Source organism: Lactovum odontotermitis (genome assembly GCF_054658595.1).
On sequence record NZ_BAAGGQ010000007.1, the window covers coordinates 1 to 57,671 of the forward strand.

Below are 57,671 nucleotides of genomic sequence, written 5' to 3' on the forward strand. Positions count from 1 at the left end.
TCACAAGGGTATTCTATTTTTTGTACTGGAAGCATACCTACTTTTCAATTTAAAGAAGTTTATCCCAAGTTTTTTCCAGGGGGGAGAAGATGAAAAAAATTGTTAATTTGAATCCTTATAAACTTTGAAAACACAACGAAAGAGAGAGTATTTCATGACAAGCCAAGAGTATGAAGAAAAATTAAGACAAGGGGGAAATATATTTTCATTTCCCATTGAGGATTGTTCTATTTTTTTCCCGATTGCAATTAAATTATTTTCCCTTGTTATAATTGATACTCGAAAGTTTGTCCTCCATATTACAATAACTGAATCGGCTGAAATTTCAATTTTACAACATCTAGCAGTTTTTTTGGCTTTCTCCTCCTATAATTCTAGGTATATGGGTGCAGAGGAGTTTGTTGATGAAGTTATTTTTGAAACAGATATTGATGCTGAAAAATCCGAAAAGATGTACTACAAAATTTCTCAATTTTTATATTTGATATCTATCAACTCAGCATTTCAAAAAGTTAAATTGATATTTTTGTCACCCTCAAAAAATCAAAGACTTATACATCAAGATGATTATGAGCAGGTGGGCTTCGGAGATACAGGCTTGCCACTTGTTCCATTTGACTCTGATGTGTATTGTTTCTTTCAGCAAAACATCAAAGTATTCATTGAATCAGGTGACATTAGTAAACATGGTGTTAGTCAATATGCGCTTCAACGTAGAAAGGTCATCCGGAGAATTTGTCAAAAATTTGACGGAGATTTTAAGAAACGTAAAACTTTGACAAGAAAAAGAATAGATGAGCTGGGAAAGTTAAATGTAATATCCTACCTCCTGTTCAGTGCAGCTTTTTTCAGTATTTATAATAGTCAGGACGGAGCTCGTACTGGCGGGAGCAGAAAAAGTATTCTTGAAGACGAATCAAAGTTTATTTCTTTATATGAAAACTGCCTGTCCTACTCGTTAGGCATTGTACAGCTACTGGAAAATTCCATCCGCTATACTCATGGAGGGTTTATAACTCTACGAGTTTTAAAAAGAGGGAATTCAGAAGGGAAAAAAGGCGAACCTGGATTAGGTAAATATCTTGAAAATGAAAAAGATGTTGACACTGATTTTCTTTTTCTATCAATTTGTGATGTTGCTAAAGCTCCTTATCATGATATTATGGGAGTATTTCAGGATAATTTAAAGGATAGACTTCATGAAAAACCGCCTTTAGACCCTGAGACAGACCCTGAGACAGACCCTGAGACGAAAGCCCGTATTGAGGAATTACTAGAAACCCCCATATCAATTAATGAACTTTTTTATCCTACGAAGGATTCAAAAGTGTTAAAATACTTAGAATCTCCAGATAGTATAGGCTATCATTATGGACTCCAGATTTTCGCTTCCTCTGTTGAAGGAGTGAAAGGGAATTTTTTGGTATCCAGTGCTGACCCTAAACCTGGCGAAGAGCCAAAAAAGTTTAATTTAGCAGACAAAGAAAAAAGTGAAGAATTTGAATATAAGAAAACGGATAAATTAATTCCGGATTATTATTGTGGGACAAGCTATGAAATTTTACTACCTGTAAGTACTGTAACTAAGAAAATAAAATCCACTGGAAGAGCGGAAGTTCCTAAAAACTTATCCTTTGAAGCACTTCCTGAGACAAGTCCAATTTCAATGGATAATAGCATTGATGAGGAGTTATATAAAGAGGCTACAACTATTAGCAGGAAATTAGATGAATCTCCCTCTAATCATGAACTAATAAAAATATTTAATCTAAAAAAAGTTGTGGTCAATAACCTAAAGGAAGAAATATTAAAAGAGTCTTTAAGGATTGAGAATACGAATTCTCTTGCACCAATACTTATAAAATTCAATATATCTAATAATACCAATGATTTTGTCGCTGCTAATCTTACAAATGAAATCATGGCAAAAGTCGTTTTTTCCTTGTTAGCAGATAAGAAATTTAAATTCAGGAATATTGTACTAGATGACTTTAACAGTAATGAAGAAATAGTCAATTTCGTTCGTTATTACGCCCAGTTTTATGATAGGACTGGACATAATGGCAGCCATGCTGCCAGCTCTCAGATAATGCTCGTTAGTAAAATGGGGTTTGTTCTTCTGTCTGGAAGATACATTGGAAAAGCCATGTATGATTACTCTGTATTTACAGGGGGAGGATTTGTAGATGATATTCTTCGATTAAGTTTAGAGAAAATCGGAATTCGTACGACAAACGATTCTTTAGATGAATTAGACGAAAATGAAACTTCATTCGGAGAAAAAAATAATCCTCATTGCTTTGATAATGTTGAAGTGCCAATATCGGAAGATGGAAATAAAAAGATTGAGAAGTGGAAGTACGATTTAAAGAATGTGTCGGAAACCGAATTCTCTGATTCAGAGAAGGTTGGTACAAAGATAAATAATTGTGTGACACACATGCAAGTTAGTAATTTGCATATGAATACGTTCTTTCAAGTGGACCATATCCTGACTAATGCTTATTGGTCTGAAATGTTTGGCTTCTGGTTTGCTCAACAGATAGAAAATAAAATAGAAGATAAAACAAATAAAATTGTTTTATGTGGCTATGAGCATCTATCAGAAGCAATGCTTCTTTCGACTAAAAAATATTTGAAGAAAAAGGCATTGAGTGCGAATGTATTGTTTACGATGCGGGTTATCATTCTACAGCGTATGAACTGATGCAGCCCAGAATACATTGCGTAACAGATAAAGAAAAAACAAAGGAAAGTTTAGAGGACGAAGAAACTCCAGTAGCTTTTCTGATGACAATTTCGACAACGGGTAATTCTTTCATAGAAATGAGAGATTTAATACTTAAAGAGTTTAACTTGAAAAAAGGAAGCGAAGAAATACCTGTAAAATGGCGCATTAAAGATTTTAGGGAAGAAGTAGAGTTTCATTCAAAAATTTTAGGTCTATTTACAATTTTTCAAACCCTTGATAATAAGCCCTATGTTAACAATGTTAAACAAATTCCTTTACAAGAAATAAAGCTGGATTGGAAAGATCCAATAAATTGTGAGTATTGTTATCCCTTAATAGATAAATACGAACGTGCTTTGTACACAACCGATGATAGCTCACTCATTCCTACGATGATGTTGTATCCTTTTTTTGAAGAAAGAGAAGCAAAAGGGACAGTAAAAAACGAAAATTTTGAGCCTCTTGATTTCTTTGAAAAGGACGAAAACGGATATTTTGAGCCTCTTGATTTCTTTGAAAAGGACGAAAACGGATATTTTGAGCCTCTTGATTTCTTTGAAAAGGACGAAAACGGATATATTTATGCAGATAGTCTGCTATATAAACATATCTCTTGGCAGGATTCTCATTATTTATATTACATCCGTACCGAAGAATTATTAAGTGAAATAATTGCGAATGAAAAGTTTGATGAAATATCTTCCAAAATAAAGAATAGACTAGAAGGCAGCGAAAAGAAAGGAGTAGATATTATTGTTGCACCTTCTCACAATGGAAACCAATACTTTCCAGTAGCAGTGAATGCTAAAGTGTTTGATGGGAAGGCGAATATTATCAGCTTTAATGCCAAAAAAACTTTTCGGTCAAATTTTGAAGCAGAGTATGCAAATATTGCTACATTGGTAAAAAATTATCCTAAAGAGAATGTGAATTTCTATTATGTGGACGATCAGATTAATACTGGTGTTACGTTCAGAAGAACTCAATCTTTTCTACGAAATTTATACTTAAAAATAGGGGAGAAAGAATGGCCCGATTTTTCGGGTATCATCACGCTGATTAATAGAAAGTCTAATGCGAGCAATAGAGATTTTATTTCTGATGAGAGAAAAAGATACAGCATTTTTAATTTTAATGCTCCTGCTATAAGAACTTCAGGCGATTCTTGCTTTTTATGTAAACAACGAGTAATGTATCAGAATTTAGAAAAAGTTGCCGCTCTAGATTCTACTGCCGGGTTGATATTTAAGAAAATAGAGAAAAGTCAAGTGCGAGAAGTCTCAGAGTTTATTTCTTGGATGGAACCGGAAACAGGTGCATCGAATGTAACAAAAGAAGATAAACAACGTTATATGCGACGATACGAAGCTGAGAATCTCATATGGGAAACGGTTACGAATTTTTCCACACTATACAAGAGGGATGAGAATAACGGGATAGAATTTTTAAATTGTATTAGCAAAAAGATTTTTAATACGATTAAAGCGACATTGAAGGATAAAGAAAGTAAAGAAAGTAAAGAAAGTAAAGAAAGTAAAGAAAAAATGGAGTATTTGATATCTTTCTTCAAAGTTCTATCTAGACCATTTTTAAGTTACAGACCTTTTATCACAACAGCTGTTATCAATCTCTTAAGACAATTCTGCGATAATATAATAGCTGGCCCTAAAAATGCTACAGAGTTTACAGTTGAATTTTCAAACTTGACATTCTTAGGAGATGATAGAATAGAAGTAGGCAAAAACACTACGCCGATTTCAATTAAATGCTCACTTAAAGATGCTGAATTTCTTAAAAGATTATTGCTTGTGGCTTTGTCCGGGTTGACTACACTTAATTCTACTTATCTCTTGGACACAGAAAGAATCCGCAAAATCTTGAAGTTCTATGATGAAATTATTGACAGTAATAATAAGAAAAAAAAGGAAGAAAGAGAAGCTGAAAAACTGAGTTTTCAAGAAGATATACGTCTTGATATCTTTCAGCTGGTTCATCAGGAAAAATTCGGCAAAAATCGGCGTGAGAAATTTGAAAAGGAGTTGGAAAAAATAATAAATTATGAAGCAAGAAAGTAGTTCGGGCAAAGTTCTCAATGATGAAGAGAATAAGATTTTTACTCTTTTATTTCTTGAAAATTCAGAGTGGGATGAAGAAGATGAAGATGAACAAGCTCAATTTAAAGATTATTTGGATAATTTGTATAATGAGGTAACAAATCCTGATTATGAAAAAAATTCCAATGTCGGCCAAGGTGATAAAGCTACTTGGCTTAAAATCTTTCAAGAAGCCATACCTTATATCGTCGATAAACCTGATGATATTAAAAACAAAGAGGAATATCCATGGGCTATTAGGCCTTTGACTTTTGAGGGGTATTGTGATTCGTTTAAAATAGGTTTTGATATTCATTTTAAAGAGAAGACAAAAAAGACAAAAAAGACAAAAAAGAAAAATTCCCACTTACCTATTAAAAGTGGGCTTAATGAAAATAAGAAAGCATTATGGGGAAAGCTTCGTCTTGAAGAAAAAGCAATAAAAATGTCGGAAGACTACGGTATCACGAGTTTGTCAAAATTCAAAAAACAGCATTATGTTTTCGTCAAATTTAAAGAAAAAAAAGAGGGAACTCAAGACGCTGATAAAAATAGAGGGTTGTATTTACGTTTAGATATAGCTGACCTAAGGAAAGAAGATGATGTTGAGTATTGTAAAACCATTCGTAAAATAATGAGTCAAAGGAACAAAATTTTACAAATATTTACTCATGATTTATCTTCAGGAACCCTAAAACATATTCTTGAGGAAAGAGATGCTCATCGTGCTCTTGCAACTTCAAAAATCGCAGGTCATGGAGAAAATGAACAAACTAGAACAACTTATTACACCGATTGTGAAGAAGCCGAAAAACAAATACTACTACTGAATTCAAATAGGACTTTAGGCGCTCTTTACCAAAAAGAAAGTGAATATTTTGAAAATGAATATAAAGGAAAAACTAGTTTGGAAGAAGCGAAAGAAGTTTCTATTAAATGTGCATCTTTTCCAAGAGATGTTAAGTCGTTATCGTTAGCAAAAGAGGTCTGGAATAAGATTAGCTGCAAACCAAGATTTACGATTGAAGTTAAGTGGAAAAGTGAATCTTCAGGTCAGAGACGCAAAGTAACTCTTACCATCGAAGATGGCAAAGACCCCTTTACCAATAATCATAGGCAGCTGATAAAGTATGTCGATTACCCATCTCCAACGCCAATGCTCTCAGATAAGGCAGAGATTATGCTTGATTTTATCTTTCTGTTGGCATATAACAGTGGTAAACATTTTAAAAATGTAGTTGGAGTGGAAGGTGAAATTGATTTTAATATTAAAAAAGAGGGGCAATTCATAATTTTTAGAAGCAACATGGGTTGCACAGAGTATTGCGAAAAAACGTTCATCAATACTATTAAGTCATTAGTTATTCCGCCTTATGTAAGGGAGGAATATGTAAGAGAGGAAAAAGAATCAGGCAAGAAAGAAGAATCGTCGGAAGAACTTCCAGGAATAACCTTATGGTCCTTATCAAGATATTTTAGTGAATTAAATAGCTCTACAGATAAGAAAGTTATACCGATTGAAAGAGTTAAAGAAGGTTGGAAAGGTGGATATAATTATTTTGAGATTCAAGTTAAGAGGAATACAAACGGAGAGTATGACTTCATCGTAAAGATAAATGCATTTGAGGAGATAAGTCCATTATTACCGCCGATGATAAATCACCTGAAGTTACGAGGAAGTATAAAATGAGGGATAAAAATGTGTAAACAAAAAGAAATAGATAAAATTATATTAATAGATGATTTAAAAGAAACGCCGGCAGAATCCAAAGCAGTAGATGCCTTTTATGATATTTTAGAATATTTTATAGAGTATAGAGGATTTGATGGATATGAAAAGATTAAATTTATTAGGAATATTAAGACGATTCAGCTTATACTGGGAGATGGAAAATATGAATTTAAAGTAGATGATGATGGTATATTTGAACCAAAACTTAACAATGCAAAACCATTGGATGATGGTTATAGTAATGAAAAATATGAGCAGATTTTAAATGATACAATAGAAAAGATTAAGGTAAATGAAAACGGAACATTGTTAATGCTCGATTCTGTATTAGATGATAACAATATTAATGAAAAAAAGGGGAGAGAACGTTCGGAAAGCATGCTAAACCAAGTTTTTGATGACGAAGATGTCAAAAATAAAGTGAAAGTCCTTTTGTATTCTGCTTTTTTTGACAACGAATATAAAAAAGCACTGAAGGAAATATACAAAGATTTGATAATAGTTGACTCTAGTGTTGATAATCCAGAAAATATGGCTTTTCAAATTGTAAAGGGGTTAATAGAATCATGAGTCGATACTCATTAATTGAAGACGTTAACTTTTCTTCAACTTTTGCATGGGTATGTAAGGAATATTGCAAGGATAATGAAAATGTAAATGATGGTGAAGATAGGAAATTTTTACATTATCGTTCCTTAGAGGCGTTTAATTATATTCTCAAAGATGGGAAACTTCGTGCATATGATTTACGTTTTATGAATGACAAAAGTGAATTTGAGTTTGGGATGACGCTGCTAGAAGGAATGAAAATAAGTAAAAGAACTCTTCAAATTAATAAAGCAAGGACTTTTATTCCAATGTGTATCTCATTCTCAGTTGGAGAAGAAAGTATTCCTCAGTGGGAAATGTATGCTAAAGAAGCAGGAATTAATCTGCAATTTGATTTTAGTAGCCTTAAGGAAAATGGTGAAGTTTTTATTGGACAAGAAAGTAACCGCGAAAATTATTATATCAATACAGGACTCAAAGAGCCTATACCTGTTACCTATATTGAAAATCGTAGAAGTATGAAACTAGATAAATTCAAAGTAATCTTGGAAAAAAAAGAGATTCCAAACGGAGTAGCGAAATGGACAGTGGCTGTGCCGATGATTTTAGCGCCACTAATAAAAAGTAAAGATTTTGAATTTGAACACGAAGCACGCTTTGTAACTTTGGCTTATAGTGAAAAAGGAGATAAAGCGGGAAACGGCACTAAAATTTTTTCTGATTTCAATGGAACATATTTGCGTTCTTATGTTAACTTATGTTTTTGTAAAAAGTATAACAAAAAAGAGGGTGAGAGACTTTCTTTTGAAGAAATAGAGGAAGGGCCGTTTCCACCACCTGGTTATCCCAAAAGTAAAAATATCGGCTTACCCATAAAAAAACTTCAGATAGGCCCGGGACGTAATCAGGAAAAGGTATTTGATAGCGTTGTTAGAAGATTAGAGTTTGGAGAAGTCAAAGTTTGCCCTATTTCTTTATTTACTTTTTTGGAGAGGTTGAAAGAGTACATGCAAAATATTTTTGAATTTTCTGGTCTTACAGAGGCTGAGTATGAGATGGAAGCAGAAAGAATAAAAAAAAATCTTTCATCATTTGGAGATGAACAACAAAAAAAGAAATTAATAAATTTTAAAGAGTATGATGAAGTTAAAGGGATATTAAATAAAAAAGAATTACACGAAAACATCATCTCTGTTATTTGCGCCAAAATTAAGCAACAAAACGCGAATATAACTGAGAACGAAGCTAGGGCAGAAGCCGAGGAAAAACTTAAAGAATTTGAAAAGACAAATTACTTTTCGTGGTATGGCATCACAGTTTACACTTCAAAAAAAGATTTCTCTTTCGTTTAGCAGACATCTTGCGAACTAATTCTTTAACTCCAGATTGCAAACCATCTTAACAAATAAAATATATTATATCTTTTCATGTTCTTCGTAAATAAATATATTTTATTTTATTTATACTTAAATTTTATTCAAAAAAATATTACACTTTATTTCTATTAAAATATGTTATAATAAAGTAGAGGTGATTTTATGTATAAAAGACAAGCCTACATTGAGCACTTGCTCGCTCATAAAGATAAAGACTATATTAAGGTCGTAACCGGCATTCGTCGTTCTGGAAAGTCAACCATTTTACTGCAATATCAGGATGAGCTGAAAAAACAAGGAATATCTGAAAAGCAAATCATCCAAAAGAATTTTGACGATTTAGAAAATGAGGAATTTCTGGACTATCGGCTGTTGTACAAGAAGCTGCTGGAGGAAACACCGGCTAAAAACGAAAGATATTACATCTTTTTAGATGAAATTCAAATGGTTTCGCATTTTGAAAAAGTTCTGGCAAGTCTGCAGCTCAAGAAGAATATTGATATTTATATCACAGGCTCAAATGCTTATCTGTTATCAGGTGATTTAGCAACCTTGTTATCTGGGCGCTTTGTCGAAATTCTAGTATTGCCGTTTTCCTTTAATGAATACTATGACTATCTCGGCGGCGATAAAAATCAGGCTTTTCAGAACTACCTTGAAAATGGAGGTTTTCCTTATGCCGCTTCGATTTCAGACAAACGAACTTTCGACGATTACATCCAAGGCGTCTTAAATACTGTGTTGGTTAAAGATGTGATGAATCGCAAGAAGTTCACGGATTCTTTAATTTTAGAAAGCATTGCAAAATTTATTTTCTCAAATGTGGGGAGTCTAACAACAATTAAAGGGATTTCAAACGCACTTATTTCTGCAAATCGGAAAACGACAGCACCAACCGTTGAGAATTATCTTTCAGGGTTAATGGATGCTTTAATTATCTATAAAGTGGACCGTTTTAACATTTCAGGCAAAAAATATTTGCACTTGAATTCTAAATATTATTTAGCCGATTTGTCGCTGAAAAATGCCTATTTAGGGAAAAAGCGCCCAAATCGCGGCCATGATTTAGAAAATATTGTCTATATTGAACTCGTTCGCCGCGGCTATAATATCTATGTGGGGGACACAAAAGCTGGGGAAGTTGATTTTGTTGCAGTGAAAGAAGGGGTGACAACCTACTATCAGGTCTCATCAACTGTAAAGGATGAGAATACCTACCAGCGGGAAATTTCAAGTCTTCAAGCGATATCAGATAATTACCGGAAAATACTTTTAACTGAGGATTTAGGAAATTACAATGACAATGGGATAGAACAAATCAATCTTATTGATTGGCTGATTACAGAGATTTGAGTGACGTTTGCCGCTTGGGAAGTCGCTAAAATTCTACCACTTGCCAAACTCAAAAAAAATGCTATAATAAAAAAGGTTCTGCAAGTCTAGCAGAAGCATTGACCGCTTGAGAATGTAATTGAGTTCAAGGCGCCAGAAGCGTAGAAATTAGATGAATTGAGAACCTGCCCTACGGCCAGAACCTCAATTCCCTTAATTTCTACGCTTCTAAGCGGGCGCCTTTCACATCTTGAGCCGAGGCCATACGGACAGCCGGGTCAACTGCCGAATTGGAAAATATTTTTTCCCTATTGATGGTGCGAACATGTTTCTCTCGTTCTCACTGGGGCGTCCGCCCCACCCAAGAAAACACTTGCGAGTGATCAATAAGAGTAGTAAAAGTAATCGTTACTATATAGACTCTGAGCCGATGTACAAAAAAATAGTTTTTGTGTATTTTTGCGATTGATGATGAACTTCGGGTGTTTCCGGAGTTTTTTATGTTAATTGATGTGCTGGAGGGAGGCGGCTGGTCTTATGAAAATTGTGATTTTTGGCGGTTCCGGTTTTGTTGGTGAGGGGCTTGTTCAGCGCTTCGGGCTTGATAAGGCGAATGAAATTTTTGTGATTTCCCGTCAGCGGCAGAATAAGTACAAATCGCTTGAAAATGTCCAGTGGATTAAATCTGATTTGATGAAGGATACGCTTTGGCAGTCTGTGACGCGGCAGGCTGACTGGGTCATTGACTGTATCGGAATTTTACTTGAGAAAAAAGGTCAGACCTATCAGAATTCAAGTGTGGCGCCGGCAAAGCAAATTATTCATTTTCTGGCTTCTTTGCCTGCTGAAACTCGCCCGAAATTTCTCTTTGTTTCTACGAAGAAAATGCCTTGGTTCTTTAATGGTTATCTGCAGGCGAAGTTTCAGGTTGAGGCTGAAATGCGGCGCGATTTACCTGACTCAAGTATTGCTGTCTTTCCAAGCCTGATTTATGATAAATCAAGAAAATGGAAGTTACTGCAGGCAGATGTACTTAAATTTTTGAAAATGTTTAGACTTATGAGTGACTATCAGCCTCAAACCCGAGAATTCGTTGCAGATGAAGTCATCAAGATTACACTGGGAAAATCTTCTATTTTAAGCCAGAGAAATTATTAATGAATTGTTCCAAAGGAGATAGAAATGACGGCACAGATTGAATTTAAAAATGTGACAAAGATATTTGCGGATGCGACGGAGCCGGTGTTGAAAGACATCAGCTTTGAGCTGGAAGAGGGCAAGTTCTACACGCTGCTGGGCGCCTCAGGCTCCGGCAAATCAACCATTCTGAATATTCTAGCAGGTCTGCTGGATGCGACTTCCGGCGATATTCTGCTGGACGGCAAGCGAATCAATGATGTACCGACGAATAAGCGCGACATTCACACGATTTTCCAGTCTTATGCTCTATTTCCGAATATGAATGTGTTTGATAATGTGGCTTTTGCGCTGAAAATCAAGAATGTAGACAAATCCGAGATTGCGGCGCGTGTTACCGAAGCCCTGAAAATGGTGCAGCTCAAAGGCTACGAAAAGCGCTCGATTAAAAAGCTTTCCGGCGGTCAAAAGCAGCGTGTGGCCATTGCCCGGGCGATTATTGACCGGCCGAAGGTCCTGCTGCTGGATGAATCTTTGTCAGCGCTTGATATGAAGCTGCGCAAGGACATGCAGTATGAGCTGCGCGAGCTCCAGCAGTCGCTGGGCATTACCTTTATTTTTGTGACGCATGACCAGGAAGAGGCGCTGGCCATGTCGGACTGGATTTTCATCATGAAGGACGGCGAGATTGTCCAGTCGGGCACGCCGACGGATATTTACGATGAGCCGATTAACCGTTTTGTGGCGGACTTTATCGGCGAGTCCAATATTTTGAGCGGGACGATGATTAAGGATTATCTGGTCGAGTTTAACGGGCAGCAGTTTGAAGCGGTCGACGGCGGCATGCGGAAAAATGAGCCGATTGAGGTCGTGATTCGCCCGGAAGATATCTGGTTTACTTTGCCTGATGAAGGAAAGTTCAATGTTAAGGTCGATTCGCAGCTTTTCCGCGGCGTTCATTATGAAATCTGCGCCTATGACGCTTTCGGCAATGAATGGGTGATTCACTCGACACACAAGGCCATTGTAGGTGAAAAAGTCGGGCTTGATTTTGAGCCGGAAGCCATTCATATCATGCGTTTGAACGAGACGGAAGAAGACTTTGACGCCCGTATCGAGGAGTTCGCCGAGGAAGAGGAACGCGGCGAGGGTCTTGCCAAGGCCGTGGTTGAGGAAGAAGCTGAAGAAGCTGCCGCCGCGCAGGAAGCCGCTGCCGGAATTCTCCAGGAGGCGCTGAAAGCTGAGGGCGACACCATTGAAGTTCTGCAGGAGCTTCTGGTAGAGGACGATTCCGAGGAGCCCAAGGAAAATGGCGAGGAGGATGTAGATGACTAAAAAAGCCTACTCCATTCCCTACCTTTTCTGGATTGGCCTCTTCGTGATTATCCCGCTGCTGATGCTCTTTTATCAGAGTTTCTTCGGCATTGACGGCATTTTCACGCTGGACAACTACAAGACCTACTTCACCAGCCGCACCTACCTGCTGATGACCTGGAACTCCATCGTCTACGCGCTCATAATCACTGTCGCGACGCTTCTCATCAGCTATCCGACGGCCTATGTGCTGACCAAGCTGAAGATGAAGCAGTTCTGGCTGATGCTGATTGTGCTGCCGACCTGGATTAATCTGCTGCTGAAAGCCTATGCTTTCATCGGGATTTTCGGCAAATACGGCTCGGTCGACAATTTCCTGAGCTTCATCGGACTGGGACGGCCGCAGATGCTCTTTACGGACGCCAGTTTCATCTTCGTGGCAGCTTACATCTCGATTCCCTTCATGATTCTGCCGATATTTAATGCACTCGATGAGCTGGACGAGGATTTGGTCAATGCCAGTTCAGATTTAGGCGCCACACGCCTGCAGACCTTTACCAAAATCATTCTTCCATTGTCGATGAACGGTGTCAGAGCTGGAGTTCAGGCAGTTTTTATTCCCTCGCTCAGCCTTTTCATGCTCACGCGCCTGATTGGCGGAAATAAAGTGATTACTTTGGGTACCGCTGTTGAAGAGCATTTCCTCATCACGCAGAACTGGGGCATGGGCTCAACCATTGCCATTGTGCTGATTGCGGCTATGTTCCTCATCATGTTCCTGACAAAAGAAAGGACGGGCAAAGATGAAACATAAAAATAGACATCCTGTCGGAAAAATTTACCTTTTTATCATCCTCGTCCTGCTCTATGCGCCGATTTTCTACCTGATTTTCTACAGCTTCAACAAGGGCGGGACAATGAACGGCTTCACCGGCTTTACCTGGCAGAATTACCAGGATTTGTTTGACGACCAGCGCCTCCTGCTGATTGTGGCGGAAACTTTCTTTCTGGCCTTTCTGAGCTCGCTTCTGGCAACTGTCATCGGCACAATCGGCGCGATTTACCTGTCAGCGCAGAAGCGCAAGTACCGTGAGCGTCTGCTGAGCCTGAACAATGTGCTGATGGTCTCGCCGGACGTTGTCATCGGCGCCAGCTTCCTGATTCTCTTCACAGCCATCGGCATGTCGCTGGGCTTTGCGTCGGTCCTGCTGGCCCACATTGCCTTCTCGATTCCTATCGTGGTGCTGATGGTGCTGCCGCTCTATCAGGAGATGGACAAATCGCTGCTGGATGCGGCCAGTGACCTTGGGGCAACGCCTGTGCAGACGATGCGCTCGATTGTGCTGCCATACCTGACGCCAGGCATCATTGCCGGCTTCTTCATGGCCTTTACCTATTCGCTGGACGACTTCGCAGTGACCTTCTTTGTGACGGGCAATGACTTCACGACCCTGTCGGTGGAAATCTATTCACGCGCCCGTGCCGGTATTTCCTTAGAAATCAATGCTCTGTCTACCATTGTCTTTCTCTTCTCGATTTTACTCGTGGCTGGTTATTACTTCATCATGCGCGACAATGAGACCGCAGGAAAATCTGCAAATCTAGCTTAAAGAAAGGACAGAAAATGAAAAAATTACTCTCTTTCTTTATCGGAATTGTTGCTATCATCGCGATTCTAGGTTTCACTGCGAACGGCATGAAGGCAGCCGAGGGCACGAAGACGCAGAAAAATTCAATCACCATCTTCAACTGGGGCGAATACATTGACCCCGACCTTATCACGAAGTTCGAAAAACAGAGCGGCTACAAGGTCAACTACATGACCTTCGACTCGAACGAGGCCATGTATGCCAAGGTCAAGCAGGGCGGCACGGCCTATGACATCGTTGTTCCGTCAGACTACATGATTGAAAAAATGTCCAAGGAAAATCTGCTGGTCGAGCTTGACCATTCAAAGATTAAGGGGCTTGAAGATGATGACAAGAAGCTCTTGAATCCTGCCTTTGACCCTGGGAATAAGTACTCTGTGCCGTATTTCTGGGGCACACTGGGCATCGTTTATAACGACGAACTTGTCAAGTCACCGCCGAAAAACTGGAACGATTTGTGGGATGCGCGTTATAAGAATCAAATCCTGCTGACTGACTCTGTGCGTGACGTCATGGCCATGGTGCTGTCAAAAAACGGAGACTCACTGAACACGACCAATGAAGATGAGCTTAAAAAAGCTTACCAGGACTTGCTCAAATTGACCCCCAACGTCAAAGCCATCCTCGGCGACGAAATCATGAACTACATGATTAACAACGAGACGCCGCTGGCCGTTGTCTACTCTGGCCAGGGCTCGATGATGGTCGCGGAGAATAAGCATCTGCACTACGTGATTCCTGAGCGCACGAATATTTGGTACGACAACTTGGCGATTCCAAAGACCTCGAAGAATGTTGCTGGCGCCTACGCTTTTATCAATTTCATGCAGGAGCCGGAAAACGCTGCTCAGAATGCGGAATGGGTCGGTTACTCGACGCCGAACAGGAAAGCAAAAGCGCTGCTGCCTGAGGAGATTCGCGATGATAAGGCTTTTTACCCGGACGAGGCGCTTATCAGGGACGATGAGGCTTATAAGGACTTGAATCCTTACTGGAACGGGTATTATAATGACCTTTATTTGGAGTTTAAGATGAATAAGTAGGTTTTATACTATTCAGTTTTATTGAAAAGTGCTATGGTGAATTTTATAGAATTCACTGTAGCACTTTTTTGGATTATTTGTTACTAATTTTTTCTGTAAAATAAATGTTATAATTGGAGTATGGGGCATATAAGGGTAAAAGTAAAGGCGTCTGTTCAGCTATTTTAAGAGCGATGATTCTGTTTTTAAAGGGTATTTTGACCAACTAGAGATGATATCTACAAAGAAGAATTTTTTCAGAAGAATCATGAATTTTATCCTTGTTACACACGCAGAAAACATTGTATTTGGAGAAAAATTGAATCATTACATGGAGGCAGATGGCAAGTGGGATTATTTCAAAAATGATTACGCGCAATTTTCTTTTTTACCAATGTTTCAGATTGGAGAACCTGGAGTTTTGAGCAATTTAATGTATTTTGAGAATCAGCAGGACAAACTTAAGTACAATCTATTGAAAGAAACGTGATTAAAATCAGGACAAACTTAAGTACAATCTATTGAAAGAAACGTGATTAAAATTTGGTTGTTTTATATTTTTGATTTACAACCATTTTAGCTAGAGTTCAGAAAAATTCAACAGTGTAATTAGAGGCAGCATTAAGCTGGAGAGGGCAAACTATAAATGAAAACCGACAATCAGAGTATCGATTATGTACTCACGCAAAACAATACTTCGTTTTTCATCCCCCCGTTTCAGAGAGCGTATGCTTGGGGGAAAAATGAAATCGATAGGTATTTTGAGGATTTGGTACGAATTATTGAAAGTGAATTAGATGAAGAGCAAAATGATAAATTGGAACATTTCTTTGGCACTGTCGTCATAAAAACTGAAAAAGAAAGATTTTCCACCAAGAGTATTATTGTTGACGGGCAGCAGCGGTTAACAACAACTTTGATATTTTTAATCGCTCTGCGTGATGCAATAGCAGACGAGGAATATAAAAACTTGATTGACGGTAACTACTTGAAAAATAACTCTTCTTCCTTTGAAGACAAAATAAAACTTAAGCAGGTTACTAGAGACTGGGTATCATATAGAAACCTTGTTAATGGTGAAGATACTTCTCCGGGAATCATTCGAACGGCCTATGAATTATTTTATAAGAAAATCGTTTCTCAACATTTTACCATTGATAACTACTTAACAGCATTATCCAGAATAAATGTTGCTCTTATTTTCTTGGATGAACGTCCATTTAAAGGTGAAGATCCTCAGATTATTTTTGAAACTCTAAATTCACTGGGAAAGCCTTTATCTTTGGCCGACTTGGTAAGAAACTATGTATTGCTTGAGATGGTAAGTAGTGAACAGTCTAATATCTATGAGTCAATATGGCATCCAAAAATAGAGAAACTTTTTGAAGAGGGGACATCAAAATTCTTTAGAGATTACTTGCAGTACAAATTAGGGACTAGTCTAAAAGTGGTTAGTGATAATAATACAAAAGAGCTCTATCAGTCTTTCAAAGACTTTGTGGGAAGTAAATTTCCTAAAAGAGTTGATTTTGTGAATGATATCGTACGTTTTGCCCCTTGGTATAATTTACTAATTACTGAGGATGACCAGAATAGAATTTCAAATGAGTTAGCCAACGATGCGAAAATTCATGAGTTATTACGAAATATCTTTTTTGATATCAAAACTGACCCCTTTAAGCCATTAGTATTAGGTTTGCTTGAATATCATCAGGATTTTAAAACTTTAAGCGATAATCAGCTGATTGAGACACTAGAAACAATAAGAACTTACCTTATTAGAAGACGTACGTTGGGGTTAACCACTGCAGAAAATAAAAATATCCCCATGCTATCTAGAAGAATTACTGATATTGCTGCCGGAAAAACAACAATGATGGAACTTTTGTGTTCTCAGCAATATGCTTTGCGTATGCCAAATAATACTGAAATCAGAGAACGCTTAAAGGATATCAATTTTTATGAAGGGCTGAAAAGCTACTCTAAATTTATTCTTGGACAAATTGAAGCTCATACAGCTAAAGTTGCAGTCAATTTTAGAGATAAGAAAATTACAATTGAGCATATCATGCCGCAAAAGTTAAGATCTCAATGGAAAGATGAACTGGGCGAAGACTATAAGGATGTTCAAGAGAAGTATCTTCACAATATCGGTAATCTAATTTTAACGGAGTTCAACTCTGAGATGGGTAATGAGCCATTTGCAGCAAAAAAGGCAAAATATGAGACATCTTCCCTACACTACAGGCTTGATGTGATTGATAAGGAAGTCTGGAACGAGGAGGCAATCTTAGCTCATCAGAACAAGATGATTACTTGGTACCTGGAAACATTTCCATTACCTGAAAGTAAAGCACGGGCAAGCAATTGGAACCAAGATACACCAGATATTTCAGTGTTCTCTCCAATGGAAGATGGTCTGGAAGATTGGTTAAAAGGTACTAAACCAAAGAAAATAATGATTGATGCTGAAGAATACGACGTGAAAACCTGGCAGGATGTTTTCCTTACATTCATGAAATGGATAAGTGATTCAAAAGATTACTCGGTCGAATATGTTTTTGCGAATCAAGAACGTTTGTTTGGCAGGGAAGATGTACTAATGGAGTTCTCTAAGCTCAGGCATTCAGTTGCAAGTAGCGAAGGTGATAAACTTACAAGGTACAAGTCACTAGATGGTACTGTTGCTGCAAAATTGAGAGATGATTTCTCTGGTTACGTTTTCCATATCAATGCTAATACGAATACCTTGGTGGGGCGACTCTCTAGTGTAATGAAAGAATACAATTTGGATGATGATTTTATTATTATTGAAATTCAATAATATGCTTAGGGGATTAGTTATGGCTCAGAACAGTGATTCTGGGCTTTTTGACTGGTCCTGAGGGAGAAGATTTTAATATCGAGTATTTAAGACAGGCTTTAAAACACCATAGAAAAATGGCCTATTACTGTTAGAGGATAATTTGGATAACGAGCGCTTAAACGAAAGGGTAGTTCATATCACTAATAAGTGCTGTCATGTAATTTGTAGATTTAGTTTCTTTGTAACATTCTCGAAAAAAATACGTATTATATTATAAGGGGGGAAAACAGAGTTCTAACAATCCTGTTGTTATCTGAATGGCAATTTACCCGCGAGGTAAATTTATCTCTTGGGAAATAAATTAAAACATGATACAATAGATTTACCTCAAAGGTAAAACACTGAAATATATTGAACTCAAATGGAGGTAAAATCATGTTTCATAGTACAAAAACGCTCGCAGTTCCGCCTGGAGCAACGATTCGTGAGCAATTAGAAGAGCGCGGAATGTCTCAGAAAGAGTTTGCCTTGCGGATGGGGCTGAGCGAAAAGCATGTGAGTCATTTGATTAACGGGAAGGTTGAATTGACGCCGGATGTGTCGCTGAGACTTGAAAATGTTCTCGGCATGACGGCGAGGTTCTGGAACAATCTTGAGGCGCTGTATCAGGAACAGATTGCGCGAGCAAAGTCAGAGATTGAAGATGAAAAAGAGCAGGCGCTCGTTTCAAGATTTCCTTATGCCAAGCTTGCAAAGGCTGGTTTTGTCCCGAAAACTGGGGTGAAAAAAGAGAAAATCCAGAATCTGCGCCGCTTTTTTGAAGTGGCTAAACTGGGAATCATTGATGATTTGTACATTCCGGGCATTGCCTACCGGAAAGGGGGGACAAATAGGGAAAGTGATTATAATTTGGCTGCTTGGGCGCAAAAAGCCAAGGTGGAAGCGAGGAAAATTGCGACAGGGCCGATTAATATCGGGAAGCTTATGGGCTGCATCGCACGTTTTAGAGAATGTACCCGAGAAAAACCAGATGTTTTCGGACCAGAAATTCAGAGGATACTGTCGGATTGCGGGGTTGCTCTGGTTTTTCTGCCGCACATTGAAGGGTCTTATCTAAATGGTGCTTCATTTCTAGACGGTAAAAAGATAATTCTTGGGCTAACCGTTCGCGGGAAGGATGCTGACAGGTTCTGGTTCAGCTTCTTTCATGAGCTGTTTCACATTATTGATGGACATATTAACTCTTTTGCCGGCACAAGCCAAGCGGAGGAAAAAGCGGCGGACGAATTTTCGCGTGACACGCTCATTCCCCCGAAAGCCTATAAAGAGTTTGTCGATGCTTCGGACTTCACAAAGGTAAGGATTGTTGAATTTGCTGAAAATTTGAAAATCTCTCCTTGTATCGTGCTCGGCCGCCTGCAATATGACGGAAAAGTTAGTTACAATCAATTCCGTGATTTGAAAACTCAATATGACTTGGATAGTTAAAAGAATAAAATAGAATATATTCTTAAGCATAAGTGTGTCGAGAATATATTCTATTTATTTCAGGAGGAAAATGTAAAAATGAAGTGTCCTAGAGATGCTTTTTTTGAAAGTCAAAAATTCCTGAGTCAAATATTTGACACCAGTCTATAAAAGACTAAACTTAAATTAACAAAAAGAAAGAGGTGAAATCAATGTCAAAAATCAATGCAGCAGTCGCGATGATTAAAGTTTTTGAATCTTGGGGAGTGGACCACATTTACGGCATCCCTGGAGGCTCGTTTAACTCGACGATGGATGCCCTTTACAAGGAAAGAGACGCAATCAAGTACATTCAAGTCCGGCACGAGGAAGCGGGCGCATTAGCGGCGGCGGCAGACGCGAAGCTGACAGGAAAAGTCGGCGTCGTCTTCGGCTCTGCGGGTCCTGGGGCCACTCATCTCATCAATGGCCTGTACGATGCGCAGATGGACCACGTGCCGCTGGTCGCGCTGCTGGGACAAGTTGCCTCAACTGCCATGAATTACAACGCCTTCCAGGAACTGAATGAAAATCCCATGTTCGCCGATGTCAGCATTTATAATCGGACAGCCATGACGCCGGAAAGTCTTCCCCACCTGGTCGATGAAGCAGTCAAAGCAGCCTACGAGCAAAAAGGTGTTGCAGTTGTCACAATTCCTGTCGATTTCGGTTTCGACGAAATTGAAGCCCGCGAAATTTCCACAGCAAAAAATCACAAAACTGGCGTTCTGCAGCCGGCTGAGGACGATTTGAAAGCAGCGCTTCCCTATATCCAAGCGGCGAAGCGGCCGATTCTCTATGTCGGGCAAGGTGTCCGCGGCGGTTTTGACGCCGTCAAAGCATTTTCCGAGCATTTCTCAATGCCGGTTGTCGCGTCAGTTCTTGCAAAAGGGATTATTCCAGACCAGTATAAAAATTTCCTAGGTTTTGCCGGTCGTTTGTCAACCAAGGCTGCAAATGAGGCATTGGCTATGTCGGACCTGATTGTGTTCGTCGGCAGCGATTTTCCCTTCGCAGAGTATCTTTTCCCGAAAACTGCGAAATTCATCCAGGTAGACATTGATGCCACGAAATTCGGCAGACGTCACAGCGTTGATGTTTCAGTCCTGGGCGATGGCGCGGCTGCCTTGCAGAAGTGGGTTGATTTGGGAGAAGCTCGACCAGTTGATGCATGGCTAGAAGCGAACCAGAAAAACATTCAGAATTGGCATCACTGGCGCAAGAGCTTTTTCAATGACACACAATCCCCCCTACGCCCTGAGCCCGCTTTCAAAGAGATCAACCGAATCGCAGAAGACACAGCCATTTTCGTGACAGACGTAGGCAACACCACGATTCACGCAGTACGCCAGCTGGACATGAACGGCCAGCAGCTCTTCACCACCTCAGGCTGGTTTGCGACCATGGGCAACGGCATTCCAGGAGGAATCGCAGCAAAACTCAGCTTTCCCGAGCGCCAAGTCTTTACCTTGAGCGGTGACGGCGGCTTCGCCATGCAGATGCAGGATATCATCACGCAAGTCAAGTACAAACTGCCGATTATCAACGTTGTATTTTCCAATGATTCATTCGGCTTCATCGAGGCTGAGCAGGAAGACACAGAGCAGAAAAAATTCGGCGTGTTCCTGGAAGGGGCGGATTTCGGCAAAGCAGGAGAAGCACTCGGCGCACGCGGATTCACAATTACAGACTATTCTCAATTAGAACCCGCATTCACAGCTGCCAAAAACAGCGAAATTCCCGTCGTCATTGACATCAAAATCAAAAACGAGCGGCCTTTGCCAGCTGAAGAACTGAAGCTTGACCCCGAGCGATTTTCAGCAGAAGAAATCGCGGACTTCAAGAAAAAATACCAGGTTCATGACATGCCGATTTTGAAAGATTTGCTTGAGAGTGAGTTAAAATAAATATAAAAATCATCCAGATAAACAAGGCAATCCTGCGTGAGCGGGACTGCTTTTCTTATACTTTGATTTGACAAATTGATTCTGAAATAATATAATAAACATGTATTAAACGCGTTTAACATTTTAGAGGAAACTTTTATGGAAAATGACAATACAAAAGAGCAGCTCATTCAAGCAACAATGCGGCTTCTATCTGAAAATAAGGACGCAAGTCGGCTGACCGCCCGAAAAATTGCAGCCGCTGCCGAAGCAAATCTGGCCATGATTAACTACTATTTCGGCTCGAAGGATGCGCTTGTGAGTGATGCCGTCGGCCGGCTGATGGCTGAGCAGGCAGATAGACTGAGAGAAATCAGAGACAGCGAAGTGCCGGCACGGGACAAACTATTGGAGTTCCTGGTTACAATGTCTGATTTAACGCTCGATTTCCGGGAATTGACCAGGCCCACTGTCCCGTATCTACTGCTGGAAGCTGAGCTTGACCTGCCATATTTCATTCTCCCGATGGTGAAGCTGTGCTTTGACGATAAAAAAACAGAGGCAGAAAGCCGAATGATTGCTTATCAGATTATCACATTTTCACAACTTGTGTTTTACCGCTCAGATGATTATCAGAAGCTCACTGGCATTGACATCGAGGACAAGAAACAGCGCGATACGATGTATCAAAGTCTTTTGGATATTTATTTCGGCGGCTAAAGCAAGGAGATTGAGATGGGAAGAATTGGAATTTTACTGTTAGAGTTGACTGTGACCGGGCTTATCGTCTTCGCGGGTCTGTCTGGTAAACAGTTTCTGTTCATTAACGGGCCGAGAACTGCGGCGATTACCCTTGGAACAATTGGTTTTGCGATGTGCATGCTAATGCCGACGATAGGGAAATTTATCCGGAATGCGCCTGCACACCCGCTCACAATATTAGGCTACATTTTCGGCATCATTGCCCTGATTACTGCAGCGGCTCAGATTTTTAACTGGCACCTTCCATTAGTTGGCAGCAGCTCGAGAAACGCGCTGTTTGTCATTGCAGCTTGTATCGTCATCAAATCTATTATTGCCTGTTTTGCAAAAATTGTGATGAAATGAGGAACATGAGAAACATCGCGACAGTGATCACGTTCCTAAGAATCACAGGCGCTTTTCTGCTTTTGCTGACAACACCGCTTTCCCCGACTTTTTGGACAATTTATACCCTTTGCTTTCTGACAGATGTTCTGGACGGTCAAGCCGCCAGGCGCAGCGGAACAACAAGCCAGTCAGGTGCAATTCTAGACAGTCTTGCCGATTTTATCCTAATCATTATCCTACTTACTGTGTTTATTCCGGAATTTCACTTTGAAAACTGGATGATTCTGTGGACAATCGGTATCGCTGCAGTTCGCCTACTATCATGGCTTATCGGCTTCATCAAATACCATAGCTTTGCTTCGATACATACGGTATTGAACAAAATGACAGGATTTGTCATTTTCACCTTTCCAATATTGTACGCGCTGTCTGATTTGAAAATTACGATGATGTTTCTGTGCGCCATTGCAAGTGCGTCCGCGGTAGAGGAGCTGCTCATCATCGCTGAATCCGCAAGTTTGAATCGAAATCAGAAAACTTTTCTGAAATGAGAAGAAGAGACAATCAAAGCATCGTAATTAGCCCCCAGTTAATTATGGTGCTTTTCATTTTCTATCGACATCGTGATTATATGTTGGTACAATATAGTTATAAAGCGGTAAGGAGTGCAAAAAAATGACAACTCAATCAATGAATTTTAAAATAGACAGTGATTTGAAGAAAGAATTCCAAAAGCTGGCAGAGTCGATGGGGCTGACCTCTACAGCCATGCTGACCATGTTTGTCAAGCGCGCAGTTGATGACCAGGCAATGCCATTTCTGCCTGAAAACCGAAAGTTCAATCGCGAAACGATGGAAGCTTTTGCTGAAACGGCGGAAATTGAACGACAAATTCGTGCCGGCGAAATCACTGAGGGAGAGAGCGATTTACTTCTGTCTGCATACTACGAGAAGAGGAGACAGAACAAATACTGAAATGGCGTAGAAGTAATCGTTTTGAAAAGGACTATAATCGTATGGAAAAACGCGGTTATGATATGACATTTCTAGATGAAACTCTGGATAGTATTGTTCTTGAGGAAACTTTGGATAAACGTTACCGTAAGCTGCCCTAGAGCCGAAAAACAGTATAAAAAGAGCAGCGGACATACAAATTCCGCTGCTTTTTTTATACACAAATCACACGATTCTGTCTAATTCCCCGCTCTGAATCGCATCAATATTCTGCATAATCCTCTCCCTCGGCCAGTCCCACCATTGCAAATCAAGAAGCCGGTCAACCGTTTCATCAGAAAACCGTTTTCTGATGAGCTTCGCAGGCACACCGCCGACAATCGAATAGGGCGCCACATCATGCGTCACCACCGCGCGTGTCCCGACAATCGCACCGTCGCCAATCGTGACGCCTGACATGATGACAGCCTCATAGCCAATCCAGACATCATTCCCGACGACAATATCGCCCTTATTGTCCCAAGCCTCGGTCACCTTTTCCCAGTCCAGCTGCCATTCATCGGCAAAAATCGGGAAAGGATAAGTCGAGAGCGACTTGAGCGTGTGATTGGCACTCGTGAAAATAAAGCGCGCGCCGCAAGCGATAGAGCAGAACTTTCCAATCACGAGCCGGTCTTGGTTGATAGGGTAATGGTAGAGCACATTGTTTTTCTCAAAGTTCCTGGGATCTCTAAAGAAATCATTGTACATGCTGTAATCGCCCACAGTGATATATGGATTTTCAATCACATTTTTTAAATAAACTGTTGATAAATCCCCCTTACGAGGGAATATTTTTTCATCTGGAATAGTCATTTTACTTTCTTTCTTAATTTTATTCGCATAAATGCGTGATTTTTTAAACTATTCCAGTCAATACAATGCAGAGCCTCATGCCTATCCTCCAGTCTTTAGAGACACTCTAAAATTCGTCTTCTTATTATCTTAACACAATATGATATAATTTCCTCATGCTAAGAATTTCCCAAATAAAAATTTCCATCAGCGACCCTATCAGCAAAGTCAAGACACAAGTCCTGAAAAAGCTCAGAATTCCTGAAAGTGACCTGCTGGATTATCGGATTTACAAAGAGTCGATTGATGCCCGCCACGAGCACGAGATTGACTTTATCTATACAGTGGATGTTGCCCTCAAAAATGAAAAACAGTTTCTGAAAAAGCATCCGAAGCTGGTGAAGCCCACCCCCGAGTTGAATTATAAACTTCCGCAAGCTGGTACACAGCCGATGGCGCAGAGGCCTGTGGTCATCGGCTTCGGTCCTGCCGGCATGTTTGCAGCCTTGCTGCTGGCTCAGATGGGCTACCGGCCGATTGTGCTGGAGCGCGGTCAGGCGGTTGATGCGCGTGTCAAGGCGATTGACGAGTTCTGGACAGAGGGAAAACTCAATCCGCGCTCAAATGTCCAGTTCGGCGAGGGCGGAGCGGGCACCTTTTCAGACGGCAAACTGACTTCGCGCGTGCGTGATTTGCGCAGCCGCAAAGTGTTGGAGGAGTTTGTCAAGGCAGGCGCGCCGGAGGATATTTTGTACAAAGCGCATCCGCATGTCGGGACGGACTTGCTGCGCGGGATTGTCAAAAATATTCGCGCGGAAATTGTCCGTTTGGGCGGAGAAGTACATTTTGAGACGCAGGTCGAGGACTTTATCATCGAAAATGAGGCGCTGCAGGCGCTCAAGCTGACCACCGGAGAAGTCATCAAGACTGGACATGCCGTGCTTGCCATCGGCCACAGTGCGCGTGACACCTTCGCGAAGCTCTATGACAGGGGAATCAGCATCACTGCGAAGCCATTTGCCGTAGGTGTCCGCATTGAGCACCCGCAAGCGCTCATCGACAAGGCGCAGTACAAAGAGTTCGCGGGGAATCCGAGACTCGGTGCGGCCGAGTACCGTCTGACCTTCAAGGCCAGTAACGGGCGCGGCGTCTATACATTTTGCATGTGCCCAGGCGGACTGGTCGTTCCAGCAGCTTCTGAGGAAGGTTTTCTGGTGACAAATGGCATGAGTGAACATGCCAGGGACCAGAAAAATGCGAATTCCGGCCTGTTAGTGCAGGTCTTTCCAGAAGACTTCGCAAGTGATTCCCCGCTGGCAGGCATCGAATTCCAACGAGAATTGGAGTCCAGAGCCTTTGAGATGGGCGGCTCAGACTATCAGGCACCTGCCCAGCTTGTCGGTGATTTCCTGGAAAGAAAAGCTTCAACTGAGCTTGGGCGCGTGACGCCAAGTTATTCACTCGGCGTGAAACTGACGGAGCTGCACGAACTCTTTCCTGACTGGATTTCCAAGTCTCTCGAAGAGGCAATTCTCGGTATGGATACGAAACTTCACGGCTTTGCGGATGCGGAGGCGGTGCTGACCGGCGTAGAGTCGCGCTCGTCCTCTCCTGTTAGAATCAATCGTGATAAGGAAAATCTCCAGTCACTCTCGACAGCTGGCATTTACCCTTCTGGGGAAGGCGCCGGTTTCGCGGGCGGTATCGTGTCTGCTGCCATTGACGGCCTCAAATGTGCCGAAAGCCTGATTTCGGAATTTGCCCGGCCTGAATAAAATTAATAAGTGAAAAAATACCTTGGTTATGGGAATAACTAAGGTATTTTTTATGCTCAATTTTGGATTTTGGCTTTATTTCTGATAAACATGGCGTCGCCGAACGAGAAGAAGCGGTACTTTTCTTCAATCGCGTGATGGTAGGCCTCCAGCACGAAATCTTTGCCCGCAAAGCTTGCCACCAGCATGACCAGCGAAGTTCCGGGCAAATGGAAGTTGGTGTTGAAGGCATCCACGATTTTCCAGTCATAGCCGGGGAAGATGAAGATGTCTGTCCAGCCGCTGTCTGCCTGAATGTCGCCATTGAATTTGCTGCCGATGGTTTCAAGCGTGCGGATAGAAGTCGTGCCGCTGGCGATAATCCTGTGCCCGGAAGCCTTGACCTCACGCAGGGTTGCTGCAGCTTCCTCGGTCAAACGGTAAAACTCGCTGTGCAGTCGCTCCGAATCAATATTCTCGTCTGTCAATGGTTTGAAAGTACCCAGCCCGACGTGCAGCGTCAGCTCGACAATATGAACGCCCTTCGCCTTGATTGCCTCGAGCAGCTCAGGCGTATAGTGCAGCCCCGCAGTAGGCGCAGCCGCAGAGCCTTCTTCTTTGGCAAAGACCGTCTGATAACGTTCCTGGTCCTCCAGCTGTTCGTGAATATAGGGTGGCAGAGGCATCTCGCCAAGACTTTCCAGCACCTGCAGGAAAATCCCCTCATAACTGAACTTCACCCAGCGAATGCCGTCTTCCTTTTCAGCAACGACTTCGGCCATCAGGCGACCGTCTCCGAAGCTGACCTTCTCGCTGACTTTCAGCTTGCGGGCAGGCTTAGCCAGGCATTCCCAGACATTGCCGCCCTTATCCTTGAGCAGCAGAAGCTCCACATGACCGTGAGTTTCTGGACGTTCTCCATGCAAACGTGCGGGAAGCACGCGCGTATTATTCAGCACCAGCGCATCCCCAGCTTCAAATTCGTCTAATATGTCGTAAAAATGCTTATCTTGCATCGTTCCAGTCAGAGGGTCAATCACCAGAAGTCTTGAGCTGTCGCGCCTCTCAAGCGGTGTCTGCGCAATCAGTTCTTCCGGGAGGTCATAGTCGTAATCGTTGATATTCATAATGTTTTAATTATAGCAGAAAATCACCAGCTTGTTCATTCTCAAAGCATTTTCATATATTTTCTTTCATTTGAGATGCGAAAAATCATTTTTTATAGTAGAATTAATTATGATTCTGAAAATTTTAAAATCCAGAAAATGGTTAATTGCCGCGGTCAGCGTGATTGCGCTGATTTTTTGTGTTTTCATTGGAAATTCTATTTTCAACGAGATAAAATCTGAGAAAATTGCGAAAAATAGTAATCGTTATAATATTTCACATTATTCGGTTTCTGTGTTAAAAAATAACTCGAGAAAAATTGGGAATTTCGATTTTTCAAATACACATCTGCTGGACTGGAACATTGTTCAGGCAGCAAGTAAAGCGGACAATCTGCCAGTAATTGGAGAAATATCTGTCCCGAATCTGGAGGTACATTTGCCTATTTTTCTTGGTGTCTCCGATTCAACAATTGCTGTGGGTGCGGGCACCATGAAACCGGGTCAAAAAATGGGCGAGAGAAATTTTGCACTGGCTAGCCATAACTTGATTGATAATGCACCAAAGCTTCTGTTTAGTCCAATAACTCACATAAAACCCGGCATGAAAGTTTACTTAACAGATAAATCGAAAATTTATAAATATGAAATCACGCATCAAGAGACTGTTTCTGCCAATCGGATTGATGTGATTGACGATCATTCTGGCAAAAATGAACTGACACTGGTGTTGTGTTCAAATGAAGCAGGAGTTGCGAGATTGATTGTTCACGGTGTATTTGAACGGTCGGAATCCTATGATTCGGCTCCAGCTCAGCTTCGTAAGAGTTTTCTTGAAAAATATGATTAATATATTTTCAGACGACTGGCGTCATTGGTATAAATAAATTGTCTTGATTATTAACAACCGATAGCTGTAGTTTTTTCACTCAAGTAAAAGGCCGTGAATTATTTCACGACCTCAATTTATTAGAATTAATCCTCAAGTGATTCATTCAAATATGTCTCCGAGTCCACGATTGTCCCTCTTTCACGCTCGAAAGGAGTCTGGTTTGCGACAGCGTCCTGGAATTCTTTGACTTTATTAGATTTCAATGCCACACTTCCACTATTATTAAGTGGAATGGTTGAATTCATCCCACTGGCAACGATTGAGCCTGCCGGCAAATCTCTATTCGGATTTTGTGTATAAGTTGCAAAAATATAGTAATTTCCTTTTTCAGGCATTTCATCATCTTCATAAATATACAGAGTCCCATTCTCTGCGTGTCCTCCATCCTTGTAAAGCCTGACAGACTTACTTTCAGAAAACTCTCCCTTAAGATTTTCAATCACTTTGACTTCATATACTGTAAATGGTGTTTTTGCTGGCTTTGGATAAATAGTCTCAATTTCTTTGATGACTTCACCGACAAAGACATTGTCTACTATTCCTGACAAAGCTTCCAGATTGTTTGGGTCTACGGCATAGCTCCCAGACATTCTAACAATTTTTCCGTTTTTTGGCGGATTTGCCTTTTTCGTGGAATGATTTCCCAGTTTTATGAGAATTCCTATTGACAGGATGATTATCACCAATGCAGAAAGAAAAATAATTATTCGTTTTTTCATTATCAATACCTCCTGTAGGCTGCGTCGTAGCTTGTTTTATCAATAGTTAATAAACTTGTGGTAGAGTTGCTGTAGGGATATAATAATAATATTATAACATGAATATTGTTTAATTTTTTATACACTTGCTGAATAAATGTAAGTTTTCCTAGTTTTTAGCAAATTTTCCCCGAAATCCTTGACAAAAGAATAGTAAAAGCATATAATTGGTCTATACCAATAAACAAATAGTGAATGGCGAGAATGCTATTCAAAGGAGAGACAAATGAAAGTTATCAAAGTAAAAGACCCAGTCGAAGGCGGAAAAGTCGCATTTGACCTGTTCAAAGAAGCATTGGCAAACGGAACAAAGGTTCTCGGCCTGGCAACAGGTTCAACCCCTGAGACATTCTATGATGAGGTGACAAAGTCGGATCTTGATTTGTCGAATCTGACCAGCGTCAATCTTGATGAGTACGTAGGTCTTGACGGCAGCTCTGACCAGTCTTACCGTTACTTCATGCAGAAGCATCTGTTCGACAAGAAGCCATTGAAAGAGACTTTTGTACCGGACGGAAAAGCAGCGGACCTTGATGCTTATGTCAAAGAATACGACAAAATTATCGATGAGCATCCAATTGACTGGCAGGTTCTGGGCATTGGCCAAAACGGCCATATCGGCTTCAATGAGCCTGGTACACCAACTGACATCACGACTCACGTGGTTGATTTGACTGAGAGCACAATCAAGGCAAATTCACGCTACTTTGCAAATGAATCAGATGTTCCTCGTCAGGCAATCTCCATGGGCATCGCGAGCATCATGAAGTCTAAACAGCTCGTTGTGATGGCTTGGGGAGCTGAAAAGGCTGACGCAGTGAAAGGCATGATTGAAGGCCCTGTAACCGTTGACCTGCCGGCTTCAATCCTACAAACACGCGACAATGTGACAGTCATCGTCGACGAGGCTGCCGCTTCAAAATTGTCAAAATAATCCCCCTATCTAGGATTACTGAAAAGCTCTGCTCAGGCAGAGTTTTTTAGTATTTTCGTAAATTTTCGCAAATTGAAGAAAATCCTAGCTAAAGCCATAGATTTTTTGTATAATTAAGAAATGAATAACTTACTGAACGGACTGAACGACAAGCAGAAAGAAGCGGTAGAAACGACAGAGGGGCCGCTTTTGATTATGGCCGGGGCGGGTTCCGGCAAGACGCGGGTGCTGACCCACCGCATCGCTTATCTGATTGACGAAAAAATGGTGAATCCCTGGAATATTCTGGCGATTACCTTTACGAACAAGGCGGCGCGGGAAATGCGTGAGCGTGCCATTGCCCTGTCGCCGAAGTCTCAGGATTCGCTCATCGCGACTTTCCATAGCATGTGTGTACGCATTCTGCGGCGTGACGGCGATAAAATCGGCTACAGCCGCAATTTCACGATTCTAGACACCAGTGACCAGAAAACGGTTATGAAGCGAATCCTAAAAGAATTTGATTTAGACGCTAAAAAATGGGAACCAAAGACCATCCTGAGCCTGATTTCCAATGCTAAGAATGAGTTAATTGACGAAGTTGAGTATGAAAAGCGCTCGAACTCGCGAAATCCGATGACCATGCTGGTTGCCCGCTGCTACAAAGCCTATCAGGCCGAATTGCGCAAGTCCGAAGCCATGGACTTTGACGACCTGATTATGCAGACGCTGCGCCTTTTCCGAGAAGTGCCTGAGACTCTGGCCTATTATCAGGGAAAATGGCAGTACATCCATGTTGACGAGTATCAGGATACCAACCACGCTCAGTATATGCTCGTCAAGCTGCTGGGTGACCGCTTCAAGAATATTTGCGTCGTGGGAGATGCCGACCAGTCCATCTACGGCTGGCGCGGGGCAGATATGCAGAATATTCTGGACTTTGAGCAGGATTATCCTGAGGCAAAAGTTGTCCTGCTGGAGGAAAACTACCGCTCAACCAAGAATATCCTGTCTGCGGCCAATCAGGTCATCAAAAACAATGTCAACCGCCGTGAGAAAAATCTCTGGACTTCAAGTGATGACGGGGCAAAAATCACTTATTACCGGGCAAATGACGGGTTGGACGAGGCAGTTTTCGTGGCCAAGCAAATCTCGGACGAGGCGCGCAATGACGGGCGGAAATACGCCGACTTTGCAGTGCTTTACCGGACTAATGCGCAGTCCCGTACCATAGAAGAAGCGCTGCTCAAGTCAAACATTCCCTACACCATGGTCGGCGGCACCAAGTTCTACAGCCGCAAGGAAATCCGTGATTTAATCGCCTATCTGAACATTCTGGCGAATCCCAACGACAATATCAGCTTTGAGCGGATTGTCAATGAGCCCAAGCGAGGCGTCGGTCCCGGCACATTGGACAAGCTGCGGACTTTTGCGGCGCAGCAGGGTAAATCTCTGACAGAATCATTGCTTGATCTGTCAATCTCGCCAATCAGCGGGAAAGCAGCGGCCAATCTGTATGAATTCGGTCTGCAGCTCGATATTCTGAGGAATTCTTTGGACAATCTGTCCATTACTGAGATTCTCGAAGAAATCATTGCCAAGACAAACTACGTTGGCTATCTTCTGCAGCAGAACACGATTGAGGCACAGACCCGCATTGAAAATATTGACGAGCTCAAGTCGGTGACTCAGGATTTTGACAAGAAAACGGCTGAAGCTGAAGACCTGGGAGAAGAGACGGGGATTGAGCGTCTGTCACGCTTTCTGAACGATTTGTCATTGGTCATGGACACTGATTCTGTGGAAGAAGACGGAAACGTCCAAGGTGTGACACTGATGACGCTGCACGCCGCAAAGGGGCTCGAATTCCCCATTGTTTTCCTGGTTGGTCTGGAAGAAGGAATTTTCCCGCTCTCCCGTGCCAACGAAGATGCAGATGAACTTGAAGAAGAGCGCCGTCTGGCCTATGTCGGCATTACAAGGGCTGAAAAAGAGCTCTACCTGACGAATGCTAACTCACGTGTGCTTTACGGAAAGTCCAGCTACAATCGGCCTTCGCGCTTCATTTCTGAAATTGATGAAAGCCTGCTGCAGTATACCGGGCAAGCCCGCGGGAGAAATACCAGCTACAATGTTCAGTTTTCGGCTTCGTCTGGTTCTGGAGCAAGCACACGATTCACAGCAGACCGCAGCCTGAATAGCGAAATTCCGCCGCAGCAGCGTGCCCATCGAGACGGAAAACTGCCTTGGCAGAAAGAAGAAGTCAAGCCGGCCGTTGACTGGCAGATGGGGGACACCGCGCGCCACAAAAAATGGGGCGACGGCGTTGTGCTGGCTGTGAGTGGCTCGGGCAATAATCTGGAGCTGAAAATCAACTTCCCGGAAGTTGGACAAAAGCGGCTCCTTGCCAATGTAGCGCCGATTGAAAAAGTATAACTGAATAAAACCGAGCGCTTGCGCGAACGTTATTTAATGAAAGGAAAAAAATGATTGATTTAGACTGGAAAAACCTTGGTTTTACCTACCGAAAACTGCCTTACCGCTATATTTCTTACTATAAGGACGGAGCTTGGGATGCGGGCAAGCTCACAGAAGATTCGACCCTGCACATCTCTGAGGCTTCTCCGAGCCTGCACTATGGCCAGCAGGGCTTTGAGGGACTTAAGGCCTATCGTACCAAGGACGGTAAGATTCAATTGTTCAGGCCTGAACAAAATGCTGCTCGTTTACAGAAAACGGCTGAACGTCTGAGCATGGCGCCGGTTCCGACTGAACAATTTATAGACGCGGTTGTCCAGGTTGTCAGAGCGAATGCGGATTACGTGCCGCCTTATGGGACAGGGGCGACACTTTATATTCGGCCGTTGCTCATCGGTATCGGCGATATTATCGGCGTGCAGCCGGCGAAAGAGTATATTTTCACTGTTTTTGCCATGCCTGTCGGTTCTTATTTCAAGGGTGGCTTAACGCCTTCTAATTTTATTGTTTCGCATGATTACGACCGCGCGGCGCCGTTTGGGACGGGGCAGGCAAAGGTCGGCGGAAATTATGCGGCTAGTCTGGTTCCAGGGCATCTGGCACACGCTGACGGTTATTCTGATGTGATTTATCTTGACCCCGCCACGCACACGAAGATTGAAGAAGCAGGCGCTGCAAACTTCTTCGGCATCACGAAAAACGACGAGTTTATCACGCCTTTGTCGCCGTCGATTTTGCCTTCAATTACAAAGTATTCACTGCTGCAGCTGGCGGAAGAACGTTTGGGCTTAAAGGCAATTGAGGGTGATGTCTTTATTAATCAGCTGGAGCGTTTTGTCGAAGCCGGTGCTTGCGGGACAGCTGCGGTTATTGCGCCAATCGGTGCCATTGATAATCGTGACGACCATCATGTTTTCTACTCAGAAACTGAGGTCGGTCCGGTGACAAAGCGCCTCTATGATGAATTAACCGGAATTCAGTTCGGCGATATTGAAGCGCCTAACGGATGGATTTACACCATCTGACATAAATTAAATTATGTCGAAGTAAAGTTACATAAATAAGATTACGTAAAATGATGACAAAAACACGCTGTGCCTGGTGTCAAACATCAGACAAAATGATTCATTACCACGACAACTATTGGGGGACGCCGCTGCATGACGACCATGAGCTTTATGCCAAACTCGTGCTTGATTTAAATCAGGCCGGTCTTTCCTGGAATACCATCCTCAATAAAATGGAAAATTTTTACACGGCTTTTGACAATTTCGATATTGCCAAAGTTGCCCAGTACGATGATGGCAAAAGAGCTGAACTCCTGCAGAATGCAGGCATCATCCGAAACAGGCTGAAAATCAACGCGGCGATTGTAAATGCCCAGAAAGTGCTCGAAATCCAGCGGGAATTCGGCAGCTTTGACAAGTATCTCTGGGGATTTGTTGACGGGAAAACCGTCCAGCACCACGTTACGGACGAATCCAAGATTCCTGCCTCAGATGCTCTTTCTGACAAAATTTCCAAGGACATGAAAAAGCGCGGTTTTAAATTTACCGGCACAACGGTGATTTATGCCTATCTGCAGGCTGTCGGCGTTATCAATGACCATGTCGAAGGCTGCTTCCGATATAAAGAATTAGTAAACTAAGACAGTTTGTACAAATACATTGTGGAGAACTCCGTATGCAGTTTTGGACGCAGTGTATAAAATAGCACTTACAAATTTAGAGATGTAAGTGCATTTTTTCTTTAAAAGTGTTAAAATTAAATTACAGCTTAATATCATATCAAAAAGGAGAGTGGCCAGAGGTCATTCTTCTAAAAAATGGAGGTTTGTATGACAATTTTAACAGACACCTACACGCTGGCAAACGGCGTGAAAATCCCGAAAGTCGGCTTCGGTACATGGCAGACGCCAGACGGCGATGTTGCTTATCAGGCAGTTCGTGATGCGCTGGAACTTGGCTATCGCCACATTGACACGGCCCGCGTTTACGGCAATGAAGTTTCCGTCGGCAAGGCCATCAAAGAGTCCGGAATTCCGCGCGAGGAAATCTTCCTGACGACAAAACTGCCGAGCGACATCAAGACTTATGACGGCGCACTTGAGTACTTTGAAATCAGCCGCAAAGCACTGGATGTCGACTATTTTGACCTTTACCTGATTCATGCGCCATGGCCATGGTCAAACGTAGGCGCTAATGATGACAAAGGCAATCGCGAGGCTTGGCGGGCATTCGAGAAGCTTTACAAGGACGGCAAGCTCAAATCCATCGGTATTTCCAACTTCGAGCAGCATGATATGGAAAATCTGCTGGAAGTGGCTGAAATCAAGCCGATGGTTAATCAGATTGAGTACTATGTCGGCTGGACAGAGCCGAATATCGTGAATTTCGCTGAGAAGAACGGTATTTTGATTGAGGCCTATTCTCCATTGGCAACAGGACATATGCTGGAGAATCCTGCGATTGTTGAGATGGCAGGCAAATACAGCGTGTCTACAGCTCAGCTGGCCATTCGTTTCTGCCTGCAGAACGGCGTCCTGCCTCTGCCTAAAGCCACGAGCCGCGGACATATCGAAGACAATACTAAGCTTGACTTTGAAATTTCAGCAGAAGACATGCTGACGCTCAACGGCTTGAAAGACACGGCTGAAGGCAAAAATCATGCGACCAAAGGCTGATTAATAAAACTTGGACAAAGCAACTTCGGTTGTTTTGTTTTTTTACATAAATAGACATTATATCTATTAACTAATCTTTTCATTTGTAAAGGATTTAAGAAAGTATTACTATAAAAAGAACGGCAGGAAGATTGCGAGAATGCTGCTTATCTCAAGTCGTTATTAAGGGAGGAAATTCATGCGTTATACAAATGGTAATTATGAGGCCTTTGTGAGCCCGGCAAAACCTGAACAGGTTGAACAAAAATCCGCTTATATCATTGGGGCTGGTCTGGCTGGTTTAGCAGCCGCTATTTTCTTGATTCGTGACGGCCAGATGAAAGGTGAAAAAATTCATATCCTGGATGAAATGAGCCTTGCCGGCGGTTCACTTGACGGGAAGTTTATTCCGAATGAAGGTTTTGTCATCCGCGGCGGCCGTGAAATGGAAAATCATTTTGAGTGTCTTTGGGATTTATTTCGGAGTGTTCCGTCGCTTGAGGTGGATGGTGCTTCGGTTCTCGATGAATTTTATCGTCTTGACCGTGCAGCCCCCAATTCAAGCAACTGTCGCGTGATTGAAAAGCGGGGACAACGTGTCGCAGATGACGGCAAATTCACATTGACTCAGAAAGCTCAGGAAGAAATTGTCAAACTTTTCATGACAAAAGAAGAAGATTTGGCGGGAAAAACGATTCAAGATGTCTTCAGTGAAGAATTCTTCGATTCAAACTTCTGGATTTACTGGTGCAGCATGTTTGCCTTTGAAAAGTGGCATTCTGCAATCGAAATGCGCCGTTATATTCTGCGTTTCATTCACCATATCAAAGGCTTGCCTGATTTCACCGCCTTGAAATTTACAAAGTACAATCAATATGATTCACTTGTCAAGCCAATGCTGAGCTTTTTAAATGGACACGGTGTAGATTTTCAATATGAAACTCAAGTTAAGAATGTCGAAGTTGATTTTTCTGACGGAAAAAAAGTTGCCAAGAAGATTATTTTGGCCGGCGGCAGCATTGATTTGACTGAAAATGATTTGGTCTTCGTTACCAATGGCTCGATTACAGAAAGTTCGACCCAGGGCTCTGCGACTCAGGCGGCGCCTGAAACTCATGAGCTTGGCGGTTCCTGGAAGCTTTGGCAGAATCTGGCGGCACAGTCTCCAGAATTCGGCAAGCCAGAAGTTTTCTGCGAAAATCTGCCGAAAGAAAGCTGGTTTGTGTCTGCTACTGTGACCTGGAAAGACCTGGAAATTCAGCCTTACTTTGAAAAACTGACCCATCGTGAACTTCGTTCTGGTAAAGTTGTGACTGGCGGCATCATCACGGTGAAAGACTCGAACTGGATGCTCAGCTTTACGACGCACCGCCAGCCGCATTTTAAGGAGCAGAATGACCAGGAAACGGTTACTTGGGTTTACGGACTTTTTTCAGACAAACCAGGTAACTTTGTCAAAAAACCGATTGAGCAATGTACAGGTGAAGAAATCACGCAGGAACTGCTTTATCATCTAGGCATGCCTGAAGACGAAATTGCCGCATTCGCCCATGAGCACACAAATACAATTCCCGTTTATATGCCTTTTATCACCAGCTACTTCATGTTGCGCGAGCCGGGTGACCGTCCTCTCGTCGTTCCAAATGGCTCTGCTAACCTCGCCTTTATCGGAAACTTTGCTGAAACGGAGCGCGACACCGTCTTCACAACTGAATACTCTGTACGCACCGCGATGGAGGCAGTTTATCAGCTGCTTGATGTCGACCGCGGCGTTCCTGAGGTTTGGGCTTCAGCCTATGATATACGCGATTTGGCAGCCTCAGTTTACTACTTATCAGACAAAAAGAAGCTGACTGAGCAAGAACTCCCCTTCATGCAGAAAATCGCCCTGAACTTTGGACTGAAGAAGCTTAAAGGTACTGTCATTGAAGAGATGCTGGAAGAAGCTCATTTATTGTAATTTAACTTGAAAAATGGCGGAAGAAGCCATTTTTTGTTATAATTTTAAAGATGGACGGAATACTAAATGTTTACAAAGAAGCCGGCTGGACTTCAAACGACGTGGTGCAGAAGCTCCGCGGCATCTTAAAAACCAGGAAAGTCGGGCATGGCGGGACGCTGGACCCGGCAGTGACGGGCGTTTTGCCGGTGGCTGTCGGCAAGGCCACGCGCCTGCTGGAGTACATGGACGGGGGCGGGAAAATCTACGAGGGCGAGGTCACGCTGGGCTTCTCTACCGAAACTGAAGATGCCGAAGGTGCTGTGGTTGAGCGTAAATCAGTCGCACCTGAAGAGCTGACTGAAGCAGAGGTAGACGCCGCAATGACAAGCTTTGTCGGCAAGATTCATCAGACGCCGCCGATGTATTCTGCGGTCAAGGTCAACGGCAGGAAGCTTTACGAATACGCTCGCGCCGGCCAGACAGTAGAGCGGCCAGTGCGCGAAATCGAAATCAGAGAATTCAGCCGAACTTCAGCGCTCGAGTTTAATGCTGCGGATAAAACGCTTAAATTCCGTTTCCGGGCGGCTTGTTCCAGGGGCACATACATTCGGACACTGGCGGTCGATTTGTCCGCAAAACTCGGCTATCCCGGGCACATGTCAGGGCTCCAGCGAACCATGGCGAATGGCCTGGACATTGGCTCCGCCAAAACATTGAAAGAAATCGAAGAAGCACGTGACAGCAGCTCTTTGAGCGATATCCTCCTGCCTCTGAAATTCGCCGTGTCAGAACTCACGAAAGCTGAGCTCAGTCCATCAGACTTTGAAGACATCCGTGTCGGAAAGAAAATAAAATCCCCTCAGCTTGCTGAAATCGGCGAGCCTGTGGCTGTCTTCTACGAGAACCAGCTGGTCGGCGTCTGCCTGCAGCTTGAAAATGAACTAAAACCAAAGAAAATATTAATATGAAAACAATGAATTTTGATGAAGAGAGTGACGGATTCCGCGAAAATACAGTCCTCGTCCTTGGCTACTTTGACGGTCTGCACCGCGGTCACCAGGCACTTTTTACCGAAGCCAGGAAAATTGCCTCGGTTTTAAATCTGAAAGTCGCCGTTTTGACTTTTCCGGAAAAAGCAGTGCTGACGTTCAAGCGCTTTGAGCCTGAAATGCTGCTGAAACTGACTTCGGACAAGAAACGTGAGGCACTGTTTGCGGCCAACGGCGTTGACTATCTTTTCTACAAGCCTTTGACCTCCGAATTCGCCAAATCAACGTCCAGAGAATTTGTCGAAAATTACTGCAAGAAACTGAATCCGCAGGTCATTGTGACAGGTTTTGACTACACGACTGGCTCTGACATGGTCAATCTGGAATCTACGGACGACATTCGTGTCGTTCATGTGCCTGAACTCACTGAGGGCGGCGGGAAGATTTCTTCTAGTCGAATCCGTGATCTGCTCAAGGCAGGAGACGTGGGTCAGGCCAATCAACTGCTAGGCTACGAATATGAAACGACTGGCATTGTGGTACACGGCTTTGCCCGCGGGCGCGACCTGGGTTACCCTACGGCCAATCTGGTCATCAAAGACTATATTCACCTGCCGGCAGTCGGTGTCTACACTGTGGATGTACTGCGCGGCGGCGTGCGCATGCGCGGCTTTGCGTCCATCGGCTATAACGACACTTTCGGCGGCAAAGAAAAAACCATTGAAATCAACATCTTTGACTTTGATGAAGAAATCTATGGCGAAAATCTGACCGTCCTCTGGCTCGAGCGCATCCGCGGCATGGTTAAATTTGACAATGTTGAAGCTCTAATTGCACAAATGAAGCAAGATGAAGAAGTCGCAAGAAAATGGAAAAACGAGGTTTAATCTGCCTCGTTTTTTTGAATTTTTTTGTCATTTAATTGAGTTCACACAGAGCTAAAGCTCTGGCAATTTCTAGAAGCTAAAGCTTCTGAAATTGTCTGCGTCCTACGGACGCTGTTGTCGACTCTCGCTACGGCGCTGAAGCGCCTAGTCGAGTCGCAGCACGCCTGAAGCTAGAAGATTAGAAAAGCAGGCTGTTGCGGCTTCAGCCGCTTACAGATCGCTTTCCCCACCACCGTGGGATAAATCGGAACCTGCCCTACGGGCAGAACCGCGATTTCCTATCTGCCCGAATGGGGCTGCTGTCGACTCTCGCTACGGCGCTAAAGCACCTAGTCGAGTCGCAACTCTTTACGCTTCAAAGCGGGCGTGCTTCACATCTTGACTGGAAGCACACAGGTAATCTCAGGCGCGTAGAAGTCTTTCTGGAGCAGTTTCAGCTTGCCTGTCTTCTGGTCGCGCTTGAACAAAGTCAAATTGTCAGAATCCTGATGGGCGACCAGGATAAATTGCTCGTCGCCGGCAAAATTGAAGTCGCGCGGAATGTTTCCCTCAGTTTTGACAACATCCATGAGCTCAATTGAGCGACCGTCAGCAGCAACTTTATAAACGGCCAATGAATCATGTCCGCGATTTGAGACATAAAGGAACTTTCCGTCCGAGCTCAGACGAATCGCTGCAAGACCGTTGAAGCCCTTGTGATGCGCCGGCAGCGTCGTCGTTTTCTGCAGCAGACTGAATTCGCCGTCGCTGTATTCCAGTACCTCGACGGTCGAATCTAATTCGCAGGCCAGGTAAGCTGTTTTGCCGTCTGGGGAGAAGGTGATGTGGCGGTCGCCAGAGCCTGGAGCTGACTGGTAAACGCTGAATTCGGTCAATTTACCGCTTTCTGCAACATCATAGACAGAAACGGAGTCATTGCCCAAATCACAAACCACCAGTTTGTTGTCCGGTGTCAAGTTGGCATAATGACAAAGTGCACCTGTTTGTTCAGGTTTTGGCCCATGATGGTCATCATGCTTGACTGTATCAACCAGTTCAATCGTTCCGTCTTTTTCCCGTTTATAGACACGGACTTCACCTTCGTGATAATTCGCGCCGTAAACCAGGTTGCGCGCCTCATCAACAGCAACATAGCAGTTGGAAGCGCCTAGAGTCATGACCTCGTTGAGCGGTGTCGCTTTTTCACCGTCGAAGCTGAAAGCGGCAGTGCCTCCGACTTTCCCTGCGCCAGCCGCCACGGTATAAAGATGGCCGTGCGCATCCAGGGTCAGGTAGGTTGGATTGCCGACACGGGCAACTTCAGTGAGCTGCGCCAATTCGCCTTTTTCCGTGTCCAGCAAAACACTGTAAACGCCCTGAGATTCACGCTTTGTGTAGCCCGAAAGTAAAATCTTTTCAATCATAATATTCTTTTTTTTTAACCTCTTTCCTCAATCTGCTATTGTCCGCAATAGTCACTTAACAATTTTATCATAAAAAATGATAAAATATAAGGGATTAAAAATTGAAAGAAGGAAATTTTATGTCACGTAAACCGCTTATTGCCGGTAACTGGAAAATGAATAAGAACCTCAAGGAAGTTTTTGCCTTTATTGCCGGGATTGACGGCAAGCTGCCGGACCCTGAAAAAATCGAAGTCGCAATTGCAGCCCCTGCATTGTATCTGGTTCCGCTTGTGCATCACCGCGGTCAGAATCCATACGCCGTAGCTGCTGAAAACGTCTATTTTGAAAACTCTGGCGCGTTCACAGGCGAAATTTCGCCAGCGATGCTGGCTGCTGAAGGCATTGAATACTCTATCATCGGCCACAGCGAGCGCCGCGAGTATTTCCACGAGACTGACGAAGACATCAACAAAAAGGCTAAAGCGCTGTTTGCTGCTGGTGTGACGCCGATTCTCTGCTGCGGCGAGACTCTGGAGACTTTTGAAGCCGGCAAGACTTCTGAATGGGTTTCCGGCCAAATCGAGGCTGGGCTGGCTGGCTTGACAGCTGAGCAGGTTTCAAATCTGGTCATTGCTTACGAGCCAATCTGGGCAATCGGTACAGGTAAAACGGCGACGCCTGAAATTGCTGACGAGACCTGTGGTGTGGTGCGCGACACGGTCCGCAAGCTCTATAGCGACGAAGTGGCTGAGAAAGTCCGCATCCAATACGGCGGCTCAGTAAAACCTGAGACAATTGCTGAATTGATGGCGAAGCCGAATATTGACGGTGCTTTGGTTGGCGGTGCCAGCCTTGAGCCTGAGAGTTTCCTGGGCTTGCTGAATTTCTAAAAATATTGAAAAGTTACCTGTTCTAGGTAGCTTTTTTTCTCCATATTCATAGTAAGCAACAGAATTGACATTTTTTCAGGAAAAGTATATACTGTATATACACAAAGGAGCTCTGTAATGGAAAAATTAACACTCAATAGATGGGGGAATTCACAAGGAATAAGAATTCCTGCAAAACTTCTGCAGCAGCTGCAGTGGACTAATGCTAGGACTTTTAATGCGGAAATCTCTGAAAATCACCAGCTCATTCTGAGTGTCGCTGAGGACCAGGATGACGGCTCGCTTGCTTATTTATTTAAAGAGTATGAGGATGACGGGATACGCGAACCTCTGATTGATTTTGGTGAAAGTATGGGAGAAGAAGCGTGGTAGAGAATGGGATAAAGCCAAAACAGGGAGATATCATCTGGGCAAATCTGAATCCGAAAAAAGGGCACGAACAGCAAGGTTTCCGCCCTTTACTTGTCCTGTCCAATAATATTGTTGCAGATTATACAAATGTGGTACAGGTTGCGCCGATTTCAACAACACGACGTAGACTCCCATTGTACTTGGATTTGCCGCCGGAACTGGAAACATCTGGAGCAGTCTTGCTTGATCAGATTGTTTCAATTGATTACACTGCAAGGAATGCAAAGTTTGGAGAGAGAGTTCCTGAAGATTTTTTGAACCAGGCGCTGGATATTGTTCGACGCATCTTCACGCGCTGATTTTTAAACTTCCAAAAGTTTCAAGTTTTTAAATTTTACTTACTTAGTAGGAGAGAGTATGCAATATCTGGTTTTCATCGGAGCCGCGATTTCTCTGGGAACAGCGATTCCTTATATCATTAAGACAATTAAGGGAGAAGTGCGGCCGAACAAGGTCACTTGGCTGCTCTGGTCGTTTGGCCCGCTGGTTGGCGCCATTGCGGCTTTTTCGACAGGTATTACCTGGTCAGCCCTGCCCGTTTTTATGGGTGGCTTTACACCATTACTTATCTTAGCAGCCAGTTTTGTCAATAAAAATGCTCAGTGGCGGCTGAGCAGATTTGACTATATTTGTGCGGCGTCTTCAATCCTCGTGCTGGTCGTCTGGTTTTTGACCAAGGATCCAAACTGGGCGATTGCCTTATCGATTCTGAGCGATGCACTGGCAGCAGCACCAACCGTAGCAAAAGCCTGGCTATACCCGGAATCAGAGCACGTCTCAACCTACTTAGGCGGCATCTTCACACCGCTGACCAGCTTTTTCGCCATGAAAGTCTGGAACTTCGCCTCGCTAGCATTCCCGATATATCTGACTTTAGTGAGTCTCATCATCGTTCTCGCCATTGAGCATAAGAAGTGGCTGAAAATTAAATAGCAGAAAATATCATGCACAGCTTCTGATCTTTCGATATACTCATACTAAGAAAGGAAATGAATGCATGAAAACAATACATACACACACAATTAATCTAGAGGGTACAAACACTGAGATTGGTGCTGCACTAGGACATACTGTAAAAGAGGTCCCTGCCTTGCGAGCACTTCATAGTAATAATAGCGCGATAGAGGCTTTCAGCAGTAAAGAAATGAAAGAAGCCGCGGAACTTTTCAAACGTTATTGCCCAGGTCTTAATGAGGAACTTTCTGAATTTGCAGAAGTACTTGGAGTTAAACGTGAACAGCTTTTCTTTTACGCCATGACTTATCTCACCCCTCGATGCAGTCATATTGCATTGCTGCCGTCTCGCACTGCGGATGGGAAAATGCTCGTCGCCAGAAACTATGAGTTCAGTGATGAGATGGAAGACTTTTGCCTCGTGAGAACTGCCGTAAAAGGAAAATATACGCATATCGGCACATCGGTTTTAAATATAGGAAGAGATGACGGAATCAATGAATGCGGATTGAGTGTGACATTCGCCTCCTGCGGTTTTCCTGTCGGCGCCTTGCCGAATATGCGGGCGCCGAAAATCAAGGGACTCCAGTATTGGGCAGTCGTCAGAACACTTTTGGAAAACTGCCGTGATGTCAATGAAGCTTTGTCTTATCTTGAGGAGATGCCTGTCGCTTCCAACATGAATCTGCTCCTGGCAGATAAATCGGGCAGTGCCGCACTTATTGAAACAATTGATGGTCAGACGGCAACGCGGCGTATTGATCACTCAACAGAAGATCAGCTGATTTTCGCGACGAATCATGCTATTCTGCCGGAATTGTTCCCTCTTGAGCCTGAAATCATGACTCATTCCCAGAAGCGCTATGATTATATTGCGCAGGAACTCGCAGGCGACAAAGCTATTACCTGTGAAAAGCTCAAAGCAATGATGCTGTCAAAATATCCGAATGGACTAAGTACAGATTACTTTACTGAGTTTTTCGGAACTACAAAGAGTATGCTTATCTCTCCGACAGACGGCATGATTGAGCTCTGCTGGGGTGGAAACCCGGAAAACGGCTGGGAGAATTTCGATGTCAGTAAGCCGCTCGAAAATACTGAAAAAGAGATTAAAATCAATATTGAAAAAGCAAGTCCTGGTACTTGGGGACTTATGCCTCGCAGCTAATGAGCGGGCGCTCAGCTTTAAAAGGTCCCCTGAAGGAGAAAGAATGGATTATCGTGAGGCACTGGTACGAACCGTGAGCTATATTGAAAACCACTTGAGTGACGATGTCAAAGTGGAAGAGGTGGCAAGAGCAGCAGGGTATTCCTATTACCATCTTAATCGGCAGTTCACCGCAGTTCTAGGGGAAGGAATCGGCAGCTACATCAAAAAACGGCGCTTGGCAGAAGCAGCCAAGCGCCTTCTTTATACGGATGAAAAAATAATCGACATCGCCATGGAGAGCAGTTTCGAATCGCCTGAGGCTTTCAGCCGCACTTTCAAAAGCATCTACGGCGTCAGTCCGAAAAGCTATCGTCAGAACCGTTTAAATATACTGCTCGGGAAAAAAGACCAGTTGGATACGGATTTGATTGACCACTTACTCGTCAATGTAACCGTTCATCCGAGAATTCTGGAACTTCCGGAGATCAAGACCGCAGGGCTCCGCGGAGAAACCAGTCTGCAAGACAACAAGCTGCGGAAACTATGGGAAGAGGCAAGCCGTCAATTTTCGCAACTCCCTCATCGTGTGACAAATGGCCGCGGATTTGGAATATGCGAAGCCTGTAATGAGAACACACTCTACACAATGACAAAGGACATCATGTTTTCTGAGGTAGCGGCGGCAGAAGTGTCGTCCTATGATGGAATCCCCGAGAATTTTGTCTGCAAAACTATCCCCGGCGGACGTTATGCCGTCTTCACCCATAGAGGCACACTGGAAAAACTGTCGCAGACTTTTGACTACATTTGGGGAACCTGGTCGCTGCAATTGCGGGCAAAAGCCGGCGAAGAAATAGATGGGGAACGAGAGGACTTTGAGCTCTACGACGATCGATTTCTAGGCTACGACAATCCCGACTCGGAAGTTGATTTGTATATTCCTATGAAGTAGGAGGGAAATGATTCGCTGACGCGAATTCATAAACTTACAAATTATCAAGCGCATTTTTTTGTTCCTCATTGACAATATGCGTATACAAGTCCGTCACCTGGGTACTCGCATGCCCCAGCTGATGTGACACCAGCACCTGAGAATTAGTTTGAGCATAGAGGCGTGTGCCAAGAGTATGGCGCAGTTTGTGCGGCGTCACACGAACTTTGAAACCCTGTGAGTATTTCGCGACAAACTTCTCAACCGAGGAGTTATCGATGCGAGAAGAAGTTCCCCGGTAAATCGTCAGGAAGAGCGCTGTTTCCTTCTTTTTCGGCTGATAGCGTTTTTCACGGATTTCCAGATAGGCCTTCAGATAGGGCTTGGCAAACTTGGCAATCGGTACGGCATCACGCTTTCCGCCCTTTCGTGTGACTTCGACCACCATTGTGTTGATGTTCAAATCACGCAGATTGACGCCCACCGCCTCAGACAAACGCACGCCTGAAGCCAGCATGAGCGCAATCATGGCCAAATCACGTTCTTTATTTTTCTCAAAGCTTGATTTTGCACGGTTTGATAAAGAATTCACATATTCGTTAGAAATATAGTCAAGAAAACCTTGCGTTTCATCGCCCAGAAAGAGTTTTCCCTTAATATTTTCCGCACGAGCCGCTAAAGTCTCGTGTTTTTTTGCGGTTTTCACCTTTTTCATGACGTTGCGGTAAAAATAGGGCTCGCCATCCGCTCCCTCGACCTCCTCGGTCAGGAACTTATAAAGGCTGGAAAGTGCTGAAATCGTGCGGTTAATCGTCGTCTGCGAGACGCCGAAGCTGTTCGAATCCGTATTCAGCAAAGGTCGCTCGCGCAGATAAAGAATGAAGGCCTCTAAATCCTTTTTAGGAAGATTTTCAAGGGTTTTCAGCGTGATTTTATCCGTCACGCCGGAGTCGGTCAGCCAGCTGAAAAATCGTTCGTATTCCTTCAGATATTCATATAAAGTGTTGAGCGAATAAGAGGCCGCCAGTTTTGACTGGTAATACTCCAGAACAAAGTCGGGCATTTGTGCCTTGAGTTTGTCAATTTTTTCGATTAATAATTCACGTTTCATGATAATAGAAGTATATCACAGGGATATATTTTTGTCAAGAAAATTATAGTTTTTCGGAAAGATAATACGAGAGAGCTACCTTTTGCCGTATTTGAAATTGTAACGCTGATAAGTCTCTAAACGTTATGTTTGAGCTCTTAACAATCAATTTTGTACACCATAAACATTTTCGTCTTAACAAAAAATGGACACTTTATAATCAGTGTCCATCAATATGATTCACATTTGTTTAAAAAATCGTCGGTACCAGCCCGCCGTCCATGCGCAGAGCTTCTCCTGAAAAAGCACCAGCCAGAGGACTTGCGACAAAGCAGACAAAATCGCCGATTTCACGCGGGCGGATGAGCCGCTGAATAACCGAACTTGAGCGATTGGCTGCCATAAACTCTTTTTCAGCCTCAATCGGCGCTAAATCAGGATACAATTTCAGCAGCATATTAATTACGCCTTCGGTTAGTGTTGAGCCGGGCATCACTGTATTAACCGTGACGGACGAGGCGCGCGTCTCCCAGCTAAGTGTCTTTGCGAGGCTCAAATTCATTGTCTTGGTCATTGAATAGTGCGGCATTTCGGGACTTGGCATAATAGCAGCTTCGGAGGCAATAAAAATAATACGGCCATTATCGTCCTTTGCCAGCATCTGCGGCAGGTAAAAATTCGACAGAGCAAGGCCTGCCAGGCTGTTAACCTCAAAATAGTAACGCCAGTCATCAAGCTCCAGCTCCTCAAAAGTTGCCGGCTCGAAAATTCCCATATTATTAATCAGGATGTCCACTTCAGGGAAAAGCTCGAAAAGCTCCTGTCGCTCTTTTTCAACAGAAAGGTCGAAAGGCGCAGCCAGTGCCTTAATCGCAGGGAATTTCGCCATTATTTCAGCTGAAACCTGCTCTACAGCAGCCATCGTGCGCCCATTGATGATGACGTTTACTCCTTCTGCAGCCAGCGATTCTGCAATCGCACGCCCGATTCCCTTAGTTGAACCGGTTATCAGAGCGGTTTTTCCGTTTAATTTCAAATCCATTTTTGTACCTTCCTTTTCTATTTATAAAACTCTTAATCGCTAAGCAAATCAGCGATTTTGAGTTCTTTCACCTATAATTCTTACTTCAGGCTCAAGTGTGATACCTGAAGATTTTTGGACTTTTTCGATGACATATTTAATCAAATCTTCGTAATCCGCCGCAGTTCCCTGAGCGACATTGACCATAAAACCCGCATGCTTCGTCGAAACTTCCACACCACCGATACGATGCCCCTGACAGCCTGCCTGCTGAATCAGCTGCCCGGCAAAATGCCCCTCCGGCCGCTTGAAAACGGAGCCGCAGCTCGGATATTCCAGCGGCTGCTTGCTCGCACGCTGGGCATTCAAGTCATCCATCCGCGCCCGAATCATCTCACGATCCCCCAGCTCAAGCCGGAAAGTCGCCGACAAAACAATCAGGCCCTCTTCCCTTATTTTAGAACTCCGATAGCCAAAATGCAAATCGTCGCGCCCCAGCACCGAAATCTCGCCCGTCTGCGCATCCATCACGGACGCATTGACCAGAACATCCTTAATTTCGCCGCCGTAAGCACCCGCATTCATAAAAACAGCCCCGCCGATACTGCCGGGAATCCCGCAAGCAAACTCAAAGCCCGTCAGACTCTGCTCCAGCGCATATGCGGTCACATCTTTCAGCTTAGCCCCCGCCTGCGCCGCAATCTCATAACTGATGCCCTTCTGCGCCTCACCGACTGTCAAGCCGGACACGCTGACCTTGTCCAGCTGGTCAAGCAGAATCACCAGGCCGCGAATCCCGCCGTCCCGCACAATCAGATTGCTGGCATTCCCCAGCACAGTCACAGGTGTGGCCGATTCCCGGGCAAGTTTTATCAGCGCAGACAACTCATCAAGCGAACGCGGAAAGACCAGAAAATCAGCCGGACCGCCGACCTTCGTGTAAGCATAATCAGACAGCGGCGCATCAAATTTAACATCAAAATCCGCAAGTTTTTCTTTATTCAACATAGCTCTATTTTAACATTTATTTCCAAGCTTCACCAGCTCAGCATCAACCATTGCCAGAACCTTCTCCAAATCCTCTGCCTTATTCACAAAATCAACTCCATCCCCATTGATTCGAATCTTGGGCGAAGCCTTATAACTCTCATACCAGCCGGGATACTCCTCATGGACCTGCTTGTAGTAAGCCTTCAGCTCAGGCTGCTTCTCAAACTGCTCATAGTCACGGCCGCGGGCCTCAATGCGCGCGAGCATGGTATCAAAACTGACATCAATATAGACCAGTAAATCCGGAGCCTTCTTCGGCATACCCGCCAGCTCCTCCATCATATTGGCCAATAACTCCTGATAAATCTCCAGCTCAGTTTTAGACACATTGCCGTTTTTGTAATTCAGTGTCAGAAAAAGCTCATCCTCAAAAATCGAGCGGTCGAGGACGTTGTTATCCTCTCTATAAGCCGCTTTGATAGACTCAAAGCGCTTGTTCAAGAAATAAATCTGCAGCAGGAAAGCATATTTCTTCGGGTCTTTATAATACAAATCCAGCACAGGATTATTATCCACAGATTCATAGAAAACCTCCGTGCCCAGATGCTCACCCAGAGCCTTTGCCAGACTGGATTTGCCAGCGCCGATAGTACCTGCTAAAACAATCAAAATTTTTCTGCCTCTTTCTACTAAATGTGCTCAAAATTCACAGTCTAAAGTATAGCATATTTTGCTTATCGTTAAACTTTATTCTGCTTTAAAGAAAAAACACGCTACATAGAATCGTCACATGCCGTAAGACTTTACAAAACTATTTTTGTGAAAGAGCAAAGTTCTTGATTTTTGCAGTACTAGTTTTCATGTGTTTCCTTCTTAAAAATAAAAACTTTTTTATACGGTTACATTATACATCTAATTAATTTTATTATCAATATTTGTTTATCTAATGTCACGTGAAATTTCCCGATTTCTTTTAATAAAAGGACGTTAAACAAAGAAATGTCCATAATATTGGCGTAAAAATTAAGGGTCTCAAACTCAATATTTAACTTTTTAGGACATAAATAGAGGTCGTGTGCTTATTTTATGCTTAAAAGCACTATAATCATTTATAATTTTTGAACACAAATATAGAATATGTATTGAAGAGTTTGTTAATAATAATTCAATCTTATATATAGTAGAAAGAGAGCCATTATTCCTCGATTTGGCCTTGCTTGTCCAAAATAATTTTATGTTTAAGACACTATTTATAATTTTGTCTTCATATTTTAATTAAATATCATTATAATATGATTATGTTTCACTAAAATTAAATAAAAAAGTCATAATAAAACTGAAAGGGACTAATTAAATCATGAGTAAATTAGAAAAAGAACGTCATTTACACGCTGCACACAAGCACAACTTGCAGCGCAAAAACACGAACTTCCGAACCTGGAAGGCTGGCAAGGCCTGGCTGTATTCATCATCTGTCATTGCTGCTTTGGCTGGTGCTTCAGTCATTGCTCCGACTTTTAATGCCTCGGCTGACACTGTTCAGACAACCTCCAATGCAGCAGTCAAAACTTCAGAGTCTGCTGTAACAAGTAATTCTATCGCTACTCCGAATTTAATGGCTGCACCTGCAGCGTATCAGGCCACTTCCTCAGACGCCGCAGCCGCAGCTGAAGCCTCTTCTATTGCTGCTTCGGTTGCCGCTTCAAACATAGCCGAGTCGGCAGCTTTGGCTCAAGCAAACAGCATCAAATCCAGCAGTCCAGCAGGGTCAACCGTCCCAACTGCTGACAGCTATGCCGGCCTTTCAGTTGCGCTGGATTCAGCTCAAGCCGCACCAGTCAAATCTTCAGCGGCTCCTATCAAGACAACTTCTCCAGCTAAACTTTCAGCAAGCAGCCAAGCAGGTACAGATTCTTCAGTTGCAGTGAATGCCCTGTCTGATGCAACTGCCAGCTATGCTTCCGAGGGTGAGGGGCAAAGTACACCCACAGCCGTAACAGTTTTCGATCCCTTTATCACACAAAGTCTAGCTTCCCTTACAAGCGCAGCTGCGAAAACAGCCACAGACTCTTTAGTTGCACAATACAACCGTTTCAATAATGATGATCCAGCCAAAGGCTCTAGCTACATGGCCTCAATGGCTGCTGCTGCAGAATCTGCAATTGCTTCCTCGGCAAAGGCAAAATCAGGCGCATATATTGAAATTGCAAATGGAGATTGGGCAGGATTTAGCTCGGCCTATGCTAATCCAAACATTTCATTTATTCAACTCGCTTCCGGGGCCTCTATTTCAAGTCCAAATCCAACTGCTGATGGACAGATTACCTCAGCTCGTACGACAAGTTTAACAATTGATCTTGGTGGAGGAACGTTGACTTTGGGCTACGCCGGTCTCTATCTCGGAAAGAGCGGCGGCGGTACAACCTTTACCCTCACAAACGGTACCGTGCGTCAATGGGGGGGAAATCAAAATGAAAATGCAAACCAAAGAGTTGGTGTTATCAATGCAGACTGGAATCCAGGCGGGAGAACCTATGCTAATGCAGGAACCGGCCAATGGAAAATTAACGTTAAGGATTTAACTACTTTAGGAAATCCTAATGCCTCCGGAGGAATTAACGATAACTCTGAAACCGTTGCAGCCAAGGGAAGTTTTTTGACTTTGGCAGGAACTATTAAGGGTGACTTTTATGCCCATTACGCCGAGACCGGTAACTGGCAGATTGCGGATAATTCATCAATTACTGCATCATCAACCAATAATTCTTCATGGGGATTCATTGTCAACATTGCTAATCCAAATTCTGTCGGAGGCAACGTTGGTAGAGGAGATATGAACTACTATGATGGACTCGGTGATGTTAAAACTTTAGCTTCAACAGGTGGTCGCTCTGTCATAATTGGTAACCATGTAAAAATGACTATTACTCAGGCTCCGGGTGGGTGGCCGCTTTTTGAACAAGCAGCTTCTCTAGTCACTGGCGATTTTCTCGAGATTAATGCGACAGGTGTGACTGGCCTGATTAATCCGAGCATTGATGGTGGGGGTGACCTTCATCAGACAAGTACTGATTTTAATCAAACGATTATTCTAGGACAGTATAATAAAATAAAAGGCACCTTTAGTAGTTATGCTTTCTATATTGTTAATAATGATTATAATATATATAAATCCTTCATCACTATCAACCATGGTGCCGATATTAATTTAAAGGCTACATCAGCTAATCCATTCTACTTAGGCAACCGTAATACAGTAGCGGAAATTATTTCGCCAGCCAGTATTATTCTCTCTACAACAAATGGTAACGGGATTGTTTATGGTCCAGATAACGCTAATACAGGAACATTGAAGATTTCCAATACTTCGGTAAGTTCTGTTGTTGGAAACACAGCACAACAAGCAATGTCAAATACTCAGTCAACTCAGTTAATATACTCTGGTATTAAACAAAATATCAACGGAACAGACGTTGCAAGTGGAACCTGGAATTCCTGGATGAACAATGAACAGGTTTTAAAAAACATTCCTGACAATGGTATAAGTTCAATGAGCTTAACCATTGGTAAACCAGGGGACATTACTCTTAACTATGTAGATACCGACGGTAACATTGTCGGTTCGGCAGTCATACCAGTCACTTCTTATAACGATTCAAATCCGATGCCAGGTAACTTGCTGAACAAAAAAGCACCAATGCCGGGTGATACAATCACAGCTAGAAATCCTCAATACTTGGTAAAAGACATGCCGGCTGGTTACATTTGGGCCTCAAGTAATCAGATGAACCCAGCAACTGTAGCAAAACTTCAGACTGATTCGACTCTTCCTTATCTTTCTAGTGTTGATGGATACGGTGTAAAGGGGTATGACAATTATGGCCAGCTCCAGAACTTGGTAGTTCCGATTGAGGGTTCCAATCTGACTTATTACATCATGGTCATTGGCGTACCAAACCAGAATGTCACATATACTTATGTCGATGCGGCCACAGGCTCAGCGGTAGCCACAACGAACTCCTCTCTAGCCTCCAGCAACTACGTGGGCGCTGAGGGAACCGGAACCGGCTCTCTATCCAGCTTAGCCACCGCCAACATCCACAATTCGATTAACTATACGGACAGTTACTACACCTCGACGAATCTTCCATCAGGCTACATTTATGTTGACTCAAAAATGAACTCCCAGTATGGTGAACTCAACGCGGCAAACAACGCGGTAGTCGTCGGTACAGAGCCGTCTAATACAGTCATCTATGTTCTGAATGAAAATCAGCCAAATTCTTTATCTGTATCGAACAATACGCAGGAATCAGCAGTTAGTATCAAAGCAGGCAGTTCTGTCAATCTCCTGCCGGGAAGTTCTTCAGCGAATGTTTCTATCACAGTCAGTGGCTCTGACAGTTTCCTGAATTCACTGTCTTCTGACAATCTGCAGTCCCTGTTTGCGTCAGGTTCACTGGCCATCTCAGTTGACGGGGCAGTCATTGCAGCAGGTTCAGCTGTGCCGGTTTATGTAACAGCCACTAACTCTGTAACGGCCGGCGGCCTGCCAGTCACTCACGAAGTCGTTTACACGCTGACAGATTCCCATAACAAGAATACGAAGGCCTCAGCAATCGCCTATATTACTGTGAATCCGCTGGCTAAGTCTACTTTGAGCGCAACAGCGGTTCCAGACAAGGCGAATGCGACATACGCAGCCGGCAATTCAGTAAACCTGATTGGCAATCCTGATCCGGCTTCAGGACAGACACTAGGCGTTAATTTTTCAGGGACAGACGCTTACGGCAATACGTTTACGACGGCTGAAAACATTACAGTCACTTCAGTGATAGACAACGACACAAAACTCCAAGCTCCGGCTTCTGTCTGGACAAAGGGCTCAACGACTCTGAAGAGCAGTGCTTCTGATTCAGGAGCGACATACATTGTCACTTACATCTACACCGATCCTGCGACTGGAGAAGGGGTCGAGGCAAAAGTAACTCTAACTGAAAAAGCACTGCCTCTGCCAACGATTCAAGTAACAGACTCTACCGTTAAAGCCGGCGATACGATTGATCTAATCACCGCATCATCACTTGGACTGAAAGCGACCGATTCATCAGAAAAAACCTTTGATTATCGCGACGCTTCTTACTTGGCACTGAACACGACAGTTAAAGTCTACAACGAAAATGGTAATCTCGTCAGCACGCCAAATAATATCCTGACAACAAAATTCACAGATAAAAATGACACTTATCGCGTCGTTTATACGTTCACAGACCCTGTAAGCAATATCTCAGTGACCTGCGAAGGAAAAATTGTAGAGACAGCACTGGCTGCCCCGATATTGAGCGTGACGCCTTCTCAAACAGTTACCGCTGGCTCAGATGTTGATTTGTTCGCAGGTTCATCAAACCTTACAGCAACTGATTCAAGCGGAGATACTGTTGGTCCGGATGTTTTAGCGACAACACAGCGCAGCAACGTCTTAATTACTATTGAAGGCGGTTCAAAGACAACTCCGCAAACAGTGACAGGAACGATTTTCCATATCCCTTCAACAGATAACAAAGGCACTTACAAGGTTTACTATACTTATACCGACCCGACAACAGGTGTGACAAAATCCGCTGTTCAAGTATTAAACGTGACAGCTTTGCCTTCACCAAGCCTGACAGTCACTCCGACACAGACCATCAAGGCAGGGCAAACAGCCGATTTAATCCACGGCATTTCTGCACTGACCGGAACAGATTCCTCAACAGGCTCAGACGGCAGTCTAAACTTTGACGATTCAAATATTCTGAAAAACTTAACGATTACTGTCAACGGCAAAGTATTTACAGGGACTGTACTGGTAACAGATGTTAAAGATCAGACTCAGACTTACACAATTGTTTACAGCTACACCGACCCGGTAACATTGGATTCTACAGGCACTCAGCAAACCATCACTGTCAACGCTCTTCCGGCACCAGTTTTATCAGTTAATTCTGGACAAAATGTCAAGGCCGGTACAACCGTTCAACTGGTTCAGGACCTCTCGAATCTATCTGTCACAAATGCTTCTGGAGCAACATTCACCTTTGCAGACCATCCGGACCAGCTGGCAAATTTAAAAATTCAGGTCGACGACACACTACTTTCCTCAGGAACAACAACCTGGACGCCGGCAAAGAACTCTCCAACGGGACAGCATACCGTGACCTATTATTACACCGATCCGACAACCGGCGTAACGAGCATCGCTGTAAGACAGACCATTAACGTTCAGGCGCTGGCCGCACCGACTCTAGTTGTTACACCTGAAAATAATACAGCCAAAGCAGGCAGCGCATATAATCTGATTAGTGCCTTGACAGGAACAAATTCAGAGCTCGACGCCATCAACTTCAACGATCCGGCTGAATCTGCACGCTTGACCATTACGATTGACGGCGTGTCAATGAACGGAAGCACGTCCTGGGCAATTCCAGGAAATAGTGCAGTTGTCGGCGAACACACCATCAATTACAGCTATACGGACCCGACGACAGGTTTCAAAGCCTTCGTTTCACAAAAAGTCACCGTGACAGCCATGGATGTCGTGACAATCCTCGGTTCATCCAACCTAGTCGGTTCACCTTATAACACAACCGACCAGTCTGTAACAAACTTTGTCGCAGTCGGCGGCGGACAAGGCGCTGCGAATACATCAGGCACCATGCGCGGTCAGCTCTATGCGAACGGCGTGATGATTACAGGCGCAGTTGCACAAACTGACTTTGTATATGACTCAAACGGCAATGCAGTTGCCTCCCTAAATTATTCTGGACTTGACTTGAGCAAATATGCCGGCCAGAAACTGACCAGCGTAGCCACAATTGAAGTAAACGGAGTAAAAACCGTGACTTCTACTGCTCTTGCAATCAACACCATGCCAAGTGACGGCGCCACAGGCGCAACAGGCGCTACCGGAGCCACCGGTGAAACAGGAGCCACAGGCCAGATTGGCGCAACCGGTGCAACGGGTGAAACAGGAGCCACAGGTACAACAGGCGCGACAGGGGCAACAGGTGAGACCGGCGCGACTGGAGCTACAGGAGCCACAGGCGCAACAGGTAACACAGGCGAGAACGGTGCAACTGGTGCTACCGGAGCCACGGGTGCCACAGGAGCGAGCGGCGCAACTGGTGCAACAGGCGCCACCGGAGCAACAGGTTCAACTGGTGCAACAGGCTCAGTAGGTCCTACACCAGTCATCAGTGCGAACGGAACATGGCAAACCTACGTCTGGAACAATGCCACAGGCCAATATGACCTAATCGACACAGGAATTCCAGCGACAGGCGCAACAGGTGCAACCGGGGCAACAGGCGCTTCTGGCAGCAACGGTGCAGACGGCAAATCCCCATACGTTGACAAAGAAACAGGCAACTGGGTTGTCTGGAATGATTTAATCGGCCGCTGGGAAGACACAGGTGTTCCAGCGACAGGCGCAACAGGTGCAACCGGAGCGACAGGCGCAACTGGAGCCACAGGAGCCACAGGAGCAACAGGTTCAACTGGTGCCACAGGCGCCACCGGAGCCACAGGTTCATCAGGCACAACGCCGCAAATCGGCGCTAACGGCAACTGGTGGATTGGTACAACCGATACCGGAATTTCTGCTCAGGGTGCAACAGGAGCCACAGGTGCAACCGGTGCGACCGGACAGGCAGGCCAAAACGGTCAGACACCATATATCGGCCCTAACGGAAACTGGTTCATTAACAACACTGACACCGGCATTCATGCCCAAGGCGCCGTAGGAGCCACAGGTCCAAGCGGTTCAATCGGAGCAACGGGTGCGACTGGTGCCACAGGAGCTACTGGCGCAACCGGAGCAACCGGTGCCACAGGAACAACACCTCAAATCGGTAGCAACGGCAACTGGTGGATTGGCACAACCGATACCGGAATTCCAGCGACCGGCGCAGCCGGAGCAACCGGTGCCACAGGAGCAACCGGACAAGCAGGACAAAGCTATCTCCCATACATCGGCCCTAACGGAAACTGGTTCGTAAACGGAATAGATACAGGAATTCATGCCCAAGGTGCGATAGGTGCCACAGGCGCGACAGGAGCAACAGGTGCGACTGGCGCGACGGGTGCCACAGGTGCGACAGGTTCAACCGGCGCAACAGGCGCAAGCGGAGCCACCGGTGCCACGGGCGCAACAGGCTCTACAGGTGCGACCGGAGCAACGGGCACAACGCCGCAAATCGGCAGCAACGGCAACTGGTGGATAGGCACGACTGATACTGGAATTCCAGCCCAAGGCGCCACAGGCGCAACGGGAGCCACAGGCGCAACTGGACAGGCAGGACAAAACGGACAAACACCGTATATCGGCCCTAACGGCAACTGGTTTATCAATGGAACCGATACAGGCGTTCACGCCCAGGGCGCCACAGGCGCAACGGGTGCAACAGGAGCCACAGGCGCAACCGGTGCAGCCGGCACAACACCTCAAATCGGCGGCAACGGCAACTGGTGGATTGGTACGACCGACACCGGAATTCATGCCCAAGGCGCGACAGGTGCAACCGGTGCCACAGGAGCAACAGGCCAGTCAGGCAAAGACGGCTACACGCCATACATTGGCCCTAACGGAAACTGGTTTATCAATGGAACCGATACAGGTATTCATGCCCAAGGTGCGATAGGTGCCACCGGCGCGACAGGAGCAACGGGAGCAACGGGCGCGACAGGTTCGACCGGTGCAACCGGCGCAACAGGAGCCACTGGTTCAACCGGTGCAGCCGGCACAACACCTCAAATCGGTGACAACGGCAACTGGTGGATTGGCAAAACAGATACAGGTATTCCAGCCCAAGGCGCAACTGGTGCGACAGGTGCAACCGGAGCCGCAGGCCAGTCAGGCAAAGACGGCTACACGCCATACATCGGCCCTAACGGCAACTGGTTTATCAACGAAACAGATACCGGCATCCGCGCCCAAGGCGCGACGGGTGCCACAGGTGCAACTGGTATGACCGGCGCCACAGGTGCAACAGGAGCTACAGGCGCAACCGGAGCGACAGGTGCAGCCGGAGAAAACGGTAAAGACGGAATAACACCTCAGATAGGCACCAACGGCAACTGGTTCATCGGAAACAAAGACACAGGTGTCGCCGCCTCAGGCTTAACCCCTCAAATCGGCGACAACGGCAACTGGTGGATTGGCACACGTGACACCGGCATCCCTGCACAAGGAGCCACAGGTGCAACAGGAGCTACCGGAGCGACAGGCGCCGCAGGCCGTGACGGCCAGTCCCCATCCATCGGAGTCAACGGTAATTGGTGGATTAACGGAAAAGATACCGGCATCCAGGCGCACGGAACGGCTGGAGCAACAGGTGCCACCGGAGCACCAGGCAAAAACGGTCTAAACGGCAACAGCGCCCTGATTGGCTCCGACGGAAACTGGTGGATTTATGACTCCAATACCGATACTTACACAAACACAGGCATTAACGCCGTCGGTACACCAGGCGCGACAGGAGCCACAGGACCAACCGGCCCTGCAGGAACGAACGGACATGACGGCAGCAACGGACGAAGTCCGATTATCGGAAACGACGGCCACTGGTACATCTGGGACGACTCAGTCCATTCCTACGTTGACAGCGGTTATACCTCCATTGGTTCAACTGGCGCAACGGGTCCTGCCGGACAGCCGGGAGCAACAGGGGCAACTGGCCCTGCAGGCCGACCAGGAGCAACAGGTGCCACAGGTCCTGCCGGCCAATCAGGTGCAACTGGAGCCACAGGCCCTTCCGGCCAATCAGACACGCCGGAACCAGATAAAGACCAGTGGACAGCCATTTATGCCTCAGGCTTCCTCTCAAATAACGGCCAGACAATAACAGCAGCTGACAAACAGACCGTCAACGAGATTGTCGCTCTGTCTGGAGTGAAAGATGGCAACGGCACGCTAGTAACCGGCCGCCAGCTAGTGAAAGGCTACCTCTATGCCAATGGTAAATTAATCGCTCAGGGTGAAGCAATCGTCACACTCGATGCAACAGGAACAGCCCCAACCTTTGCTATCCCAATTCATTTTGACGGCACAGCCTATGCAGGACAAACCTTAACCGGCGGCTTCTGCATCGGCGATCCTCTCGGCGCAAACTCGCCAGAGGGAGCCATCGGAGGAACCCAAGCCGGTGAAATTTCAATTCCAGCCAAACCCGGCTTTGTGACTCCGACCCTGAAAGCTCCAGGAAATGTCAGTCTCACCGTAGGCCAGAGCTTCACAGCCAATGCAGGTGAGGCAGTCGTCACCGATTCAGCCTACCAGACAGACGGAGGCTACCGCTTCATTGTCTCAAACAATGTGAATACAGCTGTTCCAGGCGTTTATCAGGTCGTGTACGGCTATACCTACACTGATTTGGACACAAATACCTCCAAGACACTAACTGACATCCAGACAGTCACAGT

44 protein-coding genes (1 of these 44 running past the window's edge) are annotated in these 57,671 nt (G+C 44.2%); 36 read left to right on the plus strand and 8 right to left on the minus strand.

Annotated features, from left to right (window positions below):
- Positions 1-154: 154 nt before the first annotated feature.
- From ACYQ2E_RS05165 to ACYQ2E_RS05255, 19 genes are all read left to right on the plus strand, one after another.
- Positions 155-2,707, plus strand: coding sequence for a hypothetical protein (locus ACYQ2E_RS05165; protein WP_460017007.1), 2,553 nt, complete (start codon positions 155-157; stop codon positions 2,705-2,707).
- Positions 2,707-4,806, plus strand: coding sequence for a hypothetical protein (locus ACYQ2E_RS05170; protein WP_460017008.1), 2,100 nt, complete (start codon positions 2,707-2,709; stop codon positions 4,804-4,806). Before ACYQ2E_RS05165 ends, ACYQ2E_RS05170 begins: the two co-directional genes overlap by 1 nt.
- A complete protein-coding gene (locus ACYQ2E_RS05175) occupies positions 4,790-6,514 on the plus strand; it encodes a hypothetical protein (protein ID WP_460017009.1) in 1,725 nt (574 codons plus the stop codon). Before ACYQ2E_RS05170 ends, ACYQ2E_RS05175 begins: the two co-directional genes overlap by 17 nt.
- A 9-nt stretch (positions 6,515-6,523) precedes the next feature.
- Complete coding sequence (locus ACYQ2E_RS05180) at positions 6,524-7,126, plus strand: hypothetical protein (RefSeq protein ID WP_460017010.1); 603 nt, start codon at positions 6,524-6,526, stop codon at positions 7,124-7,126.
- Complete coding sequence (locus ACYQ2E_RS05185; protein WP_460017011.1) at positions 7,123-8,457, plus strand: DUF2971 domain-containing protein; 1,335 nt, start codon at positions 7,123-7,125, stop codon at positions 8,455-8,457. Before ACYQ2E_RS05180 ends, ACYQ2E_RS05185 begins: the two co-directional genes overlap by 4 nt.
- A 186-nt stretch (positions 8,458-8,643) precedes the next feature.
- A complete protein-coding gene (locus ACYQ2E_RS05190) occupies positions 8,644-9,834 on the plus strand; it encodes an ATP-binding protein (protein WP_460017012.1) in 1,191 nt (396 codons plus the stop codon).
- Between the two features lie 516 nt (positions 9,835-10,350).
- Entirely contained in the window at positions 10,351-10,971 is a 621-nt protein-coding gene (locus ACYQ2E_RS05195) for an NAD-dependent epimerase/dehydratase family protein (RefSeq protein ID WP_460017013.1), read from the plus strand.
- Between the two features lie 24 nt (positions 10,972-10,995).
- Positions 10,996-12,285, plus strand: coding sequence for an ABC transporter ATP-binding protein (locus ACYQ2E_RS05200; RefSeq protein WP_460017014.1), 1,290 nt, complete (start codon positions 10,996-10,998; stop codon positions 12,283-12,285).
- A complete protein-coding gene (locus ACYQ2E_RS05205) occupies positions 12,278-13,078 on the plus strand; it encodes an ABC transporter permease (RefSeq protein ID WP_460017015.1) in 801 nt (266 codons plus the stop codon). Before ACYQ2E_RS05200 ends, ACYQ2E_RS05205 begins: the two co-directional genes overlap by 8 nt.
- A complete protein-coding gene (locus tag ACYQ2E_RS05210) occupies positions 13,068-13,874 on the plus strand; it encodes an ABC transporter permease (protein WP_460017016.1) in 807 nt (268 codons plus the stop codon). The genes ACYQ2E_RS05205 and ACYQ2E_RS05210 overlap by 11 nt, the downstream gene beginning before the upstream one ends.
- Positions 13,875-13,888: 14 nt before the next feature.
- On the plus strand, positions 13,889-14,956 hold the full coding sequence (locus ACYQ2E_RS05215) for an ABC transporter substrate-binding protein (RefSeq protein ID WP_460017017.1): 1,068 nt from the start codon (positions 13,889-13,891) through the stop codon (positions 14,954-14,956).
- A 247-nt stretch (positions 14,957-15,203) separates the two neighbouring features.
- Positions 15,204-15,425, plus strand: coding sequence for a hypothetical protein (locus ACYQ2E_RS05220; RefSeq protein ID WP_460017018.1), 222 nt, complete (start codon positions 15,204-15,206; stop codon positions 15,423-15,425).
- Positions 15,426-15,581: 156 nt separating this feature from the next.
- Positions 15,582-17,759, plus strand: coding sequence for a DUF262 domain-containing protein (locus ACYQ2E_RS05225; protein WP_460017019.1), 2,178 nt, complete (start codon positions 15,582-15,584; stop codon positions 17,757-17,759).
- Positions 17,760-18,176: 417 nt separating this feature from the next.
- On the plus strand, positions 18,177-19,229 hold the full coding sequence (locus tag ACYQ2E_RS05230) for a HigA family addiction module antitoxin (RefSeq protein WP_460017020.1): 1,053 nt from the start codon (positions 18,177-18,179) through the stop codon (positions 19,227-19,229).
- Positions 19,230-19,420: 191 nt separating this feature from the next.
- The gene (spxB, locus tag ACYQ2E_RS05235; protein WP_460017021.1) at positions 19,421-21,154 is read left to right on the plus strand and encodes a pyruvate oxidase; all 1,734 of its coding nucleotides are present in this window, start codon (positions 19,421-19,423) and stop codon (positions 21,152-21,154) included.
- A 138-nt stretch (positions 21,155-21,292) separates the two neighbouring features.
- Positions 21,293-21,853, plus strand: a complete 561-nt coding sequence (locus tag ACYQ2E_RS05240) for a TetR/AcrR family transcriptional regulator (protein ID WP_460017022.1) — start codon at positions 21,293-21,295, stop codon at positions 21,851-21,853.
- 15 nt (positions 21,854-21,868) lie between these two features.
- The gene (locus ACYQ2E_RS05245; protein ID WP_460017023.1) at positions 21,869-22,240 is read left to right on the plus strand and encodes a hypothetical protein; all 372 of its coding nucleotides are present in this window, start codon (positions 21,869-21,871) and stop codon (positions 22,238-22,240) included.
- A 5-nt stretch (positions 22,241-22,245) separates the two neighbouring features.
- A complete protein-coding gene (locus tag ACYQ2E_RS05250) occupies positions 22,246-22,773 on the plus strand; it encodes a CDP-alcohol phosphatidyltransferase family protein (protein WP_460017024.1) in 528 nt (175 codons plus the stop codon).
- A gap of 124 nt (positions 22,774-22,897) precedes the next feature.
- Complete coding sequence (locus tag ACYQ2E_RS05255; RefSeq protein WP_460017025.1) at positions 22,898-23,197, plus strand: type II toxin-antitoxin system RelB/DinJ family antitoxin; 300 nt, start codon at positions 22,898-22,900, stop codon at positions 23,195-23,197.
- A gap of 204 nt (positions 23,198-23,401) precedes the next feature.
- Here ACYQ2E_RS05255 and ACYQ2E_RS05260 read toward each other — a convergent pair whose 3' ends face one another.
- Positions 23,402-24,031 carry a CatB-related O-acetyltransferase gene (locus tag ACYQ2E_RS05260; protein ID WP_460017026.1) on the minus strand — a complete coding sequence of 210 codons (630 nt, stop codon included), beginning with the start codon at positions 24,029-24,031 and terminating at the stop codon, positions 23,402-23,404.
- Positions 24,032-24,186: 155 nt separating this feature from the next.
- On the opposite strand from ACYQ2E_RS05260, the gene ACYQ2E_RS05265 reads away from it, so the two are divergent.
- Positions 24,187-25,785, plus strand: coding sequence for an NAD(P)/FAD-dependent oxidoreductase (locus ACYQ2E_RS05265; protein ID WP_460017027.1), 1,599 nt, complete (start codon positions 24,187-24,189; stop codon positions 25,783-25,785).
- 56 nt (positions 25,786-25,841) lie between these two features.
- Here ACYQ2E_RS05265 and queA read toward each other — a convergent pair whose 3' ends face one another.
- A complete protein-coding gene (queA, locus tag ACYQ2E_RS05270) occupies positions 25,842-26,891 on the minus strand; it encodes a tRNA preQ1(34) S-adenosylmethionine ribosyltransferase-isomerase QueA (protein WP_460017028.1) in 1,050 nt (349 codons plus the stop codon).
- Between the two features lie 109 nt (positions 26,892-27,000).
- Here queA and ACYQ2E_RS05275 point away from each other — a divergent pair, with 109 nt between their 5' ends.
- Positions 27,001-27,720 (plus strand): class A sortase, encoded by a 720-nt coding sequence (locus ACYQ2E_RS05275; protein ID WP_460017029.1) that lies wholly within the window; start codon positions 27,001-27,003, stop codon positions 27,718-27,720.
- A gap of 125 nt (positions 27,721-27,845) precedes the next feature.
- Here the strand turns inward: ACYQ2E_RS05275 and ACYQ2E_RS05280 are convergent, their stop codons facing one another.
- Complete coding sequence (locus ACYQ2E_RS05280) at positions 27,846-28,487, minus strand: hypothetical protein (RefSeq protein ID WP_460017030.1); 642 nt, start codon at positions 28,485-28,487, stop codon at positions 27,846-27,848.
- Positions 28,488-28,746: 259 nt separating this feature from the next.
- Here ACYQ2E_RS05280 and ACYQ2E_RS05285 point away from each other — a divergent pair, with 259 nt between their 5' ends.
- From ACYQ2E_RS05285 to ACYQ2E_RS05320, 8 genes are all read left to right on the plus strand, one after another.
- A complete protein-coding gene (locus ACYQ2E_RS05285) occupies positions 28,747-29,454 on the plus strand; it encodes a glucosamine-6-phosphate deaminase (RefSeq protein ID WP_460017031.1) in 708 nt (235 codons plus the stop codon).
- Positions 29,455-29,574: 120 nt separating this feature from the next.
- Positions 29,575-31,869, plus strand: a complete 2,295-nt coding sequence (gene pcrA, locus ACYQ2E_RS05290) for a DNA helicase PcrA (RefSeq protein ID WP_460017032.1) — start codon at positions 29,575-29,577, stop codon at positions 31,867-31,869.
- A gap of 50 nt (positions 31,870-31,919) precedes the next feature.
- Entirely contained in the window at positions 31,920-32,936 is a 1,017-nt protein-coding gene (locus ACYQ2E_RS05295) for a branched-chain amino acid aminotransferase (RefSeq protein WP_460017033.1), read from the plus strand.
- Positions 32,937-32,986: 50 nt separating this feature from the next.
- Complete coding sequence (locus ACYQ2E_RS05300) at positions 32,987-33,559, plus strand: DNA-3-methyladenine glycosylase I (protein ID WP_460017034.1); 573 nt, start codon at positions 32,987-32,989, stop codon at positions 33,557-33,559.
- 189 nt (positions 33,560-33,748) lie between these two features.
- Positions 33,749-34,594, plus strand: a complete 846-nt coding sequence (locus ACYQ2E_RS05305; RefSeq protein ID WP_460017035.1) for an aldo/keto reductase — start codon at positions 33,749-33,751, stop codon at positions 34,592-34,594.
- Between the two features lie 178 nt (positions 34,595-34,772).
- Positions 34,773-36,533 carry an oleate hydratase gene (locus tag ACYQ2E_RS05310; RefSeq protein ID WP_460017036.1) on the plus strand — a complete coding sequence of 587 codons (1,761 nt, stop codon included), beginning with the start codon at positions 34,773-34,775 and terminating at the stop codon, positions 36,531-36,533.
- 50 nt (positions 36,534-36,583) lie between these two features.
- Entirely contained in the window at positions 36,584-37,483 is a 900-nt protein-coding gene (gene truB, locus ACYQ2E_RS05315) for a tRNA pseudouridine(55) synthase TruB (protein WP_460017037.1), read from the plus strand.
- On the plus strand, positions 37,480-38,391 hold the full coding sequence (locus ACYQ2E_RS05320) for a bifunctional riboflavin kinase/FAD synthetase (RefSeq protein WP_460017038.1): 912 nt from the start codon (positions 37,480-37,482) through the stop codon (positions 38,389-38,391). Before truB ends, ACYQ2E_RS05320 begins: the two co-directional genes overlap by 4 nt.
- A gap of 371 nt (positions 38,392-38,762) precedes the next feature.
- On the opposite strand, the gene ACYQ2E_RS05325 is transcribed toward ACYQ2E_RS05320, so the two are convergent.
- Positions 38,763-39,794: a lactonase family protein gene (locus tag ACYQ2E_RS05325; RefSeq protein ID WP_460017039.1), complete on the minus strand. Its 1,032-nt coding sequence runs from the start codon at positions 39,792-39,794 to the stop codon at positions 38,763-38,765.
- A 119-nt stretch (positions 39,795-39,913) separates the two neighbouring features.
- On the opposite strand from ACYQ2E_RS05325, the gene tpiA reads away from it, so the two are divergent.
- The 6 genes from tpiA (at position 39,914) to ACYQ2E_RS05355 (ending at position 44,133) form a co-directional block, all read left to right on the plus strand.
- Positions 39,914-40,666 (plus strand): triose-phosphate isomerase, encoded by a 753-nt coding sequence (tpiA, locus tag ACYQ2E_RS05330; protein WP_460017040.1) that lies wholly within the window; start codon positions 39,914-39,916, stop codon positions 40,664-40,666.
- Between the two features lie 117 nt (positions 40,667-40,783).
- Positions 40,784-41,038 (plus strand): AbrB/MazE/SpoVT family DNA-binding domain-containing protein, encoded by a 255-nt coding sequence (locus tag ACYQ2E_RS05335; RefSeq protein ID WP_460017041.1) that lies wholly within the window; start codon positions 40,784-40,786, stop codon positions 41,036-41,038.
- Positions 41,032-41,376, plus strand: coding sequence for a type II toxin-antitoxin system PemK/MazF family toxin (locus ACYQ2E_RS05340; protein WP_460017042.1), 345 nt, complete (start codon positions 41,032-41,034; stop codon positions 41,374-41,376). Before ACYQ2E_RS05335 ends, ACYQ2E_RS05340 begins: the two co-directional genes overlap by 7 nt.
- Positions 41,377-41,434: 58 nt before the next feature.
- The gene (locus tag ACYQ2E_RS05345) at positions 41,435-42,010 is read left to right on the plus strand and encodes a hypothetical protein (protein WP_460017043.1); all 576 of its coding nucleotides are present in this window, start codon (positions 41,435-41,437) and stop codon (positions 42,008-42,010) included.
- 64 nt (positions 42,011-42,074) lie between these two features.
- Entirely contained in the window at positions 42,075-43,199 is a 1,125-nt protein-coding gene (locus ACYQ2E_RS05350; protein WP_460017044.1) for a C45 family autoproteolytic acyltransferase/hydolase, read from the plus strand.
- A gap of 43 nt (positions 43,200-43,242) precedes the next feature.
- Positions 43,243-44,133, plus strand: coding sequence for an AraC family transcriptional regulator (locus tag ACYQ2E_RS05355; RefSeq protein ID WP_460017045.1), 891 nt, complete (start codon positions 43,243-43,245; stop codon positions 44,131-44,133).
- A 34-nt stretch (positions 44,134-44,167) separates the two neighbouring features.
- On the opposite strand, the gene xerS is transcribed toward ACYQ2E_RS05355, so the two are convergent.
- From xerS to ACYQ2E_RS05375, 4 genes are all read right to left on the minus strand, one after another.
- Positions 44,168-45,223, minus strand: coding sequence for a tyrosine recombinase XerS (xerS, locus tag ACYQ2E_RS05360; protein ID WP_460017046.1), 1,056 nt, complete (start codon positions 45,221-45,223; stop codon positions 44,168-44,170).
- Between the two features lie 229 nt (positions 45,224-45,452).
- On the minus strand, positions 45,453-46,244 hold the full coding sequence (locus ACYQ2E_RS05365; protein ID WP_460017047.1) for an SDR family NAD(P)-dependent oxidoreductase: 792 nt from the start codon (positions 46,242-46,244) through the stop codon (positions 45,453-45,455).
- A gap of 48 nt (positions 46,245-46,292) precedes the next feature.
- Positions 46,293-47,231, minus strand: coding sequence for a UDP-N-acetylmuramate dehydrogenase (gene murB, locus ACYQ2E_RS05370; protein WP_460017048.1), 939 nt, complete (start codon positions 47,229-47,231; stop codon positions 46,293-46,295).
- 9 nt (positions 47,232-47,240) lie between these two features.
- Complete coding sequence (locus ACYQ2E_RS05375) at positions 47,241-47,882, minus strand: deoxynucleoside kinase (protein ID WP_460017049.1); 642 nt, start codon at positions 47,880-47,882, stop codon at positions 47,241-47,243.
- Positions 47,883-48,570: 688 nt separating this feature from the next.
- Between ACYQ2E_RS05375 and ACYQ2E_RS05380 the strand changes: the two genes are divergently transcribed.
- Positions 48,571-57,671, plus strand: the 5' portion of a protein-coding gene (locus tag ACYQ2E_RS05380) for an LPXTG cell wall anchor domain-containing protein (protein ID WP_460017050.1). It continues 511 nt past the right edge of the window; the window shows 9,101 of its 9,612 coding nt (coding positions 1-9,101); the start codon lies at positions 48,571-48,573; its stop codon lies off the right edge, out of view.

Excerpts from the sequence above, each read along its gene's own strand:
- ACYQ2E_RS05165 (WP_460017007.1), top strand. The coding sequence starts at position 155 with ATGACAAGCCAAGAGTATGAAGAAAAATTAAGACAAGGGGGAAATATA.
- ACYQ2E_RS05170 (WP_460017008.1), top strand. The coding sequence starts at position 2,707 with ATGCAGCCCAGAATACATTGCGTAACAGATAAAGAAAAAACAAAGGAA.
- ACYQ2E_RS05175 (WP_460017009.1), top strand. The coding sequence starts at position 4,790 with ATGAAGCAAGAAAGTAGTTCGGGCAAAGTTCTCAATGATGAAGAGAAT.
- ACYQ2E_RS05180 (WP_460017010.1), top strand. The coding sequence starts at position 6,524 with ATGTGTAAACAAAAAGAAATAGATAAAATTATATTAATAGATGATTTA.
- ACYQ2E_RS05185 (WP_460017011.1), top strand. The coding sequence starts at position 7,123 with ATGAGTCGATACTCATTAATTGAAGACGTTAACTTTTCTTCAACTTTT.
- ACYQ2E_RS05190 (WP_460017012.1), top strand. The coding sequence starts at position 8,644 with ATGTATAAAAGACAAGCCTACATTGAGCACTTGCTCGCTCATAAAGAT.
- ACYQ2E_RS05195 (WP_460017013.1), top strand. The coding sequence starts at position 10,351 with ATGAAAATTGTGATTTTTGGCGGTTCCGGTTTTGTTGGTGAGGGGCTT.
- ACYQ2E_RS05200 (WP_460017014.1), top strand. The coding sequence starts at position 10,996 with ATGACGGCACAGATTGAATTTAAAAATGTGACAAAGATATTTGCGGAT.
- ACYQ2E_RS05205 (WP_460017015.1), top strand. The coding sequence starts at position 12,278 with ATGACTAAAAAAGCCTACTCCATTCCCTACCTTTTCTGGATTGGCCTC.
- ACYQ2E_RS05210 (WP_460017016.1), top strand. The coding sequence starts at position 13,068 with ATGAAACATAAAAATAGACATCCTGTCGGAAAAATTTACCTTTTTATC.
- ACYQ2E_RS05215 (WP_460017017.1), top strand. The coding sequence starts at position 13,889 with ATGAAAAAATTACTCTCTTTCTTTATCGGAATTGTTGCTATCATCGCG.
- ACYQ2E_RS05220 (WP_460017018.1), top strand. The coding sequence starts at position 15,204 with ATGAATTTTATCCTTGTTACACACGCAGAAAACATTGTATTTGGAGAA.
- ACYQ2E_RS05225 (WP_460017019.1), top strand. The coding sequence starts at position 15,582 with ATGAAAACCGACAATCAGAGTATCGATTATGTACTCACGCAAAACAAT.
- ACYQ2E_RS05230 (WP_460017020.1), top strand. The coding sequence starts at position 18,177 with ATGTTTCATAGTACAAAAACGCTCGCAGTTCCGCCTGGAGCAACGATT.
- spxB (WP_460017021.1), top strand. The coding sequence starts at position 19,421 with ATGTCAAAAATCAATGCAGCAGTCGCGATGATTAAAGTTTTTGAATCT.
- ACYQ2E_RS05240 (WP_460017022.1), top strand. The coding sequence starts at position 21,293 with ATGGAAAATGACAATACAAAAGAGCAGCTCATTCAAGCAACAATGCGG.
- ACYQ2E_RS05245 (WP_460017023.1), top strand. The coding sequence starts at position 21,869 with ATGGGAAGAATTGGAATTTTACTGTTAGAGTTGACTGTGACCGGGCTT.
- ACYQ2E_RS05250 (WP_460017024.1), top strand. The coding sequence starts at position 22,246 with ATGAGAAACATCGCGACAGTGATCACGTTCCTAAGAATCACAGGCGCT.
- ACYQ2E_RS05255 (WP_460017025.1), top strand. The coding sequence starts at position 22,898 with ATGACAACTCAATCAATGAATTTTAAAATAGACAGTGATTTGAAGAAA.
- ACYQ2E_RS05260 (WP_460017026.1), bottom strand. The coding sequence starts at position 24,031 with ATGACTATTCCAGATGAAAAAATATTCCCTCGTAAGGGGGATTTATCA.
- ACYQ2E_RS05265 (WP_460017027.1), top strand. The coding sequence starts at position 24,187 with ATGCTAAGAATTTCCCAAATAAAAATTTCCATCAGCGACCCTATCAGC.
- queA (WP_460017028.1), bottom strand. The coding sequence starts at position 26,891 with ATGAATATCAACGATTACGACTATGACCTCCCGGAAGAACTGATTGCG.
- ACYQ2E_RS05275 (WP_460017029.1), top strand. The coding sequence starts at position 27,001 with ATGATTCTGAAAATTTTAAAATCCAGAAAATGGTTAATTGCCGCGGTC.
- ACYQ2E_RS05285 (WP_460017031.1), top strand. The coding sequence starts at position 28,747 with ATGAAAGTTATCAAAGTAAAAGACCCAGTCGAAGGCGGAAAAGTCGCA.
- pcrA (WP_460017032.1), top strand. The coding sequence starts at position 29,575 with ATGAATAACTTACTGAACGGACTGAACGACAAGCAGAAAGAAGCGGTA.
- ACYQ2E_RS05295 (WP_460017033.1), top strand. The coding sequence starts at position 31,920 with ATGATTGATTTAGACTGGAAAAACCTTGGTTTTACCTACCGAAAACTG.
- ACYQ2E_RS05300 (WP_460017034.1), top strand. The coding sequence starts at position 32,987 with ATGATGACAAAAACACGCTGTGCCTGGTGTCAAACATCAGACAAAATG.
- ACYQ2E_RS05305 (WP_460017035.1), top strand. The coding sequence starts at position 33,749 with ATGACAATTTTAACAGACACCTACACGCTGGCAAACGGCGTGAAAATC.
- ACYQ2E_RS05310 (WP_460017036.1), top strand. The coding sequence starts at position 34,773 with ATGCGTTATACAAATGGTAATTATGAGGCCTTTGTGAGCCCGGCAAAA.
- truB (WP_460017037.1), top strand. The coding sequence starts at position 36,584 with ATGGACGGAATACTAAATGTTTACAAAGAAGCCGGCTGGACTTCAAAC.
- ACYQ2E_RS05320 (WP_460017038.1), top strand. The coding sequence starts at position 37,480 with ATGAAAACAATGAATTTTGATGAAGAGAGTGACGGATTCCGCGAAAAT.
- ACYQ2E_RS05325 (WP_460017039.1), bottom strand. The coding sequence starts at position 39,794 with ATGATTGAAAAGATTTTACTTTCGGGCTACACAAAGCGTGAATCTCAG.
- tpiA (WP_460017040.1), top strand. The coding sequence starts at position 39,914 with ATGTCACGTAAACCGCTTATTGCCGGTAACTGGAAAATGAATAAGAAC.
- ACYQ2E_RS05335 (WP_460017041.1), top strand. The coding sequence starts at position 40,784 with ATGGAAAAATTAACACTCAATAGATGGGGGAATTCACAAGGAATAAGA.
- ACYQ2E_RS05345 (WP_460017043.1), top strand. The coding sequence starts at position 41,435 with ATGCAATATCTGGTTTTCATCGGAGCCGCGATTTCTCTGGGAACAGCG.
- ACYQ2E_RS05350 (WP_460017044.1), top strand. The coding sequence starts at position 42,075 with ATGAAAACAATACATACACACACAATTAATCTAGAGGGTACAAACACT.
- ACYQ2E_RS05355 (WP_460017045.1), top strand. The coding sequence starts at position 43,243 with ATGGATTATCGTGAGGCACTGGTACGAACCGTGAGCTATATTGAAAAC.
- xerS (WP_460017046.1), bottom strand. The coding sequence starts at position 45,223 with ATGAAACGTGAATTATTAATCGAAAAAATTGACAAACTCAAGGCACAA.
- ACYQ2E_RS05365 (WP_460017047.1), bottom strand. The coding sequence starts at position 46,244 with ATGGATTTGAAATTAAACGGAAAAACCGCTCTGATAACCGGTTCAACT.
- murB (WP_460017048.1), bottom strand. The coding sequence starts at position 47,231 with ATGTTGAATAAAGAAAAACTTGCGGATTTTGATGTTAAATTTGATGCG.